This window comes from Shewanella xiamenensis (assembly GCF_014647135.1).
In the GTDB taxonomy this organism is placed as follows: Bacteria; Pseudomonadota; Gammaproteobacteria; order Enterobacterales; family Shewanellaceae; genus Shewanella; species Shewanella xiamenensis.
In genome coordinates this window covers 57672-115342 of the sequence record NZ_BMOP01000002.1, presented here as the reverse complement: position 1 = coordinate 115342, position 57671 = coordinate 57672, and the positions used below count along the sequence as shown (strand labels likewise).

Here is a 57671-nt window from a genome sequence, read left to right as displayed (position 1 = left end):
GCGCTCGACGGTGCAGGTCGATTTTGCCAGTGCTTATCAATCGGATTCTGTTCGACGGCAACCAGTTCAATCTGGGCTTTCGCTAACGTCGCTTTGGCGTTTTCAAACCAGGCTAAGGTGTGTAAACGGGCATCAAATCCGACACGTGAACCTGTGGGTAACGTGTCGCATAACCATTCGATTTGCGGAGTGTCTGTCAGGCTTTCATAGCTAAAGAGGTTTGCATCGACTTGTAAACGCACTTGTACCGTATAACGACCATCGGTAAAAATGGCGGCTTTGTCTTTTAGGACAATCGCCATGCCCGCCGAACCCGTAAAATCCGTCGCCCAGTAAAGACGCTCGTTGTGTTCTGGCACATATTCCCCTAAATATTCATCAGCGCGGGGGATGATAAAGGCATCTAGGTTGGCGTTTGCTAGCTCACTACGAATAGCGGCAAGACGGTTGGCAATCTTATTGTGTGACGACGATGGTAACGACATAGGGGCTCCAAATGATGGCATTGGCTACAGAGGTAGGCTGCCAAATTATCATGGGTAATGCTGGCAAAAAGGATGCAAATTGACGGCGATTATCGCAAGCTCAGCAACTAAGATGCAAGATATGGAATAAAGGATTTTGTATACAATTTTGTGTTTTAGCCGACATTTTGTGAGCAAAATGGCTGTGATCTTTCGCAAACAATTAAATTGAACTGTTAGCTTTATCACTTAAAAGTCGTTACTAATTCTTACAAATTAGCTACTTAAGTTTTATTCAATCGCTAATATTGACCCATTATGCTAACATTCGCCATCTCCGCTCGGGGTCAGAGGGGAGCACATGTATCAGTGGAGTTGGCGATGCAAACATTAACAATAGACGTGGGCGGTAGCAAAGCCCTGTTCGAACTTCAACTCAAGGGGCATACAGAACAATATAAAATCCCCACGGGTGAAGGCTTTAAAATAGAAGACTTAAATAATCAAATCGCGGCGTTGGAACGGGATTATGACTTACAGCATTACCATTTAGCGATCGCTGTACCAGGGCTTGTACAACAGAATCGTTTGGTATCTTGTAAATCCTTGCCCGGTTTAAATGGGTTGAGTTTTGATACCTTGAAAACCCAAGGTCAGCTTAAGTTTATCTGTAATGATATCGATGCGGGCATGCAGGCAACCTGTGATGAAAAATATGCCTGTGAGTTGTTAGTCATGTGTGGCACCGGTATCGGTATGTCGATTGCGTTTAACGGCAAAGCGTACACCGGTGCAACTGGCGTGGCTGGTGAGTTAGGGCATTGCCGGGTGATGACTGAGTCGGGTGAGTTTAGTTTAGAGCAACTCGCCAGTGGTGATTCTATCCGTAGTCGTAAGATTTCCACTGCCGATGATTTATACCGTTCTGGCACCTATCTCGGTATGGGATTGGCGTGGGCTGTAAATCTCTTTAATCCCAATCGGATCTGGTTAGCAGGCGGCATGATGAACAGTGCGCCCTACTATAAAGGGTGTCTGGATAGTTTAAGACGCATGGCCTTGAGTGCGCCATTAGCCGAAATGAAGATTAATCGCGTCGATGATATGGAAACCTTGGTTTGCCGTGGTTTATCAGTGATCTTGGCAAGGGATTTTTCGGATAAAGTTAGCGCGAGTGACTAACCGACAGCTTAAGCTCAAATCTTCGTGTTACTCATGCTTGATAGTGCAATTACCCTATAAACTTGGGGTGAATTGAGCTGATAAAATTGTTGTGAAACAATGCGGTCATCGGGCCCAAGTGATTGTTAACTTAATTATTTGTTAACTTAAACACTTTTATTCGATGATCGCATTTTTATTCTCTGCGTTTAGTCGCTTTGACATACATAGTATAGCGAACGGCCCAGTTGATCGTTTCGATATTGTGAACAAACACTCCGGCTGATAGAGCAAACCAAAGGTTGTCATGACAGCTAAATCTATCCTATTAATTTCTTTTAAATACAGATAATTATTTTTATTCCCCGTAGGTATTCTTGACGAAAAATCCTTTTTGGTAACGAGTTTTGCACTAAAAATGTTGTTATTTGGTTGCAATTGGGTTTGGTTGCAGCCTATGCTAGTTACCACAATGACAACGTTGTCATTGGTGTGAAAGGCAAACCAATCGAAAGGTTGGGACGCAAAGCCTCCGGTCTAAAGGTTTGTGAATACCTATGATAGCGGGGATACCGCAGGTTGTTTCTTCGTGTCGCTATATGCGCATGGTGTTAAGATTTTTTTCCTGTCTATGCTTTGTTTGCCTTATTGATGCATAACTTACTCAATAGGGAATTATCATGTTTAAAACTCAAATATCCACCGCAGCGATGTTGGTGGCTTCGGTGCTGGCATCGACAGCCAGTTTTCATACATTGGCTGCCGCGCCAGGCAAACCAACGATAGGATGGGGCGAAACGAAGTTCGCTATTATCGAAGTAAATCAATCCGCTTCTGCTTACAATCAATTGGTAAAGGTTAAAGATGCTGCCGATGTGTCCGTTAATTGGAACCTTTGGAGTGGCAATGTTGGTGATACCGCGCAAGTTTTGCTGAACGGCAACCCCGTATGGGAAGGGCCATCTGGCACTTCTGGAACCGCAACGTTTAAGGTGAATAAAGGTGGCCGTTATCAGATGCAAGTGCAACTATGTAACAGCGATGGTTGTACAAAGAGCGATGCTAAAGAAATTCTCGTAGCAGATACCGATGGTAGCCATTTACTACCACTGAATGCATCTCTAAAAGAGAACAATCGCCCCTATGCGAACAAATCAGGCAAAGTGGTCGGGGGTTATTTTGTTGAATGGGGTGTTTACGGGCGTAAATTCCCGGTGGATAAGGTGCCCGCGCAAAACTTAACTCATATTTTATATGGCTTTACGCCCATTTGTGGCGGCAACGGTATCAATGATAGTTTAAAAGAAATTGAGGGTAGCTTTGAGGCATTACAGCGTGCCTGTGCTGGCCGTGCTGATTTTAAAGTGGCGATTCACGATCCTTGGGCAGCGGTGCAAATGCCACAAGCTGGTGTGAGCGATTACTCCGATCCCTACAAAGGCAACTTCGGCCAATTGATGGCATTAAAGCAAGCCTATCCCGATTTGAAGATCCTCCCGTCCGTTGGTGGCTGGACGCTCTCTGATCCCTTCTACTTTTTAGGGGATAAAACCAAGCGCGATACCTTTGTAGCTTCGGTGAAAGAGTTTTTACAAACTTGGAAGTTCTTTGATGGTGTGGATATTGATTGGGAGTTCCCCGGCGGCAGCGGCGCAAATCCAAGCTTAGGTAACGCCAATGATGGTCAAACCTATGTCATTTTAATGCGCGAATTAAGGGCAATGCTCGATGAGTTGAGTGCTGAAACCGGACGCACCTATGAACTTACCTCTGCTATCAGTGCGGGCGATGACAAGATTGCGAAAGTTGATTATCAGGCTGCACAGCAGTATATGGATTATATCTTCCTGATGAGTTATGACTTTAACGGTGGCTGGACTAATACTGAACTCGGCCATCAAACCAATCTCTACGAGGCAAGCTGGGATCCAAATACTCGCTATACCACAGATAATGGTGTTAAAGCATTGCTCTCGCAAGGTGTCACGCCAGGTAAGATTGTGGTTGGTGCGGCCATGTATGGTAGAGGCTGGACTGGCGTGAGTGGCTATAGTGGTAACAATCCATTCACTGGCACGGCGACGGGTAAAGTCAAAGGCACTTGGGAAGCCGGAGTGGTTGATTATCGCCAAATTGCCAAGGATTACATGGGGGCTGGTTGGAGTTATGCCTATGACGAAACCGCAGAAGCGCCTTCTGTCTTTAATGCATCTACAGGTGACTTAATCACTTTCGACGATGCGCGTTCGGTGAAAGCCAAAGGTCAGTATGTGCTGGCAAATCAGTTAGGTGGGTTGTTTGCGTGGGAATTGGATGCCGATAATGGCGATATTCTCAATGCCATGCACGAAGGTTTAGGCCATGGCGAGGGAACCACTCCGCCAGCGAATAGATCACCTATCGCAAATGCGGGCGCAGATGTGGCTGTCACAGGCGCAGTGGATGTACAACTTAACGGCAGTGGTTCGCGTGACCCTGAAAACGCAGTTTTAGGTTATCAATGGACACAGGTTTCAGGCCCAAGTTTAGTGATTAGCAACGCAGATTTAGCGAATGCCTCGGTGCCGTTGTCAGCGACGCAGTCCGATGTCGTGTATGTGTTTAGCTTGCAAGTGACTGACCCTGAAGGTTTATCCTCAACGGATACTGTGACCATTACCCATAAGGCAGATACACCTAATCAAGCGCCTGTGGTAAATGTGCCTGCGAGCGTGACAGTTGAAGCAGGGCAATCGGTGAGTATCAATGCGACTGCGACCGACGCAGATGACGATAGCCTCACCTACGCATGGACAGTGCCAAGCAGCCTTGCGGCGAGCGGACAAAACAGTGCCACCCTTGTGATCACGGCGCCGAGTGTTTCTCAATCGACTCAGTATAGTGTGAGTGTATTAGTTTCTGATGGTGCGTTAGATACCAGTGCTACCTTGACCTTAACTGTAACGCCTAAGGTGACGGGGGAGCAATGTGATGCTACTGATCCCAACGCGGCAAATTATCCCGTTTGGAATGCGACCAGTATTTACAACACGGGCAATACCGTTAGTCATAATCAATTGGTGTGGAAGGCCAAATACTGGACTCAAGGCAATACGCCTTCAAGAACCGCCGATCAATGGCAATTGTTGAGTCAGGTTGAGTTAGGTTGGGATGCGGGCGTAGCCTACAACGGCGGCGCGACCACTAACTATAAAGGTCGCAAGTGGCAGGCAAAATGGTGGACTAAGGGAGATGTGCCCGGTGTCGCGTCCGTTTGGACTGATATAGGTGCAGCAGCGTGCCCGTAAAGGATATTAATAACGCTTAAATAAAACAAATCCCTGCAATACAGGGCTTTGTTTTTAATGCAGAAATTAATTTATCTTCAACAGTTCAACATCAAAAATCAGTACCGAACCACCGCCAATTTTGCCAGTGCTACGATTGCCGTAGGCAAGCTCACTTGGAATAAAGAAGCGATACTTATCGCCTTCGACCATCAGTTGCACGCCTTCGGTCCAACCTTTAATCACCCGATCCAACGGGAAGGCAATGGGCTCACCGCGCTCGACCGAGCTATCAAATACGGTACCGTCGATCAAAGTGCCATGGTAATGCACAGTCACTGTATCACTCGCCTTAGGATGAACAGTACCAGAGCCTTGCTGTAACACTTGATATTGCAAACCTGAAGCTGTGCTGAGTACACCTTCTTTGGTTTTATTTTGTGCTAAAAATTCATTACCTAAACGGATATTTTCTTTGGCCGCTTTTTGGTTATTCATTGAGGTAAAGAAGTAAAAAATCACCCCAGCAATCACAACAACGGCAAGTAACATTTTCATTTTAAGGAACACCTTAGTCAATTTTGGCTATGTTATCAGTTTTTTAGCGTGAGAGGCTAGCGATGTTCGTGCGCGTAGCCGTGGATGATTCGCGTTACATTTTCTCACGCTTTAAAAGCATCCGAAGGCTTTATCCAGCTTTAGATATCGCTTAACCTGTGGCATTAGACTCTATAAAAACTCAATAAAAACAGATAAGAAGAATAAACAAGGATAGTCCTATGTTAACTAAAGCCGCAAAACCGTTGGTCAAGCTTGTCGACCGTTATTTACCCGATCCCTATATTTTTGTCTTACTTCTCACGTTAGTCGTGATGATTTCGGCCGTGGTCGCCGAGCAAAAAACACCCATGGACGTTATCAGTTACTGGGGCGATGGCTTTTGGGCACTGCTGAGTTTTTCAATGCAGATGCTGTTAGTGCTGGTGGCGGGATTTATGCTCGCCAGCTCACCACCGATAAAAAAATTGCTCGATGCTATCGCCGGACTCGCTAAGTCTGCGCCGCAGGCGATTATCTTAGTGACGCTGGTTTCTCTGGCTGCCAGTTGGATTAACTGGGGCTTTGGTTTGGTAGTCGGCGCGTTATTTGCCAAGGCGTTGGCCCGTAAGGTACGAGTGGATTACCGTTTATTGGTTGCCAGTGCGTACTCGGGTTTTGTGGTTTGGCACGGCGGCTTGGCGGGGTCTATTCCGTTAACCATTGCCACTGTGGGGCATTTCTCAGAATCACAAATTGGCATTATCTCTACCAGTGAGACCATTTTTGCCAGTTTTAACTTGCTGTTAGTACTGATTTTGTTTGTGGTGATGCCACTGGTAAACCGTTTTATGTTGCCAGAAGAAAAAGACAGCATCTATATCGACCCTAAGGCGCTTGAAAATGTGAGTAGTGAAGAGAGCAACACAGTGCATGCGTCAAACGCTATTACTCGTCCCGCAGATACATTAGAAAATAGCCGTTTACTGGGCTGGAGTGTGGGCGGCGCAGGGCTGGTGTATTTAGGCTATTACTTTGCAGTGCAGGGCGGCAGCTTAAACCTTAATTTAGTTAACTTTTTATTTTTGTTCCTTGCCATAGCGCTGCATCAAACGCCACGCAGTTTATTGCTGAGTCTTAACGAAGCGATTAAAGGCGGTGCGGGCATTGTGATTCAGTTCCCCTTCTACGCAGGCATTATGGCGGTGATGATGCAATCGGGTTTAGCCCAAAGTATCTCCGAAGGATTTGTAGCCATTGCCAGCGCAGAAAGCCTGCCATTTTGGAGCTTTATCAGCGCAGGCATTGTGAACATTTTTGTGCCTTCGGGCGGCGGACAATGGGCGGTGCAGGCGCCGATTATGTTGCCAGCTGCCGAAGCCTTGGGCGCCGATGTGGCACGTGTTGCTATGGCCGTAGCTTGGGGTGATGCATGGACCAATCTCATTCAGCCTTTCTGGGCTCTACCTGTGCTAGCCATCGCCGGATTAAAGGCGCGGGATATTATGGGATTCTGTTTAATGCAGTTGATTATCACAGGGGTCATTATCAGTATTGCCCTAAGCTGGTTTTAAGTACTGATATAGCTCAAAATTTCCCCGTTAAAAGAAGTAACAGTTAACGGGGCTAATTTTTTCATTGCGACTTCCGTATTGTGTTAATTCCAAATGTGGCCGACATTTTGTTATGTATGAGCCTTGAATTGGCGTCCCTAAGGGCTCTACAACTTGTAGGCACTCTGACATTCGTATCTTCAGGTTGATTGGGGATTTCAGGTTGATTGGAGATGCGCGCTTTAAATCAATCTATCCATCACTCCGGTTTGGAGCCCATAACCCAGCAAGGCCAAGTTGGTTACTACCGTTAGCCAAAACAGTTTACGAAAGGCCGTTTTTACTGATTTATGGCGTAGAAGGTGCTGGGCAAACAGTGCACCGGGCCAGCCGCCCATCAGCGACATCAGGTGCAAAGTACTTTCTTTGGTGCGCCATTTACCTCTTTTAGCGGCTGATTTATCAACGGCGTAGGTGAAAAAAGTGCATAAACTCAGCGCCAGATATAAACCAGCAATCGCGACTGGCAGCATATGCCACCAAGCCGCGCCAATTAACATGGCGAGAAAGACCTGCGCTAATAACAATGGCATCGAACTCGCCTTGCTGTGAATCACTCTCGGCTTTGAGGTGCGGGGCGAGCGGGTGTGAGTCGTTTTTTTGTTGTTCATTTGTTCTGGTGCTAGGGACGAATGGATTTAAAGGCAAGGTGGCGCCAGAGTTTTTCGAGCGGCCCTTGCTTAAAGTAGCATAAATATACACTCGCAAGCAGCAATTGCAGTAGCGAATAACCCAAGGCTATTGCCATATAACCGCCTCTATTGAGGGTTAACAGTAACTCTGGGGCAAAGTGGCGAAAGATAAATACGCCAACGATAGATTGCAGAATATAAAGGCTAAAGGCGAGTTTGCCGACATTTTGCAGTGGCTTTAGCACGGTCGAGCGGTTTTGGCAGATATAAACCACTATATGGATATAAATCAGCGCCATCGGAATAGCACTCAGCATGACTAGAATGTCTGAAAACATCACCAGTATGGGGTTTTCGGTTAAGCCTAATAGGGTATCCATGGAGGATAACACTAAGGTGGCTAAAGCGAGTTTGAGTAAGGTGTTACGGTCAAAACCCTGTTCAAAGATGCCCTGTTGATAGAGTGCCATCCCCAGCAACATTAAGCCTGCCGTAAACCACATTAAGGTAAAAGGGATCACGAGCGCCATATAGCCAACTTGAATTAAATGCAGCAGCAGTTGGTTGGGGTAACTCGATGTCCAAGCGCTGTATTGCTCGGCAAAAAGCACTGATTCGCGGGTAAACAGTTCGTCACTGCCGCTAAGCGCTATTAAGCTGATCATCACTAAGGCAATGAAAATAAAAATATTGGCCTTACGTTTTAACTCGTCGATGCTGGCATCACGGTAACAAAGTGCTAAAAATCCACTGATCCCATAGGTCAGTAAAATATCACCGGGCCAGATAATAATGCCGTGGAGCAGGCCAAAGACAATTAACCATTTCAAGCGTGAGCTTAGCAGCGAATAAGCGGCCAAGCCCTTGTTGCTAAATCGCTGAAATTGAATATAAAGCCCAACACCAAAAAGGATAGAAAATAGGCTGATAAAGCGCCCTTCAATAAAGAAATTGCTAACGCTTTGGAGGATTTGGTCTGAAAGTAAGGGGATTTGATGGGGCGCATAGCCATAAAAACTTATCCCCATAAAATAGATATTCATAAAAAATATCCCCAAGACGGCTAAGCCCCGAATCGCATCGAGGTTGGCATTGCGAGTACTTGGGATCGAGTGATCGTGAGTGTGATTCGCCTTTGAGGGATTTGCCCAAGGATCTTTGGCAGCTTGAGTGATAGGTTTGATAGCAGGCATCCTTTTGCTATTGGGGAAAATTAACCGAGTCAGCCTCGGATTATTCGAGCTGATAATACAAGGCGTTAGCTTAACATTCGACCCTTCGAAAGAATACTTAGGGTGAGCGTGGTATAAGTGTTCTATCCAACTTATAGGGCGAACTTCACAAACTTATTCGTAGAACTTAATAATGAGTCCATATTTTTTTAGGAAAATTTCAACTAGCAAATTTAACTCTACGTTTCTGGGTTCAGGATTTGTTACCACAATACACTGCAACTTTTTTTCGTCCATATATTGCAATGTCAAAGAATATTCACCATTACACCAGACAGAGCTGTCAGACGTAAAATTGTAATAATCCCAAGAGCCGCCGATATCAGTAACTTCTAAAGTGCTCCAAATTAGTTTTTCTATTTGTTTGGTATGTTTAAAGTCTGACCATTGGTATTTAGGGTGCAAGGTAATTTTCAAATGTGATCCGTACTTATAATAAGCTTAAAAAATATTGGCTATTCACCAATATCTTCGTTCCATAGCTGTGGCTTGGCGGCGATAAAATCGCGCATTAATTGCTTGCACTCGTGATTGTCTACCACTGTCACGTCGACTCCGCGGGACTGTACATAGGCTTCCGGCCCTTGAAAAGTGACATTTTCACCGACCACTACCTTAGGGATGCCGTAGAGTAAAATAGCGCCACTGCACATATCGCAGGGGGAGAGGGTTGAATAGAGCGTGGCTTTTTGATAATCGGCGGCGGTCAATCTGCCAGCGTTTTCGAGGCAATCCATCTCAGCGTGTAATACGGCGCTGCCTTGCTGCACACGTTTATTATGCCCGCGGGCGACAATTTTACCGTCAATCACTAATACTGAGCCAATGGGGATACCGCCTTCGGCTAATCCTTGTTTGGCTTCATCAATGGCGGCCTGTAAAAATTCATCCATGTTGTCCCCCTGTTAGATTGTTTTGCTTAGCATAGCAGTCCGTAAGGTTTGGGCAAGACAACTTAACTTGTTATCTTGCTTGACGATTAACCTTGGCTCGGTGGCGTTAACTTATTTTTGCGGCTTTTCTGAAATCCATAATTTGATATGCCCCTTCACGACCACGACTCCTTGAGTGTCGTAGGCGGTTACGGGCACCAGCATATCGCCGGGGGCCCATTGCTCTGGCGTGACTTCAGCCACACACAAAATATCGCTGCCCGCTTTGGCGGTGTAATCCACACTCATGCCCTTAGGGATCCAGCGTAAATGGGCGGGTATCGAGGCTTCGGCCATCACGCCCATTGCCATTTCTAGGCCATTACAAATCGCAATCACGTGCACCGTTTTTATATGGTTATGAACAGCATGACGTTTTTTTATTAAACATGAACAGTAGTTAAGGCGTAATTCAGTGATCAGTGGTTTGATGGTGCCAAAATAAGGCGCCATACGTGACACCATCATTGAGAAGATTTTTTGGCCAAAGGGTAAACCTTGGGTCTTGTGGTAAAGCGCAAGCACCTTGTTAGGTTTGGTACGGGTTTCTTCGTGAGTACTCATGTTTATCCTTCATCGGAGTGCAAACTAAGGGGGATAATCTTTGGCCAATGATTATGTTAGGTCTTAGTGGCGCGGTTATCTTTTTCTGGTCGGATGAGTGTAACATTGAGGTAACAATAATTGCCAGTCGGCTGAATTAAGTAAACTTCATTTCGCTGTTTTTAGGCTAACACCGTATAATCACGACAAATTTGTCATCAATGACACCACATATTGATTTAGCAACAAGGACTTACATTGAAATATTTGCTGACCTATTTTAAGGGCATGGCCATGGGCGCCGCCGATGTGGTGCCAGGGGTTTCGGGCGGCACCATCGCCTTCATTACTGACATTCTTGATACCTTGCTTGAAAGCGTTAAGCGCATCAATCCATCCCTTTGGGGGGTGATTAAGTCGCAGGGGCTAAAAGGCGCTTTTATACACATCAATGGCGGATTTTTAGTGAGTTTATTGGCGGGGATCCTGACCAGTATTTTTAGCTTCGCTAAGCTGATTTCGTGGTTGCTGGTGGCGCATCCCATTCCGATTTGGTCATTCTTCTTTGGCTTAATCATTATTTCTGTGGTGCATATGCTCAAGCAGGTGAGTGGCTTTACGCTGGCGCGCTTAGGTTTATTTGTGCTCGGCGTGTTGGCTGCTTGGGCAATTACTGTGCTTAATCCTGTGTCGGTGGAAGCCAGTTACTTAAATATCTTCTTTGGCGGTGCGATTGCGATTTGTGCCATGGTGTTACCCGGGATTTCGGGCAGTTTTATCTTATTATTGCTTGGCTTATATCCCGTTGTATTAGCAGCAGCCAAAAATATTCAACTCGATATTTTGGCGTGTTTTGCTGTTGGGGCTGTGATGGGATTATTGACGTTCAGCCATTTATTGTCGGCGCTGCTACGTAAATACCATGATGCTACTATCGTGTTTTTAACCGGATTGATGCTTGGTACCTTAGGCAAAATTTGGCCTTGGAAACAAACCTTAACCTGGCAGACCAACTCCCATGGCGAGCAAGTGCCTTTGCTGGAACAAAATATTTCGCCACTTAATTTTGAGCAAGTGACTGGCCAGCCCTCACAACTCTTGTTTGCTATTGTGTGCATGTTAGCGGCGATTGCTTTAGTGTGGGGCTTAGAAAAGGTTGGTAAACGGGATTAGCTAATTCTGTGGATGATGTTGAATAAAAGCAGCGAATATCGCTGCTTTTCTGTTTTAAGGGCGATGGAATATCTCGACTTTAGGGCAATGTCATTTTGCTCGTACTTTAGTTACAATCGCCCAATTATAATGAGTGCTCAGCCATCGATGTTGTGCATCCGTTTAAACTCAGTGAGAGTTTGTCGTTACGATAAGGATATAGTTGTGGAAAAAAAACAGGTTCCCTGGGTTGGTGTGGCGCTAGCAATTTTTGCCTTAGGTCATGTAGTTAACTTGCTCATTGATAAACAAGATTCTGAGATATCACCTGAATTAAAGCAGCAAATTTCTGACACGATCTTAGCTCATCGGCCATCAACCGCCGTGAATAATGTTGTCACTTCCACCCCGAACAACCTTGAGTTGGTTGACGATTCGCCCAAAATCCCGATGCCCGCTCAGTTAGCCCAAGTGAGTCAAATCTACAGTAATCTCAGTGCATTTGCGGCGCTCAAGCAAGATGGCACTGTGGTGGCATGGGGCGAGCCTGACTGTGGCGGCGATATCAATAATGCCGCCGAGCCTCTGGTCAATGTAAAACACCTATATGCGGCAGAGGATAGTTGTGGTTTTGCGGCCTTAACCCATGACGGAAAGCTTATTCCTTGGGGAATGGCGATGAAGCAAGTGCTGACAGGTGTTCGTTCTTTTGTGTTGGGAGAGGTGCTGTATGCGGCCATCAAACAAGATGGCAGTGTAGTGAGTTGGTCTAACTTGGATTCAACGCCTGCCGAACTGATCTCGGGGCAATATGCCGCGCCTGCTATGACCAATATTGACACAGTGTTGATTAACAAAGGTGCCTTTGCTGCCTTAAAGCAAGATGGAACTGTAGTCACTTGGGGGGGCGCCGATTATGGCGGCGATAGTCGTCACGTAGCCTCTGAACTTACCCATGTCGATTTGCTCTATGCTAATGATAATGCCTTTACCGCGAGGACAGCGACAGGGAAATTAGTGTCTTGGGGCGGGCTCAGCGATGAGCAAAAAGGCCGTGAACAATTAGCCAAACTTAGCCAATTAGCGCCTGCTGTGAAAGTTGTTAACACCGATCATGGGTTCGCGGCACTGCTGGCTGATGGCAGCGTATATTCGTGGGGTGAGGGCGAATTGATTGAGTATCATGCCGCGTTTCCAGCGCGTTTATCTACCACAAGTCGCGCCAATAAAGTAATTGATATTTATGCAAATCGTGGTGCGTTTGCCGCTCTAACCATTAGTCGTCAACTGTACGTATGGGGCAGTAAATTCAATGGTGCCGATACGTCAGTCATACAGGAAAAGTTGCAAAACATTGATAAGGTTTATCCCTTTGATGAGGGATTTGTCGCGCTACGTCGGGATAATACGGCCGTTGCTTGGGAAGGTTGGGACTTGGGACAGCATCAACCACGTTATCAAGAAATCCCGCAGGTGGACAAGGTGGTGACCTATGAGCGGGAGTTTGCCTTTTTAAAACAGGATGGCACTGTGGTTGATGGTCACTCTGGACCTAAAACTCAAATCACTCAAGCATCGGATATTTTCCCGACAGGCTTTGGGTTTACGGTTAAACGCCAAGATGGTTCCATTGCTGTATGGATGGGTGAAGAGCCTGCGATGACGTTAGATAAGCAAGCCGTTGATTTGAGTCAAATGCGCGAGATTCGAAGCAATTTGTTTGATGCCATTGCGTTAATGGCCGATGGCACGGTACAGGCATGGAATATGATGGGCTTGAGCGGACAAGACACACAATAACGAGCGCAAAACACTAAAACGCAAGGGCTAAGGTTATTAGATCTTAGCCCTTTATTTTAGGCTGAGGCTTTGTCGTTTTCAGCTTGATTGGCTTTGATTTCACGCAAATAGCGGTAAATGGAATGCACTGAAATCCCCAATCGAGTCGCTGCTACTTGGGCGCTATCCTTGAGTTCAAAAATCCCTAATTCATGGAGTTGATTGACGATTTCGCGACTTTTTTGTGAAGGTGAAATCGCAGCGTTAGCACGAACTTCGTGATTCACACTGTCAATCGCACTATGTAGCGCCTCATCAATATTGCGTGCGAATACTTCGGGTGAATGGGTCTGCTCATTGCTAAACAGTTGTTCTGGCATCATAGTGCGCAGGACTGATTGCAATGGGGCATCCATATCCGTGTTGATACAGAGCAATCCAATCGGTTGATCTTTGCTATTGCGGATAATGGTGGTGGTTGATCGGAGTGTTTTACCGTTGGCACATTTTGTCAGGTAAGCGTTAGAAATATCTTGTCCCGATTTTAGTTTTTGTATCGCAAGATTGGTAATCGGCGCGCCAACTTCTCGCCCGGTTATATGACCATTGGCAATTTTGACCACCGAAGGATGCTTAGCATCTAAGCTGTGCAGCACCACTTCAGTGTGCTGGCCATACATGGTGGCAATCCCATCGACGATATTTTCGATCGACTTGAGTATATCCAGATCGCTTTGGGTTAAGTCATGTAATTTCATCATGTTAGCCTTTATTCAGAAGCCTATCAGGAATAACCGTCTTACTCTGACATGATGTTAATAATGGTGACATCCGTTGATGACATACCATTAAGGACCATTCTGCCAATGTTTTTGATGGTCTTCTCAACATCTTTGGCAATGATGCCTTGCCCAGAAACGTTTTGGCTGTTGAGCGCCATTAAGAAGGAGCGCACCGCCGCACTCGATGAGGTACTGACCTTCATAGCGCAGGAGGCTTTCGCACCATCACAGACCATACCCGAGCTGTCGCTGATAACGTTTTGAATCGCAAAGCAGGATTGCTCGAAACTGCCGCCTGCTAAATACACCATCGCCATAGAGGCGGCGGCGCTGGTGACCGTATTGCCACAAAATGCCGATAATGGCGGGTAGTGTGACTTAATATAAATCGCCCCTAAGTGGCTCATAATTAAGGCGCGCGCCAGTTTTTCTTCACTGACTTTATAACACTGAGCGGTGATCACTACCGGAATCGTGGCCGCAATCCCTTGGTTACCACTGCCTAAATTGCTCATGGCGGGCAGATTAGCGCCGCCCATACGCGCATCGGAAGCTGCCGCAGTTAGCATCACAATTTTATTGAGTAGGTCTTCGCCAATAATCCCCGCGGCAATACCGTTTTTCATGGTGCGGCCGACTTCTAATCCATAGGGTTTGGACATACCTTCATCGGATAATTTGCTATTTAACTCAGAGGCTTTAAGGATAAATTGGATTTCTTCGAAGGGGACTTCTTGGGCGAAGTGGTAAATCGATTCAATATTGATATCGACGCCGTCGCAGATTGAGCCTGTAGCCTTGGCTTGGGCGTTATCGGCGGTAAATACTAACTCACCATTTAGGCGCTTTTCGGCTATTAAAGTATGGCCGCCGCAGATTTTCACCATGGCCTCTTGTTCACCCGCGGTTAATGTCACACAGCAATAGATAAATTCATCGGTCGCGGTACGCTCAACCTTCACTTTACCCGCATCAATAAGGGTTTGTGCTTGCGCCACTTGCTCTGGGGTGACGCTGGCTAGTACTTCCAATCCTGCGTCGGCATTGCCCGCAAGTGCGCCAGTGGCGGCAGCGATCGCAAGACCAATTTTGCCTGTGCCTGGCACATAGACGCCCATTGAGTTTTTATACAGATTATCAGAGACCTGCACTGCAATTGCATCTGGATCACCAGTCAACAATGTGCGTGCAACCGCCGCCGCGTAAGCTGCGGCAATCGGCTCTGTGCAGCCTAAAGCAGGTTTAACAACTTGGTTGATGATGTGAATATACTGCTGCCATTGGGGTTTCATCGGGGTACAACCTTACAGATGCTTAATCGTTAACGTGGGCGATGGCTTCGATTTCCACTTTGACACCCAGTGGGAGATCCTTCACCGCAAAACAGCTGCGCGCTGGGCAGTCGGTTTTAAAATAGGTTTTATAAACGTCGTTAAAAGCGGCAAAATCACTGATTTCGCTTAAGTAACAAGTGGTTTTAAGTACGGTTTCAATGCTGCCGCCGCCAGCTTCGAGCACGTATTTTAGATTCTCAAGGCATTGCACCGATTGCTCGCTGATGCCGCCATCAACCACGCCACCTTTGTCTTTGCATACTGGCAGTTGTCCTGAGGTAAAAATAAGGTTGTTATAGCGAGTGCCGTGGGAATAAGGGCCAATGGCCAGAGGCGCGTGCTCTGCGTGAATAATGCTTTTCATGATTGAATCACCAAAGTCTAAATTTGCAACATTATTTGCATTTTTTGGCGATAGAGCAATCGTTATTGCAAATATTTTTGTATCCATAGAAAGTTTTTGTGTTTTTTATTTAGCTATATCAGATTGTTATGTTCTGTGGTGACTACTGTTGGAAACACTCAACTTGGCTTTGACTCAAATGAATTTGCATTAGATAGCGGTTTTATGACTCGGTAATACCCTTGTTAGCCTCAACTCTGGTTAATAGGATTAATAGTATTAAGAGGATTAAGCCCAAATGAATCCGAGCGAAGATTTTGGCTAGATTCTAAAGCTGTTGCCAAATTTAGTTGACCACTACAAGGTGAGTTTACGCGTCAATCGTGAGCTTATTGCAAGTCCATTGAACGTAGTTATCATTGCAATAAGCTGTTTGATATACATTTATTTATCCGAGCTTGGTGTCTTCTGGCAAACGCTTGCTCTTACTTTTTGCCATAAAAGTTGCTCGACATTGAAGTAGAATAACTAGGCGTTATTCCTTGTTTCACGATCTTGCCATAACGAACAACATTTAATCTCGAAACATCCCATACGCGCAAGAAATGAGCACACCCTCAAAGCTTGTTTGAAGGTGTGGGAATCAAGCTAAAGCTTAAACTGCGAAGTCGCATTCTTCAGTTCATCGGCAAAATCGACTAAGCCTTCTGACACATTTCGCACCTGTGACAAAATCTGTAAGGTTTCGTCAAAGGAAGCATTCATACTAACCACATTATTCACAACGAGAGAGGCGACAGAAGCTTGTTCTTCGGTTGCAGAAGCAATATTCGTGTTCATTCCATTAATACTGACGATTTGCTCTTGGATTGATTTTAAGGCGAGGCCAGTATTTTTCGCATTGGTTTCATTTTCTGAGGATTTGGTTAAGGCGGCATTCATGGTATTGACGGAAGAAACCGCGGCGGTTTTAAGATTTTGTAATACTTGACGGATTTCAGTGGTTGCATCGGCGGTTTTAGAGGCCAGGGCGCGCACCTCATCGGCGACGACCGCGAAACCTCGGCCTTGTTCACCCGCTCGTGCGGCCTCAATCGCGGCGTTTAGCGCTAACAGATTAGTTTGTTCTGCAATCGAGGTAATCACATTTAAAATTGAGGTGACATTTTCAGTATCTCTAGCTAACTCATTGATAGAATTTGAAGCAACTTGGATTCCTTTGTTGAGATCTTGGGAGATATCTATGGTTCGTTGCACCACATTCATGCCTTGCATGGCTTCTTTTTCAGCAACTTGGGCGGCACTGGCGGCTTGTCGAGCATTTTGCGATATTTCAATGACGGAATGACGCATATCCTCCATTGAAACTTGCACTGTACTCGCATCTTGGCTCTGTTGCTGAGTCGCTTTAGTCGCATCTTCCATCCGCTGTTTTAACGAATGTGAACTCTCTAACAGCGGGTCTGTTACGTTCACTACTTGGAGGATGGAATCGGCAAGTAATCTTAGAAATCGATTGAAGTTGCTGGAAACTTGGCCTAACTCATCAGTGCCAGAAACAGTGAGTTGATGATTTAAATCCCCTTTGCCATCAGCGAGTTCTTCAAGCGAGCGGGCAACGCTATGGGCGGCGGAGCTAATCGAGCGAGCAATTGCAATGGTTACAATAAACATCACGATAAGTAATGCAATACCAGAGGACACCGTTAGCCACAGGCTTTGCTCTGATCTGTCAGCGGCTTCTTTGATCGCTTGTTTAAACTCAATGATTTTACTCTGTTTGTAGGCTTGTACCTCATTGAGTACCGCTTCAAAGGCTTGGGACTTTTCTTGGCTGATTTGGCCAATATTTGCCATATCGATAGTCCCAGCCAGCATGCCTTTAGCTAGCTTTAGCGTCATGTCATTGTAGCGGGTGAGTTTATTAGATAAGCCGTTTAACTGATTTGCCTGCGAGGGATCAACGCTATCAAGCTGTTGTAGATTCTTACGAACTGACTCGTACATATTTTCCGCGTTGGTCAATAAATCTTCATCTGCAAAGGAAACCGATTGGGTATAAAGTTCATCGAGTCGTTGCACAAAAAATACGTTTTGATTGGCTAACTCTACTCTTTGATAAACTTGTTGCTCCATATAATTAAGCGTTGCGCGATTTTTATTAATTGAAATAACACTAATGCTTAAATTTAATGTGAATATAACGACAGCTAAAATAAAAATTGCGCCAACTTTTTTAAAAATAGAAACGTTGTTAAAAAAATTCATTATCAGCCCCCAAAAGGTGCCGGAGTATACTCCGGCACACCAACTTAAAATTCGGCAACCACTTTGACCGAATCATTGGCCTCACTACTATCAATATAGCCAATAATATTGGGGTTTGAAGAAACAAGTTTAATCATTTCTGCCCCACTAGTGACTTCTTTGGGCGGTGTTCCTTTACCGGTAAATACTTTTTGTGACCAATAGGATTTGAGTTGACTCGATGATTTACCTAAGACTTTTGAGTCAAAGGTTTCCCTTAATGGTACGGCACTGTCCAAATTCACTGGAACAGCGGAGGCACCGTTAGGAAAGGTTTTTGTTTTTCCTAGATAAATGTTTTCTATCGCTTTTTGATCAATAGTATCGCCATTGCTCGGATGAACAATTACCACCACGCCTGCCCAAATGGGCATTGATACTAAGCTAAGTAGGATTGAGCAAAGTAATTTTTTCATGTCTCTCTCCTAAAATACCAAGTCAACGCCGAGGCTGATGGATTGCGAGTCTCCCGCGACCTTCATGCCTGGGCCGCCTTCATCTTTTACATCATCGTATTGAATTTTAAAGGCTGCTGAGGGATGGAAATCCCAGCGAATTCCCGCAGATGTAGTGTGATGAACTTCCCCACCTTCACCATCATCAAAGTCAGAATATGAGACGAAAGGCATAACTGAATTAATGCGGTATCCCAATGTGACCAGATAAGTATCTAGATTACTACCATCGAGATCTAAGCGATTCAGCTCAGATAAAAATAAGAAATTGTTATAGTCAATATTTACAGATAGGCCGTAAAATTTGCCTGTTCTTTGTTTATTGCCGTTCCATTCTTGTTGTACGCCGCCAATATAACGTTCATTGGTATATTGCATATGGGTTAAACGAATATCTAACCAATCACGGTTAAATTGTACTACGATGCCGCCAATATCTTTCCAAACTTCACGGGTGTTCTCTAGGAAGAAGAAATCAGAAAGTAATTTATTGGGGTCACTATCTTCACTGCCGTAATAGACCTGTCCTGACATAGTCCATTCACCCATTAAATAGTTATATAATGCGCTGACACCCGTGTAGTTAAAGACTTGCCATGTGTAGTTATCTGCTGGTGGACGGATCCAAGGATAGGCATATCCCACGTCGAAAAAGTCACTGTAATAATAGAGTGGCAGTCTTTTTTTGCCGCCTTGTACCGTCCAGTGTTCATTTAATTCGTAGGATAAATAGGCCCACTCAAAATCGGCTGAAAAGTCATCGGCACCTCGGGAAACCACCTGAGCAGTGGCGGATAATCCTTCAAGTAAATCGGCTGAAAATTGAATACCAAAAAGTGTGTCGGGTTTAAAGCTGATATCTTCATCGTATGCGCCCACGAGTGGATAATCAGCTAGGAAGGTTGGACCAAGGTCAAACTCTGCAACGCCAGTGCCATCTATTACTCTACCCGCAACCACTGAGGCAAAACCTGAAATATTCACTTCGGCTTGGGCACTGGTGGCAAGTAAGAGAGAACAGAGACTGAATAACAGTTTATGTTTCATAGATAAACCTACTTTTGTAAGGTATGTGCATTTTTAAGCCTAGAATGAATGTGGTTTTTTACCATTATTTTTGGAACAATTTTGCAACAATCACGTCTAAGTTTCATTTTCCGGCAGAGCTTCAGGGCTTTTTTACTTTGATTTTGATTTATTTGGTGTTTAGTCATTTTGATCATGCATCAGTTAAGAGGCTGTCGAGCCAAACATGGATAAGTAATGTGTGACAACGTTTTTAAGAGTACTGAATTGACCGACCGCTAAACTCAATACCTTTGCGACAAAATGTCCCACTTATCTTAACTGTTCTTGCATTTATGTGCTCTTTAAGGGGTTTTGGGTACATCGATCCCATTCCCATCCACGACACTATTGAGGTGCAGATGGGACTTTCTATAATCGCTATCAAGTACTTTAGTGGTCTCTTTTTTTCTAATACTTATCCATATAAGGAATGTCTAATGCAAAGGCGTGATTTTTTGAAAGGTGCAGCAATTCTCTCGGCAGCGGGAACCGTGATGCCAGTGTTGGCGGCGTCGACCCAAGGTTCAATGGTCGATAAAGCCTGCGGCCGTCGCCGTTTTACCTTAACCAATACCTATCAATTAGTCGCGCCAGAAGGCTCATCCGGTGTGGTGAAGTTATGGGTGCCGCTACCCGAAAACACGGCCTTTCAACAGGTTGAAAAACTTAACTTTAGCGGCACTTATCAAGATGCTTATATCAGTGCTAATAACCATTATGGCGCCAAAACCCTGTTTGCGACTTGGCCCGATGCTAAAGGTAAAATGACCTTAACATTAGAATTAGTGATAGAAACCCAAGATTGGGAACCCCTTAAAAGCGGCGAGTTAAGCCACTATCGCGCGCCAGTAAAACCTGAGTATCCTGCTGAAGTCGCTATCTACCTTAAGCCAACCAAGCATATGCCAGTGGACGGTATCGTGAAGCAGACCGCCGATAAGATTGTGGGTAAAGAGACCGAACCACTCAAACAAGCACAACTCATTTATAACTGGGTGAGTGCCAATATGTACCGTGATAACAGTGTGATAGGTTGCGGTAATGGTGATGTGGCCGCGATTCTTGAAAGTGGCAAACTCGGTGGAAAATGCACTGATATCAACTCAGTGTTTGTGGCGCTGATGCGCGCAGTGGGTGTGCCCGCCCGTGAGATGTTTGGTATTCGTTTAGGCCAAGCGATCAAGATGGGGAAATACTCTAAAAAAGCCTTTGGCAGTGCTGATGAAAAAGGGGTTGCTGATGTCACTGGTGGCCAACATTGCCGTGCCATGTTTTATCTTGCTGGTTATGGCTGGTTACCCGCCGATCCTGCGGATGTGACTAAAATGCGCCTCACCGAGAATAAAGAACATAACGACCCTGCAGTGCAAGCGGTGAATGACTACCTATTTGGTAACTGGGAAATGAATTGGGTAGGCTTTAACTATGGCCGTGACTTTGACTTATTCCCCGCCGCAGAGCAGACTCCACTCAACAATTTTGGTTACCCTTACGCTGAAGTGGATGGCGACCCTGTCAATTACTATGAGCCAAAAGTATTTGCCTATGACTACCAGTCAAGCGAACAGCGTTAAACAGCTGTTAGCCACCATGACCGCCGCAGTGATTGCGGCGATCGCCTCCAGCCTTTGTTGTATTGCGCCCTTAATCTATTTAGTGTTTGGCGTCTCTGCCGCGGGGCTGTCGGGGTTATCGAGTTTAGGTTGGTTACAAGTGCCTATGTTGATCCTGTCAACCGGGCTTATCTTGTTTGGGTTTTGGCGTTTGTACTTTGCTAAAAAGCCGCTTTGTACCGGCAAGTTTAGCCGAGGACAAATGTTGCTCATTTACTGGCTTAGCGTGCCGATTGTGTTGGCCTTTCAGCTGTATCCCTTTGTTTTACCTTGGTTGCTTGAGGTGTTTGAATGAAGCCACTATCACGTATCACAGGATTTACCACACGATTAACCACACTATCGACCCTATTAGCCATCACATCATTAGGATTTACGCCCTCCACTTGGGCAGACAATCTGTTGGTCACACTCGATGTTAAAGGCATGACTTGCCCATTATGCGTTACCGTCGTCAATCAAGCCCTGCGCAAAACCGATGGCGTGATTAAGGCCAAAGCCAATTTGAAAACTGAGCAAGCGGTAGTGACAGTCGCTGAGGATTATAACCTCGATAATCTGCTAAAAGCTGTTGATGCCACCGGATATAAAGGCAGCATCAACAAGGTTGAAAAGCAGAGTTGAGAAGCTTTTAGCCGTTCGAGTGAATCGTTAGTACAGGCTAATCTTGGCTTTCAAGAACGGCTTTTAAGCGCGCAAAGGTTTTCATTGAGTCCGTGGCTAACATCGTTTGATACGCTGGATTTTGGGCATGTAACTCATATTGATTCGACGCTGTTTTTCTAACAACGCGGAGCAAATACTGGTTATCACCCGTATCTTGCTTTATCTGGTGGTGTTGTGGTCTTTTTAAAACGATTCAGATTGCCCTTGCTACAGTTAACATTAAGTCCATTTTGCATATTTCCTAATAAGTTAAGTCATTTAAGCGGCTTTATATTAAGGCGCACAGCTTGGGTTGACGAGTTTTATTAGGGATTGCAGATGTTAACTATCGTGCTAGCGGGGAATGGCAAGGGGTTAACAGTTGAGTGTTAACCCCTTTTTTTGAAGCGTTTTACTTCGGTTTTTTAAATCATTTTTTGAAGAAGGCTTCGTTGGTGCCGTATGGGCCTAAATCTAAGTCGCGTTTGCGGATGGCATCTACACGGTCAAAGGCTTCTTCGGCCACGCGTAGGTTTTTAACATCTTTACGCCAGTAGTATTTAAATCCATTAAAGTGGGCGTTGTTTGGATACCAGTAAAACACACCTAAACCTTCTTTATTGAGGATTGGGGTGTTGTGAATATGGGCACCAGGAATATAGAAGTACTGACCTTTTGCTAAGGTTTCAAATTTATTGTTTGCCAGTGTTTTACTGCTGCCGTTGACCACGTAGTAACACTCTGGTTGACCGTGGAAATGTGGCTCATGGTCTGATTTCAAACCATTGGTGATACCGATAACCATTGGGCTGTCTGAGAGTTCTTTCCAGATATAACCCACAGGTGAGTTTTTAGGATCACAGTTTTTGGCTTCGAGCACGTTACCGTGGTCATCCAAGGTTTTACAAAAACGTTGGTCTGCGGCAATGCTGTCATTGGGTTTGATGGTGTTAAAGTCGATTTTGCCTGCTTCCCAATCGGCAATGTAGGCCTCGATTTCTGGGTTACTGCACTGCTCTGGCATGGTGTTTTGCGGCACATAGGGTGTGCTGTCGTACGGCACTGGTGTCATTTGTTGATAGGGCAGTTGTGCATGGTTACATTGTGGGCCTTGAGCCATAACCGCTGTAGACGTTAGTGCGGCTAATCCAAAAAGCATTTTTAATTTCATCATTCCAATCCTATTTTTGCATCGCTTAGTGGCGATATTGTGTTGGTTATGTTGTTACGTGACTAACAATAAAGTGATTGGTTGATGGTAAAGGTGAATTGGATCACGGCATATTTTGAGTGGCAAACTTATTCGTGACTTTACTCGCGAATAATCTTACCGTCCGAGCCGCTTTACAGCTGCAATTGCATGCTGAGCTGGGCATAGTTGGCCATTCCCTGCTGCGCATTGGGATGAGCAGAGCTGTTGTGATCCTCAATTTGATAGCGGCCCACTTCAATACCTAGGGTGAGTGCTTGGGTTAAATTGGTAAACAGATTCACACCAACGTGGCTGCGATCCGTTTGTTCTCTCTCAGTGCTTGTGTGTCCAAAAAAGAGTGTCGAGCGGGTGTAGTCAGTCCAAAAGTGGCGGTAGGCAAACATGGCGGATGTCGAGGTTTCTAATTCTCCTTGGATGATATCGCGCGCAGCGTCGGTGCCGACATAACGACCTAGGTGGCCGTAATGCAATTGCAGGCGCAGATCATCTTGGCCAAAGGTAAGGAGTTTGGCGGCAAGGGAGAGCCCGCCAGCCCATTGCGATGTGCCCGCTGGATCTAAATAACGCACTAAGCCTGAGAGAGACACATTGCCCCACTCGCCGGTTTGGTTGTAGCGAGCAATCATATCTGGGATGTAGTCATGGCTGGTATCAATCCAGTTTGGTTTGGCTGCTGTAACGCTGGTTAGTCCATCCGTTTGGGCTTGGGTGCCGTAGGTGTAGGGATTTTCGAGGGCGAATTGCCATTGTTCGGTGCTATAGCGGATAAGTGCTTGTCTTACCATGGCTTGTCCAACTAATGGCCCACCTAAATCGGCTGTTTCGGCAAAGGTACTGGTATTGACTAAGGTTGACCAGGTTTGTCCAGCGGTGACGCCTTGATAACCGATATAGGCATGCCTAAGCCGTGGACTGTAGGAGTTGGAGATTATCGGATTCCCTTGGCTTGAGCCAACAAAATCGATTTCAGCAAAGGCTTTGGCTTCATCGGTGTTGAGCGACAGGTTAAAGCGGCTTTCTTGGGCGCCAAATTGGGTGCGTTTGCTGTGCTCGACAACCTTGCCTCCGCCTGTCCAACTGTCTTGAAAGGCCACGTTGCCTTCAACAAAGCGGGTGTTGGCCTTAATAAATCCGCCTAACTGCACATCGGCGGCATACAGGGAGGATGAACAGATAAAATAAACGGCAAGTGTAGGTAAAGATTGTTGTTTCATCGTTCACTCTATAAGAAAAAAACATAAAAAAGCCCTAACGAATAGGGCAAAAAAAGGTATAGCAGTCTAAAACGGCAGGGAGGAGGGACGTCCTAAACTGCGCAAATATTAGAAGTAGTAACCAAAGTTGATGTTGATACGTTTATCCCAATCGTTACCGACTTCTGGTAGGCCAACGTGGTCGTTATTGGCGGTCGAGAAGGTCATGTTTTTACCCATGACAAAGTCAATCATGGTGTAAGTTGGGCCAGCTGAAATCGCCATACCGGTGACGTTTTGCATGCTGTTGTCGTAGCTATCGTCATCAACATCAGGCGTCATTAAACCAAAGTCGTTATAAAACTTAATGCTGCCCCAATCCGTGTTAACGGTTTTGGCAATGTTGATGTTATAGGCTTGGCCTTTTGAGGCGATTTCATACTGCCAGCTCACTACCGATACGCCAATTTTGTTGTCGTCGATAGCATCTGCAGCGTTGTATTCATACTGCATGGCTTGCATTTGTAGGTTCCAGCCGTTGTAGCTGCTGTCTAAATGCAGTGCTACAGCATAGCGGTCGCCATTATTGCCAGTTTTGCTGTTGTAGATTTGGCCTACCTGTACTGAGCCACCAAAGGTGGTCGCGCCACCTTCGTATTCGGCGGTGTAGGTTTGGCGCACGTTAAGTTGGTTGGTTTCTTCGTTATTGTATTCCGTGCCGTTGATGGTGCCGGTATACAAGTCGGTCGAATAACGCTTGTTTTCGGTTGGGCCGTATTCGGCGTTTTTATAAAACGCTAAATCTGTGTGCCAGCCGTTTTTCTCATAGGTCGCTTTTAAGCCGATATCATGGTCATCTTCAAAGCCTAAATAGTAAGGCAGACCAAACCACCAACTGTTTGAGATGAACTCGCGGTTACCAAAGGGCACTTTGTTGATACCAAATTGCAGTTGCCAATCTGGGTCAATGTTGTAGTAGCCATAACCATACTTGATATAGTTAGTGCCTGAGGTAAAACGGTATTCCGCCGCTAAACCGAAATCGCCTTTTTTACCATCGAATTTAATCGCGGCCATATCGAAGTTAAAGTCACCGCCTTTATCTTTCGATTTTTCATCATAATCGCGATAGCCATAGTTGACGCGTACGGCACCGCCAACATTGATGCCATCTTCTTGCTCTGCGGCAAAGGCGCTAGTTTGAGATAGTGCGATAGCCGTTGCCACCATGGACAACATAAACCGAGTCGACTTTTTCATCATCATTACCTTTCTTAAGTTTTTGTATTATAAAAATTAAATTACATTTCTTTGAACCAAGTGCGGTGGCATTCAGCGCACACTGGCGCCTTTTTCTCATGCTCGCCGTGACAGGCTAAGCAGCTGGCGCCTTCGTTGTAGTGCAGTGATTTGTGTGGATGGGCTTCAGGGATGGCAAGTTTGGACTCATCCACCGCAATACTGGTGATTTCGCCATGACATTCAACGCAGGCCGCATCGGTGGCATTTTGTTTACCCGAACCTTGGTGACACCCTTTACAACCATCTTGGTAGATAAATTCGTGGTTGGTTCTGCCTTGGGTGCTGCCTTTCATCTTGACGAGGTCTCCGGCATTGGCTGCGCCAGTGAACAGAGTTGCAACAACGAGTGTGAGTAGTAATGTTTTCATCATGATTTAGGCCTGCATGTCAGATTTGATGGTTTCAGCAACGATAATTCCCATCGTTAAGCACTCTAGGCAAGCTGTTGAACTTAAACGGGTTCCACCGTGAGTTCCGCCTGTCGCTTCGCCGACGGCATAGAGCTTTTTGATGGAGGTCAGTGACTGGCTGTGTATGACTCGCGCACCTAAATCGGTTTTTAAGCCGCCCATGCAGTAGTGCACTTTTGGCCAAATACGCGACACAATAAACGGCGGTTTAAGCTCAACTGCCGTATCCATCATGCGGCCAAATAAAGGGTCGATGCGCTGGGGCACTTGCTTGTTGTACTCGGCAACGGTTTGTTTGAGCTGTGCAACTGGAATATTGAATTGCTTAGCTAATTGCTCAAGGCTATCGACTTTCCAAGCGATTTGGTCACGCACTGCGCGGGTCACTTCTTCTGCACCAACATGATCGTCATGGTTAAAAAACACCACGGGATAGGCGGGTGAGCCATCTGGATGACGGTTTTTCATAATGGCATCGGAGCAGGTTTTTCTATCGGCGCGTTCATTCATAAAACGCTTACCGTCTAACACATTGACTGAAATTCCTTTATGGAAACCAATCGAGAGCAGAGCATTTGACCAGCCAAAGCCGCCTTCATCGGGCGAGCCCCAGTGACCTGTTTGAATAAAGCTCATATGAACCGGAAAAGCACCGTGGGCCATAGCCGTTAGCGTGACTTCGCCAGTTGCGCCGAGTGCATTGGTACAATCTAAGGTTTTATCTAATGCAGGGTCGACCAGTTCACGTAGTACTAAGTTACGTGAGAAACCACCGTGGGCAAGGATAACGGCCTTGTTGGCTTTGATGTAGATCGTTTTACCGGTTTTGAGATCCGGAAAGCGATAATTTTGACGCACTTTCAAGCCAACAATCTCTTGGCCATCCATGATGAAGTCTTCAACATAGTGTTGTAGACGGTATTCAACGCCTTCTTTTTTACCTGCTTCGTACAGCTTTGTGGTGATATCGCCACCGACACCGTGCTGAGTGCGAATAGCACGTGCTTTATTGTGGCCACCCACTTGTTGGTTAAAGCCTTCGCGGAATTTGACGCCAGTGTCGATACACAATTGGTAGGCATCGAGGGCGCGATTGGCAATTTGTCGCAGCATGTCGGTATTTTGCATACCGCGGCCAGAAATGATTTGATCCTTCACTAGCTCTTCGGGTGAGTCATCATTGATCCCTTGAGCTAATTGAATTGGGTTTTTAGGGATAGCTAACCAGCCACCGTTGATCGCAGAGTTACCCCCGATCACCTGCATTTTTTCTAATACCAGTATCGAGCCTAGACCTTGACGCTTAGCATTTAGTGCGGATGACAGACCCGCAAAACCCGAACCCACCACAATCACATCACGAGTTTCATCCCATTTAATGTTTGAGGCGCATTCAGTGGCTGATGCTGCACTTGGTAGTGCCGCTGCGATACCGCCGACCGCTGCGCTTGCACCTAGCTTTAAAAAACTTCTTCTATCATGCATTTTTTGTTAACCCTCTATGTCAGTTACCAGCAAGATAGAGGTTATGAACCGCGCCTAAGGAGAAGTGAGTCACGACTTTTTTTCAGTGACAATTTTATTCGTGAGTTATCTCGTGAATATCTTTTCTTTGAAGTAGATTGCTTTAATAACGAACGAGATGAAGATAATTTAATCTATGAAAGTATGCTGTTGATAAAATGTAAGTTTGAGGTAACTCACAAAGGTTGGTATTTAAGAGGTTTGGATGTGACCTTTATCCCGATTAACTCTTTACTGTCTATAAATATTATTTGTTAGCAACACATAATGTACTTTTTACGTATGTTGGAATAAATGAATGAAATGTCCATCTGATTCACTCTCTATTTTACGTTGTAATCAAATATTGGATGCGGCTGAAAGGCTGATTGAATCACAAGGTATTGTATCATTTAAGTTTTCCCAGCTGGCACATGAGGTTGGATGTTCTACAGGTACTTTATATAAGTTTTTTGAACGTAAAGAAGATGTGTTGGTTTGTTTATTTTTAAGAAGTGCAACATCAAATCACTTACCGATATTTATCCATAAGAATCCAGAGTTAACTGCACAAGAGAAAGTGCTTTTACCGATATTATTTACCTTTGAAACCATTAAGCGCAGTAGTAGCTTTTTTACGCTGCGTTCGGTGTCGGTAAATACCATGGTGTGGAAATTGGCGAGTGATGAAAAAGTTGAACGTTTTAAAAAACGTATTAATGCTTTTTGGGGGTGGTTTACAGACTCATTACATTTAGCGGTTGAGAATGGTGAATTAGTCGCCACTCCATTACAAATAAAAGAATTAGTTCAAGGAATTACCTTTTATCTAACGGGTGCTCTGACACAATTTGAAAGTCAATTGATTGCGCCTGAGTTTTTATCTGATCGCCGTGAAACCTGTTATCGACATTTGGCAAACCTGATGGCGCGATACGATTGGAAAACGCCGTTAACCTTTGCGCTGTTTGATTCGTTAGAGGCCAGAACCATCAAGTTTTTTGACCAACATTATCGTGACCATATGACCTGCGCAGCCTGTAGCGCGCTATCAAATACCGACACCAAGGCATTATCTCCCTGTACTCGTCAGTGTGGTTAGGGCGTCCTGCAATTCGGGTTTTATTCCACGCGCAGTGAGCGAGCTTTGTCTCACTGCGACTAAGAATTAGGCTGATTAAATCATAAGCTTAATTTCAAAATTTATGATTGGCTAGCAACCAAGCAAGTTCGGCGGCGTTACTTACCTGCATTTTTTGCATGACTTTTTGCCTGTGCAACTCAATGGTTCGCTGCGCAATATCTAGCTCCGCCGCGATGACTTTATTCATTTTTCCCGCCAGAATACCCTCCATCACCTGCGTTTCACGCTGGCTGAGGGTGGCGAGTCGATTGGCAATGTCTGATTGCAAATTTTGTTGATGCCATTTTTGCTCAGTATGTTGTTGAGCTTGGGTTAAAAGCTGAAATAGCTTCTCACCATCAACCGGTTTTTCAAGAAAGTTGAGTGCGCCCTGTTGGATGCAGTCTACGGCCATGGCAATGGTGCCGTGACCGGTGAGCATGATGACGCTGATTACACTTTGCACTTGATTTAAATGGCTTAGCAGTGCCACGCCGTCCATACCTGGCATTTTGATGTCGAGCAAAAGTACGGCGGGTTGCTTGATATCAACGCTTTTTAAAAACGTATCCGCAGCGTTAAAGCCTTTGCAGTTAAGCCCCATCCCTTCAAGCATCCAGCTTAACGAATCCAGTACATCTTGATCATCATCTACAAGGTAAAGTGGTGTCATTTGAGCTCTCTTAAGCTGATGGCTGGTTGAGTGGCAGGGTGACTTTTACCGTTAACCCCGGCGCGGCGTGCTGTGCTTCAATTTTGCCTTTGTGTTCCTCAATAATGCGTTTGCAGATAACCATGCCTAGGCCAAGCCCTTGGGGTTTTGATGTTTCAAAGGGAAAGAATAAGCGTTCGAGGGCGTTATCACTCAGGCCGCAACCCGAGTCAGTGATATGAATATAGACGCTTTCGCTTGTGGTACCTGTGTCGATAATCAATGACTTATGGGGGCTGTTTTCCATGGCATCTAGGGCATTGCGTAATAAATTCACCAGCACTTGCTGGAGCAAACTGGCATCGGCAAATACGGGTAAGGTTTGTAAGTTGACTTTAGGGCTGAGTTTGAGCCGCTGAAATTCAGGTTGCATCAAGGTCAAGGTTTCTTCTATCACGGCGCGTAAATCACAGGGCTGGTAATCACTGGTTTGTTGGCAAAATGTGCGCAGACGATGGATAGTGGTTTGGGCTCTATCGACCTGGTTGATGACCTTATTGAGCGCGGTAGCAAGCTCGGCTTGGGTGTTATCTAGCCGATATAAACAGCCTTGGGTGAGATAGCGAATACCGGCCAGGGGTTGTTTTAGCTCGTGGGCAATGCCTGAGGCCATTTCGCCCGTCAGCAGTACCCGTTGGGCGCGGTAAAACTGTTGTTGTTGCTCGAGTAAGATTTTTTGGGTGTGCTGATGATGGGCTATTTCGGCAGATAAGGCTTGGGTGCGTTTGACCACTAAACGTTTAACCCTTAAGTGGTGAATATAGCCGAGTAACAAGACAAAGATGAGGCTTCCACCCCAAGGCAAGGCGCTATGCAGTAATCGCTGCCAGTTAGTGACAAATGGCCATTGCTCTAATTGTTTTAACAGCTCAAATACCGGACTATCGTCCACGGGGGCTGACCAATATTGATATCTTCCTTGCTCCGCCGCTTGGCTCTCTGGGGGAATTTGTAACAGGCTGGCGACCACTTGGGTGGCGAGTTTATGGTCGGTATGGCCTAATTTAGTTAGGGCGTAGCCGGGATACAACTGGGTGGATACTTCGCAGGCAAAATCAGGATGCGCTTGCTTAAGCACCACTTTTAATTTATTCGCCGGAATGAGTCCTCGCTCTAGTGCGTTTTCCAACACACAGCTAGGTAATACCGCAACATCAGCCTCACCCGATAACAGCATTTGCAATAGTTTTTGCTGTGGAAAACCAATAAAACGCAGCTGGGGAATATCGCGGTAGGCATTGATGCCTTTGGTTGCCATTGTCGCTGCAAAAATTTGAAATCCGCCAAAGGCTTGCGGGTCGCTTGATACTAACTTTTCATCTTTAAGTTGTGCCCATTGGCTCAGGTTGTTGTCAATTCGCGTGACGATGGCAGAGCCGATGCTCTGTTCGGGTGAATGCACGCGGTTATGGACTAGGGTGAGTAAGTGACTGGTGCCATAGTTTTTTTTAAATGCGACCGTGGTGAGGGCGTTGCCAATTAAAAAGTCGATACGTTGCTTAGCTAATGCTTCATCTAATTGAGTTGGCGTTAATGGCGTGAGTTGTACTGGACGATGCAGCTGCTGACTCAGCCAATCAGCGGTAGGCTGCCAATTGGCCATGACTTCATCGGGCTCATTAAATGCCATGATACCAATCCGCACCGGATCACTTGCAGGGGGAGCAGCGGCAATGGCTGGCAGATTGAAGCCAATAAAAAAGGCCAGGATAAACATTAATCGAGTGAAGAATTGATACATGGTTTAAACCTGACAGTGCGATTTCATTAAGTGACTTAGGCTCCAAGAAGCATGTGTTGCAAGCGGCCAAGTCATCACATCTGGTGTAATGGAGATAATATGGCCAACAATATTGGCCATATTATGCCTATTAGTGATTGCTGATATATTGAGCCGCTTCACACATTAGCCTAAGGGTTGAACTTAGCGCGATATTGTTCAAATTGTGGGGTGGCGATTTTGTTGCCTTGTTCATCCAGAAACCATACCGCTTCAATATCGCCAATACGCTTTATTAAAGCTTGCGCTTCTGGCATCGGTAATAAAAACAAACTGGTTGAAATCACATCAGCAAGAATGGGATTATTCTTCATAATAACCGATACTGAGATACCTTCTTTTTTCGGGTAAAGTGTCGTTGGATCAATAATGTGATGATATTCTTGACCATCTACAGTGTAATAGTTTAAATAATTACCACTGGATACAATGGTAATATCTTCACCTTGAATTATTTCATGGTAAATATCACCGCTATTAATCTCGATATTATCTTTATGTTCTAGTTGATATTTGCGGATTAATGGATTTTCAATTGCTGTAATAAATTGGCGGCCATCTGGGTGGGTGCCAAAATGGCGAATATTTCCACCGGCATTAATCATAAAGGCAGTAATATTATCGGCTTTTAATTGGTCGTACACTTTTTCAACCATCCAACCTTTAGCAATACCACCTAAATCCAGCTTCATTCCTGATTTCATTTGAATGGTATTATTGTTCACATCGAGTTTTATCTGTTTTATATCAATGTGTTTTGCCGCATTGGCTAACTCGATATCACTGGGTAGTTCGCATGTGCCGACCTGTTGGCAACGTTTTCGATAGCTTCGCCAAACTTCTAACACGGGGGCTAAAGCAACGTTAAATCGGCCTTGGGTAATGCCATGCCATTCAATACTGGTTGCTAATAATTCGGTGAGTTTTGCATCGATATGGTGTAATTGTTCAGGATTGTTATTGATAGTCTGGATATTGGTGTAGCCAGGGTAAGTGCTAAAGTTTGATGCTAAATAATGATATTCCTGCACCACATTAAGTGCATGGCATAATGCTGAGTAGGCTTTGTTTTTGTCTGCCTCATAAATATCAATGGTAATGGAAGTGCCAAAATATTTTAACGTATTCATACTGCCTTTTCCGTGCTCATAATTAAATGTTGCATTGGTATTGCAGTCGAATGGTGAAAAAGTCGCATTTGCCATTGTTGGCGTAAAAAAGAGATAAATTAATACAGTAAAAGATAATAAATATTTCATACAACCCCCATCTTGATGATGGGGAATTAGTAGCATGAATTGTCGTTGATGACAGTAATCAATCTGCAAAGTGTTAGCTAACTCAACTATTTTGAATTGAGGTTGGCATATTGCGGTTATCCGCAATTGTCGAATTCTTTCCGAGGTCTATGCTGGCGGCAAGTTCATTAGTTGAAGAGCGTTATATGATGAAAACTGAATTACATTTCAAAAAAAGTTTACTGGTTAGTGCGGTTGCATTCGCAACATTAGCCTTAGCAGGTTGTGCTAATACCGCACCGCAGGGGAAATATATTGATGGCGTCCATCATGTCAGTGGTAAGGGTAAAAAGAGCGACATCACCCTTGAAGTTAAGGTTGAGCAGGGGAATATCACTCAGGTAAAAACTCTGTCACATAAAGAAACCGAGTCACTGTACCTCAATGCTGAGCGTTTGCTACCCGAGATTGTGAGCCGTAATGGTCATGAGGGGATTGATGCCATCTCAGGCGCAACCTACTCATCCAATGGTATTTTAAAAGCAATCAATGATTTACCTCGTGTAGATGGCAGTAAGCCTGAATATCAAAGCGTGGGTGCACGCAGCCAAACAGGGGATGATGACTTTAAACTGAAATGGTCTATCCAACCGCGTTTAGGCTTAGTGAAAGGTGATTACTACTTTGAAGAAGCCCGTTTCCGTCAAGGGCATATGGGTAGCATGTTGGTGGTAGTGGATTCAAACAACCTTCAGGATGTGATCCTGGCCGAGTTTAATGAGAGTGGTCGTCCGAATTACTATACCCGCCTTTACCAAAATGTGCCTAAGCGTATGTCTGAATACAATTTTTCTATGGGCAAAAAGAAAGGTACCGCATGGGTACAATCCGCATTAACCATGGAAAAGTTAATGATGGAAAAAGACCAACTTACCTTTGAGTTAAATCCTCACTACGATCCTAAGTTAGGCAACCAGCTCAGCGAGCCTAACCGATTAAAATATCAAGGTATTGATATTGTTGCTGGCGCCTCAAACAGCATTCAGCAATCGATGATCCCCTTGACCGCTAAGATCCATAGTCGGATTCAAGCAGGAGCGAGTGATGCGCTTTTTTATCAGCAAGCCGAAAAATTGCTCGATGAAAAAGGTCGCTGGACAGGCGTTACCGCGATGTTGCGGTTAGTGGTTGATAAAAATAGCCACAAAATTACCCATGCCCATTACGATGAAATCTTTGCTGACGAGAAGAAAGATATCCAAGACGCCTCATTGAAAGCATTTTATCGCCAATCCAAATATGACTCGATTAATTATGTTGAACCCGCGCGTATCGGATTTAACGTGATGATTGATGCCTTATCTTCGCATCTGAAAGAGGGTGGTTCGCTGTTCAATATTAATGATTTACCTGCGGCAGGTGATACCGGTAGTTACGCTCAAACCGGCTTTACTAAGCGTTCAGATGCCTGGGACAACTATCTGCGACTCGCTGATGTGTTGTACAAGCAAATGCGTGCCGATGGCGTGATTAATGAACATGCCTTACCTGCTCAGTAATATTGGATACCTAACATGATGAATAAATCATTTGCTATTTCGATGCTTACCTTGGCGCTATGTGCTACACAGGCCGTGGCCGATGAACATAAGTTTTATGGTCGTATCGATTATTCGGTAACCAATTCCGATAGTGGCAGTGCGACGCATAAAAATAAAAGCGGCACCGTATTAGAAAATAACTTTACGCGCATCGGTATTAAAGGCGCTAGCCAATTAACCGACAGCACCTCACTGTTTTACCAAATTGAGGTTGGCGTAAATGGTGAGAGCCAAGATAGTGGCGATAAACCATTCTCAGCACGCCCAACATTTATTGGTGTGAAGCACAGCACTTATGGTGCCTTAGCGGTTGGACGGATTGATCCGGTATTTAAAATGGCTAAGGGGATGTCTGATGCAATGGACAATTACTCCTTAAAACATGACCGTTTATTTGCCGGTGATAAGCGTTGGGGGGACTCCTTTGAATACAAATCCGCCCATTGGAATAAGTTGCAATTAGGTGTGAGCTATTTATTGGAGGACAATCATTACACTAATAATGATAACCGCCGTGATAATGGCAATTACCAGTTAGCGGTTACCTATGGTGATAAGTTCTTTAAAACGGGTGATGTGTACGCTGCTGTTGCCTACAGTGATGGTGTGGAAGATATTGAAGCTTACCGTGGCGTTGTCCAATATAAGTGGGATAAATGGCAGTTTGCGACAATGCTGCAACATTCAAAATTGGTGAATACTGATAAAACCGATTGGCAACAGCGTGAAGGTGACGGTGTTATTGTTAGTGCCAAATATCAATTAGGCCAATTATCATTAAAGGCTCAATATGGATTTGATAACTCCGGTACCGGATTAATCGCGAATCGTGTTTATGCCAGTAAAAACACCCTAATTGATGAGGTGCCAGAAATCTCTCAGTGGGCGATTGGTGCTGAATATAAATTAAGTAAGTCAACACGGCTACACACCGAAATCGGTCAGTTTGATGTGAAGCAATATGATGATTTTGACGATACCATTGTTAGCCTTGGTATGCGTTACGACTTCTAAAATTTATCAATAGTTTGTCACCTTGCTAAGTTATGTACTGCATTTAGCAAGGTGATAATTGTTTAGCTTAGTTGTTATTTTTGCAACATGGTGTTTACTTTGTTGCGCTGGCAGTATTTTTTGCTTTAAACCACTATTTAGTGATATTTTGAGTTCGGTGTTTTTCTAATTATTTAATATTCCCTCCTTCTTCAGCCCTCGAAAGATATAGCATTAAGCGACACGCCAAATAGCCGTTAAGCCTGCATAGAAAAATACTATGCTAATGACTACTATATAAGTAAAAAATAACCTAATAATTTTCTTTATGTTGCATGAACGGGCATAATGCGGCGTTTAATTATTTAGTTACAAGGAATAACCATGAAGTATTTGGTTAGCGTAGTGAGCTGTTTTCTATTATCGGCCTGTTCCTTTGGGGATGCTGATGTGGAGTTTAATCCTAAAAAAGGTGAAGAGCGTGCATATCAAGTGTATAGCTCCACCAAGATTACAGTCGATACGGATAGTCGTACCGAAACAGTGAATACCACATCCCATCAATTATTGCGTTATAAGGTTCTCGATACGGGCACAAATAGTCGGTTTGAAGTGCATGTCGATTATATGAAAATGCGTGATGGTCAAGGGAGTGGCGTGAGCAGCGGTGAACGGGCTGATCGGAACCCTGAAATGCACGCTATTTTTTCACAGGGTTTTGAATTTACATTAAATTTAGACGATGGCAGCGTTACAGCATTTAGCGCACTCAACAAGCCTGTATGGCAAGCGCAGTTGGCTGAGCGGGGGCTTGAACTGGAGCAGGAGCTTAAAAAGCTATTTAGTTCATCGGTCTTTCTTAACAGCATACCCGCTAAAGAGGGCGCTATCGTTGCGCTTCCAGCCTATCAAGGCCATGCTAATGCCAAGCTTACCGTGTTAAAAGTCACAGAGACACATGTACTGGCTCAAGTGCAAAGTGACGGTGCCCAAGCCAACATTTACGGCCAACTGATGCTAGAGCGTGAGCGAGGTTGGCTAGTGCAGATGGCTTTAGTCGCTGAAGCGCCATTTGAGCGTTATGGCTTTAAAGGCGTGATGCGCAGCAATGTGATAATGGTGCCCAGTGAGCGAAAGCTGGGTGACCTGTCGCAACGAGTGGGTTTTGATTACGATTTCCCGCCAACAGAGTACCCAAAACAACCTGAATTAGTGCTAGAAGATGCGAATAAAACCTTAGCGGAAGAGGCGGTATTTGCGCTTGATGCAGGTTACTTTGACCTAAGTGATGACCAACTAAGCCTTGCCTATCAGCATGATGTTTCAGGTTTAAAAGCCTCTGGTGATTTTCACTTAACCGATATCACCGCCCACAGTGCCGATGGCAGCGTGCTGCCAATACAACTATTTAAGGTCGGTGGTTACAGTTACCCTGAAAAGGATGGTTTTTATCGTTCCCTTGAGCAACATTTGCTTATCGGCTGGAACGAGCCCTCGACACTGTTTGATCAGGTAGCTGAGTTTCGTGCTAAAGCCCATTATCAAGGGGCGAAACTGGTCAAACTGACCTTGACGCCAGATCCAAGCAAAACGGTGACCTTGCAGTATCAAGATTTACAACTAGAGCTGACCCCCGTTGCCGATAAACCCTTCACTTATCTGCTGACATCGCAGGATGCGACCAATAAATCTTGGTTGACTGGCCGATTTGACGGGGCTGAAGGCGCTATGCTGAAGTACCAAACCCCTACTACGACAGGGCCGGATTGGTTAACCCCTGCTGAGCTGAATATGTTGGCGTTAGTCTCATCGGAGCAATATCAATCCACCACCCTGTTTAGCTTTCCTGCTGAGCCGCCGACGCTCACCATTTATGTTAATACTGCCGCGGATAGTCGCGAATTGACTAAAAATGTTCGTTTTATTCCGATGAACGATTACATGCAAAATACCAACTATCCCCCAGTGTATGAGACAACGCTTTACCGTGACGATATGTATGCGCATTACGATGAGCAACCGCAACCCTCTATTCCCGATGATACCGCATTACTCGAACCACAAATGCTGGCCAAATACGGCGTTGGTTTACAGTTAACCTCCGAGCAAGCCGCGGTGTGTCGTTTGAGCGTGGTGGATGCGCCACAAGTCGATGGTCACACGTTGCAATGGACATCTATAAAATCTGAAAACAGCTTAGTGGAGCAGCTCGATAAGTCTGTACAGTATCAACTGACGAGTGCCGATGGCATCCGTCGCAACTTTTATGGTATCCGTGTGGCCAGCACTTTAGCCTGCACTGGTACTCCTCAATGGCAAGCGCTTGCCTATCAACCTAAACAAGGTTGGCTGATTGATATCACCCAACTGCCCAATTTAGATACGACTCAAACGTTGGCCGACTTTATGCGCCGTTATCGTTTTTTAAATGCGCAGAATGTAGCGTTAGCTCCAGCTATTCAAGGTGATGGCGGTGATTTTTATCAGCGCCCGTTGCTGCAAGTATTACGTGAGGAGCGCTGGTTTGTGCTGGCAGGGCGAGCTGCCGCGATAGAATATCTGACCATCAGCGGCGATCCAGTGAATAAGCAGTGGATTACCACCTTCCCAGCATTACCTTAAGGAGCCGAATATGAGAGTTTTATTACTATTATCAGTGCTCTTGATGTCATTTAATTCGTCTGCGGAGCGGATCTTACTCGACGAACAATGGCGCCTTAGCGATGTGCCGGGTGACGCCATCTATTATCAGCAGCAAGCGGCAACAGCGCAAAATGGCGAGTGGCCAGTGCAGCTATTTTATCTGGAGACGGATAAACCGGTTTTTAAGGGCCGCGTTAACAGTCCCAATTTAGCGGAGAGTTATATCGTTGGTGATTTCGAGTTCTTCTACCCCGACGGTCAACTGTCTCGCAAGGGCAGTAGCGATGCACAAGGGCGTTATCAGGGAACACATTTGCATTACTGGGAAGATGGAAAACTCTCGGGGGAGTACCACTACCTGAATGGCCAGTTACATGGAGAGCAGAAAAGTTACCATACCAATGGTCAATTACGCGACCATCAACATTATGTGAATGGTGTGGAATCTGGATTAGCGCAAAGTTATTTTGACAATGGCCAGCTGCAAACACGGGTAACCTATGGCGCTAACGGTATGGAAGGGCTTTATGAAAGCTTCCATAACAATGGACAGCCGGAGCAAACCGTGAATATGGTGGCGGGAAAAAGAGAAGGTGAGCGACTGTATTGGACAAAGGAAGGTTGGTTATTCACCAAAGAGTTTTATCTTAACGGCAAAATACATGGCGAAGTGTTGGTGTACCAAGCGGCAGATGTGTTACAGGAAATTAAACATTATCAGCATGATAAGCAAGTAGGGATACAGCAGCGTTTTGATCCACAAGGGCGGTTAGCAGCGCAACAATTGTATGATAAGGATGGCCGCGAAATTCAAAATATTAGCTATGATGATGAAGGTAAAGTAACAAGCCAAACTGACACCCAGTATCTTGCCAAAGGCCAGCTAACTACTGAAAAACGTTTCGATGCAACTGGAGCATTAACCTATCAATATCAGCGTGATACTGTAAAGGACTGGAGTCTGCGTCAGCGTTTTACTGCAACCGGTGAGTTGATTGAACGGGAAGAACAACTCAAGGGACTGTATGACGGTTTGTATATTGGGGATGGCTGGAATGGTTATGTCCGACGGATTAACTACAGCAAAGGTAAAATGCACGGCGCATATCGCGAAGATAATGCCTTAGACGGTGGATTTGTCACCGGGCAATATCATTTCGGTGTAAAGGTCGGTAAGTGGGTGACAAAAAACGCTGATATGACCCGTAATGAGCAGTTTAATCAACAAGGCCAGCTTAACGGTGAACAAACCGAAATCGCCGCCGATGGCACGCTAATGCTGCAAGCGTTTTATCAAAACGAAAAATTACATGGTGCGTATTTACAGCGTGGCTTTGATAAACAATTGCAGGCTCAAGGCCAGTATGTAAACGGTCAACGTGAAGGTAAATGGCTGGTTGATGACAGTAGCTATAACCAGGTTAAGCTCTGGCACGGGCAGTACCGTGCGGGCCACGAAGTTGATTGCTGGCAAGCGTTTTCGGCAAATGGCCATTTATTAGGGCTGATGCAATATGATGATAAAGGCCGCTTGCAAGGTAAAAGCTACAGCTTTAACGAAGATGGCAGCTTGGAGCGAAGCGAGGAGTACGTTGATAATCAATTACACGGTCAATTAGTGTATTACTTCAATGGTGAAGCCTCATCCGTGTATCACTATCAAAAAGGGGTTGATGTCGGTCAATAGCAGAACGGTAATCGCCCAAAACCCATCTTGGGCGATTTGAGGTGAACTGAACGTATTGGCTCAAGGATGAGCTAATGCACATCAGCGCTAACGGTGTGCTTTAAGCCAGCGTCCTGGTGGCATCCCAAATTCTCGTTCGAATGCGCGTGCAAAGGTTGCACTGCCACTGTATCCACCACTCAGTGCAACCTGAGCAATAGGTTCCCCAGCCAATAATTGTTGGCATGCCATCATCATTCGCCACTGAGTCAGATACTCAAGTGGCGATAATCCCGTCAACAGTTGAAAATGAGCCGCAAAACGTGAGCGAGACATGCCCGCTTCTTTCGCGAGTGTTGCTACTGTCCATTTTTCCTCATAACGCTTATGCATCACGCCAATCGCACGCGCTAGTCGTGGATCAGATAATCCAGCCAATATGCCTTGTTGAGTGTGGCCATTATCAACGATGTAACGCAACAATAAGATAAATACTGTCTCCAACAAGCGAGTGATAATGGGGGCTTGGCCATATTGATTCGCAAATGCCTCTGAAAAAAGTAGGGTGACTAGCGGTTTTAATTCTGGCTGTTCACTCAGCGGTAGCACTAATACATTGGGGAGTGCCATTTGTATTGGGGATTGTTTTCCTTGTCCAAATGAAACGCTCGCACAGACGAGATCACATCCTTTAGCATCAACGGGTTCCATGCTGTGTTTAAGCCCCCGAGGAAAAAGGATTAGGCAAGGTTCTGTTAACAATCGTGGTTCATCAAATTCTTGATAAAGCGTCATCGCACCCGCGTTAAGCAAGTGTAGATGGCCCCCTTCAGGATAATCTTGGCTAAGCGAGGTTTGGCATAAGTTACCAGCGAAAAACATCGAGGCACGTGGCGCTGTATGAGCCAATAGAATTGAGAGAGGATCCATTTTGAGACGATAGGCGTTTAATTAAGGACTATTTGCGATAAATCGTATCATTGTGGGCTGTAAGCTATCAACCGTAACTTACACAATTAAATTGGAGCACGACTATGAGCCGTATTAAACCTGTTTCTCAACCTTCTTCAACTGTTGCACCAAGCTTTGCCGCAATGCAGCGTAACCTTGGTATGGTACCTAACCTATATGCCACGTTAGCTCACTCGCCAGTGTTATTTAATGGATTTTTGGCTTTTGCTGACGCACTAGGTAAGGGGCGGTTAACGACGACTCAGCGTGAATTACTCGCGCTGGCAATTGGCCAAAGTAATGAGTGCCAATATTGCCTATCTGCACATACATTGTTAGCGAGTAAGGCCGGCCTATCAGTTGACGCGATAAAGTCTGCGCGCCAAGGAAATGCAGAGTCTCCTCTCGATAATGCTTTGTTGCAACTGGCGACCGCGTTAGTTCATCAACGTGGAGTGCTCACCGATGAACAACTTGCTAATGTTCGTCACGCTGGCGTTGATGATGAATTAATGCTCGAAGTACTCGGCCAAGTTGTAGTCAACACCCTGACCAACTATGGAAATCATTTGGCCGCAACAGAAATTGATTTCCCAATAGTTCCTTTGCGTCCTTAGCCAAGGATCATTTATGAAACAATATGATAAAGGTTTTTTGCTTGCTCTTGGCGGTGTGGTACTGACACTCCTCTGGATTGGCATATTTAAGTTTACGCCAACCGAAGCGGCAGCAATTCGTCCTCTCGTTGCAAGTCATCCTTTGATGAACTGGCTCTATAGCATTTTATCTGAACAGGGAGTATCTAACTTAATTGGTGTGGTTGAGATAGTCACAGCAATAGGGCTGGTGATAGGGATTTGGCGCCCACGTGTTGGTTACTGGGCGAGTTTGAGTGCACTCATCACTTTTGTCATGACGCTGAGCTTCCTGTTGACCTTACCCTCGGTATGGAAGTTGGTTGATGGTGTACCGGTTACCGAGTTCTTTATTCTCAAGGATTTGGTATTTCTGGGTGTGGTTTGGTCTTACCTTAATCAAAATAAGGCGCAACTCATTCGGGCATCTTGAGCTATTAGCATGACAACGTAAATATATGTGCAGTGCATATCGTCCATTTAAATAAAGTCATTGATATAAGCACAGCCAACTATTTTTATCGCAAATATAAAAAATGCCGAGTGATAATTCACTCGGCATTTTGATATTTTTGATAGGAAAAGTTTACTTAGTAAAAAACACGAGTGTCCAAGGTATTATGTATGCTTGGATCACTGTGAGTAAACCAATAAAAGTACAGAAAAATAGACTGTGCTTTAGAGTAAAGCGGAAAAGATCAGATTCTTTGCCCGCTAACCCTGTAGCAGCACAGGCAACCGCAATAGATTGTGGCGAAATCATTTTTCCTGTTACCCCACCAGTCGTATTTGCGGCGACTAATAACTCCGGTGTTACACCAATTTGGTTTGCAGTGTTGGCTTGCAGCGCACCAAAAAGAGCATTTGATGAGGTGTCTGAACCGGTTAAAAATACCCCTAGCCAACCTAAGAATGGTGAAAAGAACGGGAAAGCCACTCCAGTGCCTGCCAGTACTAACGCTAAGGTTGAAGATAGACCTGAGTAGTTTGCTACAAAAGCGAATGCTAATACTAAGCCTATGGATAATATAGGGAATTTTAATTCAATTAATGTTTCTTTAAATGATTTAAGTGCATTACTTACTGACATTTTAAGAATAAAAATTGAAATTATTGCGGCTAATAGAATGGCGGTTCCTACTGCGCTTAATATATTGAGTTTATATATTGCGGCATAGGGGGTTTCTTTAGTCACAATCGGGGCTGTTTTTATCACTAAATTATGCAAGTAAGGCACTTCGATACTGATAGTGGCAAAACTTAGTGCGAGTTGTACATCTTTTAAACTCCACAGGGTTACAATCGCGGTAAGAATAATAAATGGAGACCAAGCTTTAAATATCTGACTATTAGAAAACGTAGATTTTGGCGTAATAGCTCTTTGCTTCATTCCTGAAAAAGTGAAAATTTCTTTTGGTTGCCATACTTTTAAAAATAATGTCAAACAAACTAGGCTGACTAAAGCAGACGTAATATCGGGTAATTCAGGACCGATAAAGTTTGAGGTAAAAAATTGTGTAACTGCAAATGAAACGCCTGCCACTAATGTAGCGGGCCATGTTTGACGAATTCCCCTAATACCGTCCATCATCGCAATAAGCCAGAATGGCACTATTATCGATAATATTGGCAGTTGACGGCCAGCGAGTTGTCCAATATGGAATGGATCAAGTGATGAAACCTGACCTGCGACAATGATAGGAATTCCCATCGCGCCAAAGGCTACAGGCGCTGTATTCGCGATTAAGCAAAGTCCTGCTGCGTACAACGGATTGAATCCAAGCCCGACTAATAATGCCGCAGTAATAGCCACGGGAGCACCAAAACCCGCCGCTCCCTCAAGGAAGGCTCCAAATGAGAAACCAACCAATAGCATTTGTAAGCGTTGATCTTCTGTCACTGAAATGACAGAGGAACGTATAATCTCGAATTGGCCTGTTTTAACGGTGATTTTATATAAAAATACCGCGGTAATAATGATCCAAGCTATAGGCCAGAGACCATAACTAAAACCATATATCGCAGATGCAACTGCCATCGTGACAGGCATTTTATAAGTGATTATTGCAACCGCTAGGGCAATCAATAAAGTTAAAGCTCCGGCAATATAACCTTTGAGTTTTAACACCGTCAAAGCTAAAAAGAAAAATACAATAGGCAGTAAGGCGACTATTGCAGTTAGCCACAAGCTACCAAGTGGCGTATATGTTTGGGTCCAAGTCATAGGGAGGTAGGTCCATGTAGTTATAGTATGTTAATAAACGGTATTGCATACGCAACGTCACAGATACTAATGTTTGGTGATGTAGATGTAATGTTTCTTGTTGCGATAAGTGACGTTGGTCACGCTATATGTGGAGGCATAGGGTTTTAGTCAGATGGCTGACGAGTGAGTGCATAAATTTAGTGCGTTAATGCTATTTAGCTAAATTAGTTTTTATTTATTATATTGAAAGAGTTTTATCTTTATTAGAGTAACTGAATCTTAGCTGGTGATAACCTTATATTAATTAATTCACATATCTGGTTATTATTAATTTTAAATTAATTTATTTTGGTGATTAATTAATTTCAACTTCTTCTCTATATTAGAAATCTAGGATTGTTGAAATGTGATCAAAATATAATTAGTCTTAGTGAATGTTTGGATTTAATCAAAACAACTTTAATACAATAAATTAACCATTTCAGTTTCTTCTTCTGGTTTTATTTTTTTAATTTTATTACTTTCAATGTGTTGGATGATTTTTGAGAATGATTTTCTTTTGTTTTTTTTAGTGATTTAAGGCAGGTTTTTAGTGGTTTTTAGATGTGGGCTGGCTTATTGGATGTTTATTATTAACAATCGTTAACCTTGGTTTCTTTGTGGTTACTATAAAAGTGGATTTTCCACTGCTAAGTCATGTTAACCATAAGGCATTAAATATGAGATGGCGTAAAATTAAAACTCTGATAATGGGAGCGAGCCTGTTCCTTATATTATCTCCATCTGTTAAAGCTCAAGATATTCCATCAAGTCACAAACTGGGAGAGCAAATAGAAAAAATACTCACAGATAAGTTTGCTGAAGGTAAATATTCCGCTAAAGGCGCAGATACTTGTTTAATGTGCCATCGTAAAAATAACACCGTTATGGCTATTTTTGATGGGGTGCATGGCGATATCAATAATAGCAAATCCCCAATGGCAGGATTGCAATGCGAGGCATGCCATGGGCCACTCGGACAGCACAATCAAGGAGGCAAGGAGCCAATGATTAGCTTTGGTTCTGACAGTCCATTGTCAGCACCGAGCCAAAATACCGTTTGTTTAGGTTGCCATCAAAAAACTGAGCAAAGTGGCTGGCATAGCAGCTTACATAACATGGAAGAAATAGCCTGTGCGGATTGCCATAAAGTCCATGCAGCTAAAGATCCGGTACTGCAAAAGCAACAGGTGAGCCAAGTGTGCACTTCTTGTCATACTCGGCAGAAATCCGATATGAATAAGCGTTCATCTCATCCATTAAAGTGGAATGACATGACCTGCATCGATTGTCATAACCCCCACGGTTCATTTAATGAGAGTGCCTTAAAAAAGACCTCAGTTAATGACACTTGCTATAGCTGCCATGCGGAAAAACGCGGTCCTTTCCTGTGGGAACATGCTCCTGTGACCGAAAACTGCTCCACTTGCCACAATCCCCACGGCAGTGTGAATGACGCGCTCGTCAAGCAACGCGTCCCTCAACTATGCCAACAATGTCATGCCGATGATGGACATGCTAGTCGGGTGGTCACTCAGCCAGGTACTGACGCGTTTGGTGCTGGTATGGGATGCCTCAATTGTCATAGCCAAATCCATGGCTCCAACCACCCTAGCGGCAGCAATTTTGCCCGTTGATTAAGGAGTCTGCCATGTCTTTTAAACTTAATATCATTACCTTGGGATTGCTTGCTGCTACCAGTGGTGTGAGTGCTGCAGACTTTTCTGTGCACAAAGCTAATCTGCAAGGGCTAAAGTTGGATGCTTATCAGTGTAAAAGCTGCATAGGAGAGAAGCGTTATCAAGCTGAGCTGCAGTTAAGTGCAGGCTGGGCCAAGAATGATGATATTCGTGCGGGGAATGCCTTTGGCGATGCCAGCGATGGATTGCGCGCGGCTATGGATGCGGACGTAGGTTATCGCAATGCGGGTTATGAAGCTAATGTTCAAGCATATCAATTGGGACTAGAGAACAGCTATGCCCACCTTGATGCGGGTCGGTCTGGACAGTATGCCCTGAACCTTGATTATCAATTATTAACTCGATACGACAGCCGAGCGCAAACGCAGTTGTGGCACAACAATGGCCTACTTTTGCCAGACACTGCGACTCGATATGTCGATTTACAGCTGGAACGCGAAAAGGTGGGCTTGGGATTAGCCGCGCAATATGGCGTCATGCAGGCGTTTATTAACTACGACCACGAACAAAAAACGGGTAATCGTCGCAGTAGTTTAGTAACTCCTCGCCCTGTTAACTTTGCACTGCCTGTTGATGCTAACACTGATAACCTCAATGCTGGCCTGAATATTTCGGGTGAAAATTGGTTAAGCGAGCTGGCTTACCATGGCAGTTTTTACCGAAATAATATTGATAACTTAAGCTTACCTTATTCGCCCGATGTGTATGCTGCTACGCCTGATAATGATGCCCATCAAGTCTCGTTATCTGGGCAATACATGCTTGGACGTGGCAACGTCAATGGCCGTCTCGCCGCTGGACGTATGCTTCAAGATGGCGATTTAATCCAAGTCAGTGGTAATCCATTACAAAGCTGGGATGGTCAGGTTGATACCTTAGATGCGCGGATTGGCTTCAGCAATATGTTAAGCCCGCGATGGCGTGTTAACGGTCAGATTGACTATAGCGAACGCGATAATAAAAGCTCTGTATGGGAGTTTGCGCAATTAGAGTTTGATAATGTCAGTGGTGCGTTTAAGCAAAATGTCCCCATGGACATCGAAAGGCTGACATACAAACTCCACAGCAGTTACCGTTTTAACAGTGAGTATCGCCTCATGGGAGGCTACGACCGTAAAGAGGTAGAACGCAGTTTCCTTGAGCGAGAACAAACCCATGATGACGCATTTTGGGCCAAGCTGAATATCAGATCCTTGGCAAACACTGTGATTGATTTTGGTGGGCGCTATGAGAACCGCAGCGGCTCGGTCTACAACGCTGTCGAAAATACCTCGATTGAAGAAAATCCACTATTGCGTAAGTTTTATCTCGCAGACCGTGAGCGTCAGGCGGTTGATCTGAAGGTGAATTATGTACCACTTTCGTGGTTGACTATTGATTTAAATGGATATTATGCCAAGGATGATTACGCTAAAACCATTATAGGCCTAACTGAATCGACCGATTATGGTTATGACCTGCAATTGGGGATGCAACTCTCTGAGCAATTGCACCTCTATGCCTCAGCAAGCCAACAATGGATAGACTCCGCCATCGCGGGTAGCCAATCGTTTTCCTCACCAGACTGGTATAACGATGTTGCTGATGAATTTATCAATTTAGGTGCAGGGTTTACCTATAGTGGTTTATTCGATGACAGGCTGACACTTGGTGGGAATTATCAATTCTCCAACTCCGCAAGCGATATCTTAGTCACCTATAACGAGGTCCAGCCATACGGCGATTACTACTCCTATAACCACAGTGTCGAGCTCTATGGTCGCTACGCTCTGAGTGAGCGTATGGGGCTCAAGCTAAGTTATCAGTACGAGCGTTATTACGACACCGACTATAGCCAATCCGCAGTCAATAGCATTCCTGGGTTAATCACCCTAGGCGACTTAAACCATAACTACAACGCGCACTTGCTGATGTTTACCTTCAGCTACCTGCTGCCTTGATTGATAAGAGGTAAAGACAATGGAACGCAGAAGTTTTCTAAAAATGAGTGCAGCCATGGGCTGTGCAGCAACGGTCACTGGCTGTAATTCAGGTTCTAGTGATGTGAATGTGGTGCCACCTAAGCCGCCAGTAGGTGATGAAGTACAAACTTGGTCATCTTGTTTGGTTAACTGTGGTTCAAATTGCCCCATCAAAGTATTTAGTCGTGATGGCATCATTACCCGTATTGAAGCTGATCATGAAACTAGCGATGAATACGGCAACCACCAGATCCGCGCCTGTGCCCGTGGACGTTCACTTCGCAGCCGAACTTACGCACCAGATCGCTTACGTACACCTATGAAGCGTGTTGGTAAGCGTGGAGAAGCTAAGTTTGTGCCAATATCATGGGATGAGGCTGCTTCAACGATTGCGAGTGAAATTCAGCGTATTGCCAGTAGTTACGGTAATAAGTCGATTTTGAAACACTACGGAACAGGGGCTTATTATGGATTTGCTAGCTCAGCGTGTTTTGATCGTGTGCTCAATCTGAATGGGGGATTCCTGAAGATTTATGGTAACTATTCTTGGGCACAACAAAATGAAGCGGCCGCAGCAACTGGGTTTGGTAGCACATCAGGTTCTTCTTTAACGGCGTTATACGATAGTGACCTGTTCCTCGGTATTGGCTACAACCCAAGTGAAATGCGTCAAAGTGGGTCGGGTGAAGGATATGATTTCTTAAAAGCGCTTGAGGCGAATGCGAACCTTGAAGTGATTATGGTGGACCCACGTTATACGGACTCAATGGCGGGTAAAGAAAGCCAATGGTTACCGATTAGACCAGGAACCGATGCGGCATTTGCAGAAGCGATTGCCTATGAAATGATTAGCTCTGGATGGGTTGATACGCATTCCAAGGCATTTTTAGATAAGTATTGCGTTGGATTTGACAAGGCCTCTCTTGAAAAACTTGTCGCTGAATTTACCGCAAGTGGCGATCCTAAAAAGACTCAATATTTGCCTTATATCGACGTTGAAGACAACTATCGCAACTACATTCTTGGTGAAGGTAAGTTTGTCGATAATGGCCCAAGAACCCCCGCTTGGGCAGCTAAAATTTGCGGAATATCAGAAGCAAATATTAAATCTGTCGCTAGCAAGATTATGAATGCTAAAGCACCGTTTATTGTGACTGGTGCAGGCGTAAACCGTCATGCTAATGGTGAACAAGCCATGCGTGCTTGCTATATGCTTTCGTTCCTAACCGGCAAAGTAGGGCAGCCAGGTGTTAGTAATGGTGCATTGCCTTATCAAGGCAGTTTAAACCGTGCAGGTATGAGCGGTGGTAATAATCCGGTTAAAGAATCCATTTCTTTCTTTACTTGGGCAGAAGCGATAGAGCGTGGCCATGAAATGACGGCGCGTAAAGATGGGATCCGTGGTACAGCTGATTTAGATACTCCACTTGGCGCAGATATCAAAGCGGTATTTGCGATTAACAGTAACGCATTAATTAACCAACATTCAGACTGTAACGGTACCGCTAAAATCCTCGAAGATGACACCAAATGTGAACTTATAGTCGTGTGTGATTGCTGGATGACACCGAGCGCACGTTATGCGGACATCTTACTACCAGATACCACTTGGTTAGAGTCGAATGACTTAGTCAATGATAGCTATGCATCCGGGATCATGGGTTATCTCGTTGCCATGAAGGCTGCCGTTAAGCCGATGTGGGAAAGTATTTCGATGTTTGAAATGGGACGCTTAATTGCTGCCAAAATGGGTAAAGAAGCGGAGTACACAGAAGGTAAAGATGAAGCCGCTTGGTTAGAGGAACTATACCAAAAGACTCGCACAAATAGCGCGAATACGGATGCACAACCTGCATTCCCTAACAGTTACGCTGAAGCGCAAAAGATTGGTGTGTTCCGTGCGTTTAGCAAGACGCCAGTACTTGCACTCGATAGCTATATCAATGGTGGTAAAGCGGTGAGCACACCATCCGGTAAGGTAGAGATCTACTCATTGTCGATGGCGCAAAAGGGTAAAGACTGGATCTTTAATCCTAATGTTAAAGGCGATTACATCACTGCAATCCCCATGTATCAACCCACATGGGAAGGCTACGACGATGAAGATACTAAGGATGATTATCCTCTGCAATTAATGGGTTATCACACCAAGGGGCGTACACACTCAAGTTATCATAACGTGCCATGGCTGCGCGAAGCCGCAGAAGATGCAGTATGGATGAACCCAACTGATGCCTTAGGTCGTGGTTTAAGAAGTGGCGATAAAGTACAGATGTGGAACGATCGTGGCACAGTTGAATTACCTGTACGGATTACCCCAAGGGTTGCCCCAGGTGTTGTGGCTTTAGGTCAGGGTGCTTGGTATCAACCTGATATCGCTCGGATTGGAAGGAGCGGGCACCCAATTGATGTTGGTGGCTGTATTAATACGTTAACTCGTTACCAACCAAGCCCTTTCGCAAAGGGAAACCCACAACACACCAATCGCGTGCAGATCGTCAAGGCATAAGGGGTAGATGAAAATGACTCAACAAACACAATATGGTTTCTATTTCGATAGCAGCAAATGTACTGGCTGTAAAACCTGTCATATTGCCTGTAAGGATCGCATGACTGGCTTGGTTCGCGCAAAAGATGATGTGATGAATAATGGTGTCGCTAATTTGCCCGGTATTATTTGGCGCCGTGTTTATGAATATGGTGGTGGTAATTGGTCGCAAAACGTCGATGGTAGTTTTGAACAAAATGTCTTTGCCTACTACATGTCTATTGGTTGTAACCATTGCAGCGAGCCTGTGTGTGTTAAAGCCTGTCCAACAGGTGCAATGCATAAGCGCCGTGAAGATGGATTAGTCCAAGTTGCCACTGAACTTTGTATTGGTTGTGAAAGCTGCGCGAGAGCCTGCCCATATGATGCACCACAGCTGGATATCGAGCGAAAGGTGATGACCAAATGTGATGGTTGCAGCGATAGACTCGCGGAAGGTAAAAAGCCTATTTGCGTTGATTCTTGTCCTTTACGGGCACTCGACTTTGACACTATGGATAATTTACGAGCGAAATATGGAGAGGGTGATGGTCATATTGCTCCCTTACCATCGCCCTCAATTACTTCACCAAACTTGATTATTAAGGCCAATCGAAATGGTCAACCAGTTGGTGGTAGTGGGCAATTATTAAACCCCGCAGAAGTGTAATAGTGAAAATGGGGGGCTTAGTCCCCTCGTTTTTCTTCGTTTGTAAAAGGAACACTATGTCAACAATCAACACGAATGATTACCAAACCTGGGGTGCAATGGCAAAAGTGCTACATAACATTTTGTACTCGTACCCTAATATGCCGTTACTGACACAATTTAAGCGAGATGAGTTAGCAACACAGTGGCCAGAGCTTGAACTCTCGACAGGTGAGCAGTCAGGAAAAGCTTTGCTAAGTAGCTATTTGACTCAATGGCAAGATGATGAATCGCAATTAATCGAGCTTCAATTAGACTATGGGCAGCTATTTTTTGGCCCTGGCGATCCTAAAGCTGCCCCCTGGGGATCGGTATACACCAGTGAGGGGCAGTTACTGAATGAGGCTTCGACTCAAAATCTGGCTAGCTTTTATAACACCCATGGTATCGAGTTATCCCTGACGCGAAATGAACCCGTAGACCATTTAGGCTTGATTTTATTAGTGTTGCAATACTTGTTTGATGAATTAGCGTTAAACCCCAATGACACACAAAAGGTGAGAGTCTGCACGCTATTGTTGCAACAACATACTTTACCTTGGGCGGGGCGCTGTTTGGCATTAGCAGAGCTTCATGCAAAGACGGATTTTTATCGTGGCATATCTATGCTTGCTCAAGTGTTTTTTGCACATTTAGGTACGAAGTTTAACGTGATACCTCAAACCGTAAAACTCTATCGCTAAAGGTTAGTTCATGACGTTTGTGACAGCAGTGAGTCATCAATGGTTAAAAGCCCAGCTTGCCTATCGACTTCAATTGAGTTTGGCTGCTTGTGAAAATATTCACGACTTATGTTGTGGCGGTACGTCATTAGCGTCAGTCACTAATATTATGTCTGCGATTATTTTTATTGAAGGTCAGCCACAATGGTTAGTTCTCGATAAAACAATGAATGAGCAGAAACTACCGGATAATATTGTGCTACATTGCTTTTTTGAATGCTGTAGAGTTTTATTTATCAGAGAGTTATCACATCAATCTCTAAGTCAAGCGGAACAACTTATTTTCACTTTAGCTGAGGTTTGGCGGAGAAAATATATCAAGACACAAGAGGTTGATAGTGTTTCTGAATCCATTTGTTCAATGATTGAGCGTTTATCTAAACAGCTTATGATGCATCGTCTACAATTGCGCACAAATACCCGAAACATGGGGGGATTGTAATAGTTCAAAATCCATTGTTTGGATAATTCTTAAGCGGAGTCCGTCACCGTCAAATAGGTTATATTCTTTATCCCTTGGTTTTGCCGTTTTGATTTCTTTATCTGTTAGGTGAGTAGTGACAATGGTCATGATGGGTACACTGTAGTTTCGAAGTCAAGGCCGTGTGCCCTCAGGTGTACCCAAAAATCAAAGCTGTAGTTGGAGGTAATTAGACGTTAATGTGCCGTAAGTTATTGATTTTGCGTTGTTCAAGGCAAGAAAAAAGACGTCCTGAGACGTCTTCGTTCTTATATTTGGGCGGCGTCATCTGAATTTGTTTTGTAATTTATTAATTTAAATAGTGAATTTTTATTTTTGATTAATTCGATGCACCTATTAATGTACCTAAAAAACTTTTTGCATAAAAATTACCCTAAATTTGGGCGAACATTGTATTGAAGTTTTTAGGATGTTGGTGAAACCGAATATGCCCTTTACGATTCAGTTTTACACGTCCTTGGAAAGGTGGGGTAATGTAGCCCCAGTTCCCTACGCGAGAAAAGTACAGCACATAGTCAATCTTATCCTTCGGCCATTGGGCATCCACTTCAGTATTTTCATCATTGGTTTGCAGTGACTTTACTTGGATACGATAAAACTGTTTGCCATCTGAGATAAGCAAATCCGTTTTACTGCCATGATCGGTAAGGGGCATAAAGACTTCCCAGCCATCAGCCTGTAACCAAGATGCGGCTAGAGTTTCATAGGATACACTTTTAAAAAATTGAGCGGTTTTTGGGGCGGTTTCGATCTGTTTGATTGGCATAGTTATGATCCTGAGTTAATGCCCCCGTTGGCTCATGGCTGCTCAAACGGTGGCGAAAGCCCCCTTATGGGAGTCTTTCAATCAGGATTCACAACTACTCCTAATGGATGTAGTCCATGGCAAAGCGGCCAAGCTTGGATTTCGGGCTCAACCCATACTCTCCATAAATGCCAATTCAGTATCACACTGGTGAATCGCGTGCTAATTTACGGCCTTAACATAAACTTCAATATTGAGACTGTCAATATGGTGGTTGTTCGGAGGAAGCCGTGCTGAGTCTGCATCTTCTGTTGCTTTCTGATGGTTGTACAGAATGTATTTTTCCGTGCCAATCTGCGTGTGTTTGATTGATTTTAAATATCTATCCCATTGTCTTAAATCAAATAACTCAGGTTCACGTCTACCTGAATCAGTTTCTTTGTGCGAGAATCAAAACATATTCCAACCCATGGATGTAGCGGAAGCCTACTAATGCAAAAAGCCTTGTTAACCGAAGCCGATATCATTTCCAAGTTCATTTTACCAGCCATCAAGCAAGCAGGATGGAACGATATGACGCAAATCCGTCAAGAGGTAAAACTTCGAGATGGTAAAGTGATTGTTCGTGGTCAGGTGGCTGCAAGGCGCAAAGTAAAATCAGCCGACATAGTGCTTTATCACAAGCCATCCATGCCACTGGCTGTCATAGAGGCCAAGGCCAACAAGCACGAAATTGGCAAGGGAATGCAACAAGGGCTGGATTATGCAGCCTTACTGGAAGTGCCTTTCATATTTGCGTCAAACGGAGATGGTTTTGTTTTTCACGATAAAACCAATCCTGTAGCACTCGAAACCACTATTACCCTCGAAGATTTTCCCACACCAGCGCAGCTCTGGGACAAGTACTGCACTTGGAAGGGATACAAGACAGAGCATTTGCCGGTTATCACACAGGATTATTATCCTGACAGCAACGGTAAGGCGCCGCGCTATTATCAGCTTCAAGCCATCAATAAAACTGTGGAGGCTGTTGCAGCAGGGCAGGACAGAGTGCTTTTGGTGATGGCAACTGGCACGGGGAAAACTTACACCGCCTTTCAAATCATCTGGCGCTTGTGGAAGTCCCGCGCTAAAAAACGCATCCTGTTTCTTGCCGACCGCAACATCCTAGTCGATCAAACTAAAACTAATGATTTTCAGCCCTTCGGTCCGGCCATGACCAAGGTTACCGGCAGAACTGTAGACCCAGCCTACGAAATACATCTCGCTCTTTATCAGGCGCTAACAGGCCCAGAAGAAAGCCAAAAAGCGTATAAACAAGTTGCCCCAGATTTTTTTGACCTCATCGTAGTGGACGAGTGTCACCGTGGCAGCGCTGCCGAAGACAGCGCCTGGCGTGAAATACTCGAATATTTCTCCGCTGCGACTCAAATTGGCCTTACCGCTACCCCAAAAGAAACCGATGAAGTCTCCAACACCGAATACTTTGGTGATCCTGTGTACACCTATTCACTCAAGCAAGGCATTGAAGACGGATTCCTAGCGCCATACAAGGTGATCCGCGTTGATATTAATGTGGACGTTCAGGGATGGCGCCCAAGCAAAGGCCAGCTGGATAAAGCCGGGCATGAAATTGAAGATCGCATCTACAACCAAAAAGACATGGATCGTACCTTGGTCATTGATGAGCGTACTGAACTGGTGGCCAAAACGATTACTCAGTATTTGCAGCGCACCGATCCCATGGCCAAAACCATAGTGTTCTGTAATGACATCGATCATGCGGAACGCATGCGCCGAGCGCTGGTGAACCTCAATCCTGAGCAAGTGGCCAAAAACGATAAATACATCATGAAGATCACCGGAGATGATGAAATAGGCAAAGGCCAACTGGATAACTTCATCAACCCGAAAAAAGCCTATCCGGTCATTACCACCACCTCAGAGCTGATGACTACCGGCGTAGATGCCAAAACTTGTAAACTGGTGGTGCTCGACCAATCCATTCAGTCGATGACCAAGTTCAAGCAGATCATCGGCCGTGGAACCCGCATTGACGACAGATACAACAAACTGTGGTTTACCATTCTCGATTTCAAAAAGGCTACTGAACTCTTTGCCGACGAGCGCTTCGACGGCACCCCCGAGCGGGTTAAGCAAGTTAAGCCAGAGGACTTCGATACCGAAGAAGGTTTAAACAGCATCTCGGGAGATGATGTTGATGCAACCAGCGACGATCCCGCCTCAATCTTTGATGGTGAGGATATCGATCCCGGCTCGATTCAGGAGCCGCCATCCAGCTATCAGGTGGTGGGGACAGGCAATAACAAGCAGGGCAACGATAGTGATTGGGAAAGTGAAGATAAAGTCCGCAAATTCCATGTTAACGGCGTGGACGTAAAAGCGCTGGCGGAGCGGGTACAGTATTACGACACTGATGGCAAACTGGTTACCGAGTCATTTAAAGATTACACCCGTAAAACCCTGTCTAAACAGTTTGCCTCTATGGACGAGTTTATCAAGCGCTGGCATGGCGCCGAGCGTAAGCAGGCCGTCATAGAGGAACTGGCAACTCTGGGGATCGTCTGGGAGCTCTTGGAGCAAGAGGTCGGCAAAGAAATGGACCCCTTCGACCTTATATGCCATGTGGTGTACGATCAGCCGCCACTCACCCGCCGCGAGCGTGCCGAGCAGGTGAAAAAGCGCAACTATTTCACCAAATACTCAGATACCGCCCAGCAAGTGCTCCAAAGCCTGCTTGATAAGTATGCCGACGCCGGAGTGCAGGAGATTGAAAACCGTCAGGTATTGAAGGTGGCACCCTTTACTGAGTTGGGACGCCCTATGGAAATTGTGAAAAAGAGCTTTGGGGATGTCGCTGATTACGAGCAGGCTATCAGCGAGCTTGAGGCCGCTATCTACCAATCAGCGGGCTGATTAGCTCTTCAGGCAGTGTTCAAGCTTGCTCTGTCTGAGAATCCAGCTCGGCAGAAAGCAGGATCATGGCCTCGGTCATTTCATCACTTAAACAGGTGTGAGGTACATAGCGGCTTTTAATGTACCCAAGTTGCAATACCTCAAAGCCTGGCTGCTCGGCCAGTATCTCAAGGTATTGATCCAGAGTTGCTTCAGGTGTCGTCTTGCGGCTCAGCTGCTTTTTTATTGTTTCAGCTAGCTTAATCTCTGCCTCTTCATCAAAATCATCGTACAGCGCTTCATATACCAGGCCCGCGAATTTTCGAATACTCAGCTGTAGCTTGCTCAGTATTTCTTTAATTTGCTTTTGTTTTTGTACTGTCCCCATTTGTCCCTAGTCCTTATGTAATTCTATTCCTGTCTTAGCGAAGACACCCATTTAACTCATTAAAGGAATTGATTATGTCCAACAATAAAACCCCAATGACGCCCGCAGCCGCTGCTCGTATTCAGTCTGGTACCGCCAAGCAGAATGGTGGCCAAGTTCCCAAAGGTTCTTTCGCTGCCCGCGCCCAAAGCGGAGCAGCAAAAAACCAAAATGCTGGCAAATAAGGAGACAGTGATGACTAAATCGCCTGCTTATGCGCCAGCAAAGCCTCAGCCAAACCCCAATTACCCAAGCAAGACGGGTAATCCATCCGGCCTTGGGCGTGGTAACACGCCCAAAAAATAATCTGAACTGATAAGATAAAGGCCTGCACATGATGTAGGCCTTTTTACTTTTCAGATTAACTGCAGTTGCGGGCATTTAGCCGAAATGTAGTCTTAAAATTGTCGATATTTTTTTGTGCCTCGCGATAGCTCAATTGCTTTTGAGTTTCTTTCATCGCGCATAAACACACCTTGCGTTTATCCTGATACCAGCTGGCGGGAAGCAGGTTATTACTGCCATTAACGCAGCTGTCCAGCAGTGCATATTCGTCCTTGATCGGGTAGCGTTCGGCATTGTCGTGCAATAGGTGGTCTTTGCCCGTATGAACACCAAAAGCTACGCCAACAACAAGGGTCCCGGTGGCAATCCATTTGCGCTTTGAAAATTTATAGCCTTTATAGTCCTTCTCACACTTTTTACAGCGGATATGTTCTGCATACTCTATTTCGTTATCGTGTCGGCAGTGGGGGCATTCAATGATCATCGTATCTCACGTTCGTCCATGTTAATGAGTTGTTGTGACGCGCATTTAAGCACAAAGACTTATTCCTTAACAGTCCTTGTTATCTAGAGACATTGATTTTGTGATATATGTTATTAACTATTTGCTACAAAGCGATTTTTTATTCACGCTATCCAATTATTTTGCTCGTAAATATCCCCTCAATTCGTGTACTGACGCCACTAATTTGCTACTATCCCAAGCATTTTCCGGTATTCAGGTATTTCTCTCATGTCCATCAGTTCCGTTATTAAATCCATCCAAGACATCATGCGTAAAGACGCAGGCGTAGATGGCGATGCCCAGCGCCTAGGCCAGCTTTCATGGCTGCTGTTTCTTAAAATATTTGATGCGCAGGAACAAGAACTGGAATTTGAGCAGGATGATTATCGTTCACCTATACAAAGTGAATACCTGTGGCGCAACTGGGCCGAAGACAAAGAAGGCATCACTGGCGATGAGCTTTTAGAGTTCGTCAACAACGAGCTGTTTGTTGACCTCAAAAACTTAACCGCCCCCAAAGACACCAACCCCCGTGGTTATGTGGTGAAAGAGGCCTTTAGCGATGCCTTTAACTACATGAAGAACGGCACCTTACTGCGCCAAGTGATCAACAAACTCAACGAGGTTGATTTTACTGACTCCAGTGAGCGCCACCTGTTTGGCGATATCTACGAGCAAATCCTGCGTGATCTGCAAAGCGCCGGTAATGCCGGTGAGTTTTATACCCCCCGCGCCGTGACCAAATTTATGGTTAATCGCATCAATCCCCAGTTGGGTGAAAAGGTGCTAGACCCTGCCTGCGGTACCGGCGGCTTCTTGGCCTGCGCAGTCGAGCACTTAAAGGCACAGGTCAGCACCGCCGCCCAGCATCAACAGCTGCAGCAGCAAATCCACGGGGTTGAGAAGAAACAGCTGCCGCATCTATTGTGTACCACCAATATGCTGCTGCACGGCATCGAAGTGCCGGTGCAAATCAAACATGGCAATACACTAAGCCAGCCACTGTCAAACTGGGATAACGATGTTGATGTTATCATCACCAACCCGCCTTTTGGCGGCACCGAAGAAGACGGTATTGAAAAAAACTTCCCAGCCGATATGCAAACCCGCGAGACCGCCGATCTGTTCCTGCAACTCATCATCGAAGTGCTCAAAGATGGCAGCGCCAGCAATGGCAAGGGCGGTCGTGCCGCCGTGGTGCTGCCTGACGGCACCCTGTTTGGCGAAGGGGTCAAAACCAAGATCAAGCAACTGCTCACTGCTGAGTGCAACCTGCACACCATAGTGCGGCTGCCCAACGGCGTGTTTGCCCCCTATACCGGCATCAAGACCAATATCCTGTTCTTCACCAAGGGAGCGCCCACCAAGGAGGTCTGGTTCTACGAGCACCCCTATCCGGCTGGGGTGAAGAACTACAGCAAAACCAAGCCGATGAAGTTCGAGGAGTTTGAAGCCGAGATTGCCTGGTGGGGCGATGAGGCGGACGGCTTTGCTGCCCGGGTTGAGAACGAACAAGCCTGGAAGGTCAGTATCGACACCATTATTGAGCGCAACTTTAACCTCGATATCAAAAACCCCCATGTCGGCGAGCAGATAAGCCATGACCCCGACGAGCTGCTGGCGCGCT

The 57671-nt window shown here is 45.1% G+C and carries 50 protein-coding genes and 1 riboswitch (2 of these 51 cut by a window edge); of the genes, 24 read left to right on the top strand and 26 right to left on the bottom strand.

What is annotated here, in order from left to right; genetic code table 11:
• Nucleotides 1-485: the start of an aminopeptidase P family protein gene (locus tag IEY09_RS02120; protein WP_188869666.1), read on the bottom strand. 1321 nt of this gene lie to the left of the window's left edge; only the first 485 of its 1806 coding nucleotides appear in the window; its start codon is at nucleotides 483-485; its stop codon lies beyond the left edge, outside the window.
• A 360-nt stretch (nucleotides 486-845) separates the two neighbouring features.
• On the opposite strand from IEY09_RS02120, the gene IEY09_RS02115 reads away from it, so the two are divergent.
• Both IEY09_RS02115 and IEY09_RS02110 read left to right on the top strand, forming a co-directional pair.
• Complete coding sequence (locus tag IEY09_RS02115; protein ID WP_188869664.1) at nucleotides 846-1646, top strand: ROK family protein; 801 nt, start codon at nucleotides 846-848, stop codon at nucleotides 1644-1646.
• A gap of 467 nt (nucleotides 1647-2113) precedes the next feature.
• Nucleotides 2114-2202, top strand: a riboswitch (cyclic di-GMP riboswitch).
• 103 nt (nucleotides 2203-2305) lie between these two features.
• Nucleotides 2306-4912, top strand: a complete 2607-nt coding sequence (locus IEY09_RS02110) for a glycosyl hydrolase family 18 protein (protein ID WP_188869662.1) — start codon at nucleotides 2306-2308, stop codon at nucleotides 4910-4912.
• Nucleotides 4913-4978: 66 nt separating this feature from the next.
• Here IEY09_RS02110 and bamJ read toward each other — a convergent pair whose 3' ends face one another.
• Nucleotides 4979-5449 (bottom strand): BamJ family beta-barrel-assembly machinery protein, encoded by a 471-nt coding sequence (gene bamJ / locus IEY09_RS02105; protein WP_188869660.1) that lies wholly within the window; start codon nucleotides 5447-5449, stop codon nucleotides 4979-4981.
• A gap of 221 nt (nucleotides 5450-5670) precedes the next feature.
• Here bamJ and IEY09_RS02100 point away from each other — a divergent pair, with 221 nt between their 5' ends.
• Nucleotides 5671-7002 carry a short-chain fatty acid transporter gene (locus IEY09_RS02100; protein WP_188869658.1) on the top strand — a complete coding sequence of 444 codons (1332 nt, stop codon included), beginning with the start codon at nucleotides 5671-5673 and terminating at the stop codon, nucleotides 7000-7002.
• Nucleotides 7003-7223: 221 nt separating this feature from the next.
• On the opposite strand, the gene IEY09_RS02095 is transcribed toward IEY09_RS02100, so the two are convergent.
• The 5 genes from IEY09_RS02095 to IEY09_RS02075 all read right to left on the bottom strand — a co-directional run bounded on the left by IEY09_RS02095 (nucleotide 7224) and on the right by IEY09_RS02075 (nucleotide 10401).
• Nucleotides 7224-7652: a DUF1294 domain-containing protein gene (locus IEY09_RS02095; RefSeq protein ID WP_188869656.1), complete on the bottom strand. Its 429-nt coding sequence runs from the start codon at nucleotides 7650-7652 to the stop codon at nucleotides 7224-7226.
• Between the two features lie 11 nt (nucleotides 7653-7663).
• Nucleotides 7664-8866, bottom strand: a complete 1203-nt coding sequence (locus IEY09_RS02090) for a DUF418 domain-containing protein (protein WP_188869654.1) — start codon at nucleotides 8864-8866, stop codon at nucleotides 7664-7666.
• Nucleotides 8867-9019: 153 nt separating this feature from the next.
• Entirely contained in the window at nucleotides 9020-9322 is a 303-nt protein-coding gene (locus IEY09_RS02085) for a hypothetical protein (RefSeq protein WP_188869652.1), read from the bottom strand.
• Between the two features lie 38 nt (nucleotides 9323-9360).
• Nucleotides 9361-9798 carry a nucleoside deaminase gene (locus IEY09_RS02080; RefSeq protein ID WP_088585881.1) on the bottom strand — a complete coding sequence of 146 codons (438 nt, stop codon included), beginning with the start codon at nucleotides 9796-9798 and terminating at the stop codon, nucleotides 9361-9363.
• Nucleotides 9799-9909: 111 nt separating this feature from the next.
• The gene (locus IEY09_RS02075; RefSeq protein ID WP_037415749.1) at nucleotides 9910-10401 is read right to left on the bottom strand and encodes a hotdog fold domain-containing protein; all 492 of its coding nucleotides are present in this window, start codon (nucleotides 10399-10401) and stop codon (nucleotides 9910-9912) included.
• Between the two features lie 237 nt (nucleotides 10402-10638).
• On the opposite strand from IEY09_RS02075, the gene IEY09_RS02070 reads away from it, so the two are divergent.
• Both IEY09_RS02070 and IEY09_RS02065 read left to right on the top strand, forming a co-directional pair.
• Entirely contained in the window at nucleotides 10639-11553 is a 915-nt protein-coding gene (locus IEY09_RS02070; RefSeq protein WP_188869651.1) for a polyprenyl-phosphate transporter, read from the top strand.
• Between the two features lie 204 nt (nucleotides 11554-11757).
• Nucleotides 11758-13332 carry an RCC1 domain-containing protein gene (locus IEY09_RS02065; protein WP_188869649.1) on the top strand — a complete coding sequence of 525 codons (1575 nt, stop codon included), beginning with the start codon at nucleotides 11758-11760 and terminating at the stop codon, nucleotides 13330-13332.
• A 56-nt stretch (nucleotides 13333-13388) separates the two neighbouring features.
• Here the strand turns inward: IEY09_RS02065 and IEY09_RS02060 are convergent, their stop codons facing one another.
• From IEY09_RS02060 to IEY09_RS02035, 6 genes are all read right to left on the bottom strand, one after another.
• Nucleotides 13389-14069, bottom strand: a complete 681-nt coding sequence (locus IEY09_RS02060; protein WP_144345658.1) for a helix-turn-helix transcriptional regulator — start codon at nucleotides 14067-14069, stop codon at nucleotides 13389-13391.
• A gap of 41 nt (nucleotides 14070-14110) precedes the next feature.
• Nucleotides 14111-15385, bottom strand: a complete 1275-nt coding sequence (locus IEY09_RS02055; RefSeq protein ID WP_037415760.1) for an L-cysteine desulfidase family protein — start codon at nucleotides 15383-15385, stop codon at nucleotides 14111-14113.
• Between the two features lie 22 nt (nucleotides 15386-15407).
• The gene (locus IEY09_RS02050; protein ID WP_037416092.1) at nucleotides 15408-15791 is read right to left on the bottom strand and encodes a RidA family protein; all 384 of its coding nucleotides are present in this window, start codon (nucleotides 15789-15791) and stop codon (nucleotides 15408-15410) included.
• Between the two features lie 627 nt (nucleotides 15792-16418).
• Nucleotides 16419-18038: a methyl-accepting chemotaxis protein gene (locus IEY09_RS02045; RefSeq protein WP_037415762.1), complete on the bottom strand. Its 1620-nt coding sequence runs from the start codon at nucleotides 18036-18038 to the stop codon at nucleotides 16419-16421.
• Between the two features lie 44 nt (nucleotides 18039-18082).
• A complete protein-coding gene (locus IEY09_RS02040; RefSeq protein WP_037425478.1) occupies nucleotides 18083-18493 on the bottom strand; it encodes a type 2 periplasmic-binding domain-containing protein in 411 nt (136 codons plus the stop codon).
• Nucleotides 18494-18502: 9 nt separating this feature from the next.
• Nucleotides 18503-19579, bottom strand: coding sequence for a hypothetical protein (locus tag IEY09_RS02035; protein ID WP_037415766.1), 1077 nt, complete (start codon nucleotides 19577-19579; stop codon nucleotides 18503-18505).
• Nucleotides 19580-20037: 458 nt separating this feature from the next.
• Here IEY09_RS02035 and IEY09_RS02030 point away from each other — a divergent pair, with 458 nt between their 5' ends.
• Genes IEY09_RS02030 through IEY09_RS02020 form a run of 3 tightly spaced genes read left to right on the top strand, consistent with a single transcriptional unit; the run spans nucleotide 20038 to nucleotide 21837 of the window.
• Nucleotides 20038-21174 carry a transglutaminase domain-containing protein gene (locus tag IEY09_RS02030; protein ID WP_169546981.1) on the top strand — a complete coding sequence of 379 codons (1137 nt, stop codon included), beginning with the start codon at nucleotides 20038-20040 and terminating at the stop codon, nucleotides 21172-21174.
• A gap of 16 nt (nucleotides 21175-21190) precedes the next feature.
• Entirely contained in the window at nucleotides 21191-21508 is a 318-nt protein-coding gene (locus tag IEY09_RS02025) for a mercuric transporter MerT family protein (RefSeq protein ID WP_047540796.1), read from the top strand.
• Nucleotides 21505-21837: a heavy-metal-associated domain-containing protein gene (locus IEY09_RS02020; RefSeq protein WP_055647329.1), complete on the top strand. Its 333-nt coding sequence runs from the start codon at nucleotides 21505-21507 to the stop codon at nucleotides 21835-21837. The genes IEY09_RS02025 and IEY09_RS02020 overlap by 4 nt, the downstream gene beginning before the upstream one ends.
• A 451-nt stretch (nucleotides 21838-22288) precedes the next feature.
• Here IEY09_RS02020 and IEY09_RS02015 read toward each other — a convergent pair whose 3' ends face one another.
• The 5 genes from IEY09_RS02015 to IEY09_RS01995 form a co-directional block, all read right to left on the bottom strand.
• On the bottom strand, nucleotides 22289-23032 hold the full coding sequence (locus IEY09_RS02015) for a cupin domain-containing protein (protein WP_188869647.1): 744 nt from the start codon (nucleotides 23030-23032) through the stop codon (nucleotides 22289-22291).
• Nucleotides 23033-23202: 170 nt separating this feature from the next.
• Complete coding sequence (locus tag IEY09_RS02010; protein ID WP_188869645.1) at nucleotides 23203-24285, bottom strand: hypothetical protein; 1083 nt, start codon at nucleotides 24283-24285, stop codon at nucleotides 23203-23205.
• Between the two features lie 108 nt (nucleotides 24286-24393).
• Nucleotides 24394-25527: a porin family protein gene (locus tag IEY09_RS02005; protein ID WP_188869809.1), complete on the bottom strand. Its 1134-nt coding sequence runs from the start codon at nucleotides 25525-25527 to the stop codon at nucleotides 24394-24396.
• 38 nt (nucleotides 25528-25565) lie between these two features.
• Entirely contained in the window at nucleotides 25566-25937 is a 372-nt protein-coding gene (locus IEY09_RS02000; protein WP_099457720.1) for a cytochrome c3 family protein, read from the bottom strand.
• A 3-nt stretch (nucleotides 25938-25940) separates the two neighbouring features.
• Complete coding sequence (locus IEY09_RS01995) at nucleotides 25941-27461, bottom strand: flavocytochrome c (RefSeq protein WP_188869643.1); 1521 nt, start codon at nucleotides 27459-27461, stop codon at nucleotides 25941-25943.
• 337 nt (nucleotides 27462-27798) lie between these two features.
• Between IEY09_RS01995 and IEY09_RS01990 the strand changes: the two genes are divergently transcribed.
• Entirely contained in the window at nucleotides 27799-28581 is a 783-nt protein-coding gene (locus tag IEY09_RS01990) for a TetR/AcrR family transcriptional regulator (protein ID WP_047539632.1), read from the top strand.
• Between the two features lie 94 nt (nucleotides 28582-28675).
• Here the strand turns inward: IEY09_RS01990 and IEY09_RS01985 are convergent, their stop codons facing one another.
• From IEY09_RS01985 to IEY09_RS01975, 3 genes are all read right to left on the bottom strand, one after another.
• Nucleotides 28676-29275, bottom strand: a complete 600-nt coding sequence (locus IEY09_RS01985) for a response regulator transcription factor (protein ID WP_037425499.1) — start codon at nucleotides 29273-29275, stop codon at nucleotides 28676-28678.
• Between the two features lie 10 nt (nucleotides 29276-29285).
• Entirely contained in the window at nucleotides 29286-31055 is a 1770-nt protein-coding gene (locus tag IEY09_RS01980) for a sensor histidine kinase (RefSeq protein ID WP_188869641.1), read from the bottom strand.
• A 170-nt stretch (nucleotides 31056-31225) separates the two neighbouring features.
• A complete protein-coding gene (locus IEY09_RS01975; RefSeq protein ID WP_188869639.1) occupies nucleotides 31226-32353 on the bottom strand; it encodes an FAD:protein FMN transferase in 1128 nt (375 codons plus the stop codon).
• A gap of 185 nt (nucleotides 32354-32538) precedes the next feature.
• Between IEY09_RS01975 and IEY09_RS01970 the strand changes: the two genes are divergently transcribed.
• From IEY09_RS01970 to IEY09_RS01955, 4 genes are all read left to right on the top strand, one after another.
• Nucleotides 32539-33891 (top strand): FMN-binding protein, encoded by a 1353-nt coding sequence (locus IEY09_RS01970; protein ID WP_188869807.1) that lies wholly within the window; start codon nucleotides 32539-32541, stop codon nucleotides 33889-33891.
• Nucleotides 33892-33906: 15 nt separating this feature from the next.
• On the top strand, nucleotides 33907-34947 hold the full coding sequence (locus IEY09_RS01965) for a porin (protein WP_308423846.1): 1041 nt from the start codon (nucleotides 33907-33909) through the stop codon (nucleotides 34945-34947).
• A 363-nt stretch (nucleotides 34948-35310) separates the two neighbouring features.
• Nucleotides 35311-37548, top strand: coding sequence for a hypothetical protein (locus tag IEY09_RS01960; RefSeq protein WP_188869637.1), 2238 nt, complete (start codon nucleotides 35311-35313; stop codon nucleotides 37546-37548).
• A 10-nt stretch (nucleotides 37549-37558) separates the two neighbouring features.
• Nucleotides 37559-39256, top strand: a complete 1698-nt coding sequence (locus IEY09_RS01955; protein ID WP_188869635.1) for a toxin-antitoxin system YwqK family antitoxin — start codon at nucleotides 37559-37561, stop codon at nucleotides 39254-39256.
• Nucleotides 39257-39343: 87 nt separating this feature from the next.
• On the opposite strand, the gene IEY09_RS01950 is transcribed toward IEY09_RS01955, so the two are convergent.
• On the bottom strand, nucleotides 39344-40165 hold the full coding sequence (locus IEY09_RS01950; protein ID WP_047538072.1) for an AraC family transcriptional regulator: 822 nt from the start codon (nucleotides 40163-40165) through the stop codon (nucleotides 39344-39346).
• Between the two features lie 104 nt (nucleotides 40166-40269).
• Between IEY09_RS01950 and IEY09_RS01945 the strand changes: the two genes are divergently transcribed.
• Both IEY09_RS01945 and IEY09_RS01940 read left to right on the top strand, forming a co-directional pair.
• Entirely contained in the window at nucleotides 40270-40803 is a 534-nt protein-coding gene (locus tag IEY09_RS01945; RefSeq protein ID WP_037415794.1) for a carboxymuconolactone decarboxylase family protein, read from the top strand.
• A gap of 13 nt (nucleotides 40804-40816) precedes the next feature.
• Nucleotides 40817-41254 carry a DUF417 family protein gene (locus tag IEY09_RS01940; RefSeq protein ID WP_037425515.1) on the top strand — a complete coding sequence of 146 codons (438 nt, stop codon included), beginning with the start codon at nucleotides 40817-40819 and terminating at the stop codon, nucleotides 41252-41254.
• 153 nt (nucleotides 41255-41407) lie between these two features.
• Here IEY09_RS01940 and IEY09_RS01935 read toward each other — a convergent pair whose 3' ends face one another.
• Nucleotides 41408-43045 carry a lactate permease LctP family transporter gene (locus IEY09_RS01935; protein WP_037415799.1) on the bottom strand — a complete coding sequence of 546 codons (1638 nt, stop codon included), beginning with the start codon at nucleotides 43043-43045 and terminating at the stop codon, nucleotides 41408-41410.
• A gap of 701 nt (nucleotides 43046-43746) precedes the next feature.
• Here IEY09_RS01935 and IEY09_RS01930 point away from each other — a divergent pair.
• From IEY09_RS01930 to IEY09_RS01905, 6 genes are read left to right on the top strand one after another with little or no spacing between them, the layout of a single operon-like run.
• Nucleotides 43747-44703, top strand: a complete 957-nt coding sequence (locus IEY09_RS01930; protein ID WP_037415802.1) for a DmsE family decaheme c-type cytochrome — start codon at nucleotides 43747-43749, stop codon at nucleotides 44701-44703.
• A 14-nt stretch (nucleotides 44704-44717) separates the two neighbouring features.
• Nucleotides 44718-46706: an MtrB/PioB family decaheme-associated outer membrane protein gene (locus IEY09_RS01925; RefSeq protein WP_144345635.1), complete on the top strand. Its 1989-nt coding sequence runs from the start codon at nucleotides 44718-44720 to the stop codon at nucleotides 46704-46706.
• A gap of 19 nt (nucleotides 46707-46725) precedes the next feature.
• Entirely contained in the window at nucleotides 46726-49236 is a 2511-nt protein-coding gene (locus tag IEY09_RS01920; RefSeq protein ID WP_069454515.1) for a DMSO/selenate family reductase complex A subunit, read from the top strand.
• 13 nt (nucleotides 49237-49249) lie between these two features.
• Nucleotides 49250-49924: a DMSO/selenate family reductase complex B subunit gene (locus tag IEY09_RS01915; protein WP_037425569.1), complete on the top strand. Its 675-nt coding sequence runs from the start codon at nucleotides 49250-49252 to the stop codon at nucleotides 49922-49924.
• Between the two features lie 56 nt (nucleotides 49925-49980).
• A complete protein-coding gene (locus tag IEY09_RS01910) occupies nucleotides 49981-50646 on the top strand; it encodes a TorD/DmsD family molecular chaperone (RefSeq protein ID WP_169546990.1) in 666 nt (221 codons plus the stop codon).
• A 10-nt stretch (nucleotides 50647-50656) separates the two neighbouring features.
• Complete coding sequence (locus IEY09_RS01905) at nucleotides 50657-51127, top strand: hypothetical protein (protein WP_037415812.1); 471 nt, start codon at nucleotides 50657-50659, stop codon at nucleotides 51125-51127.
• Nucleotides 51128-51539: 412 nt separating this feature from the next.
• Here IEY09_RS01905 and IEY09_RS01900 read toward each other — a convergent pair whose 3' ends face one another.
• Complete coding sequence (locus IEY09_RS01900; RefSeq protein WP_037415815.1) at nucleotides 51540-51932, bottom strand: group I intron-associated PD-(D/E)XK endonuclease; 393 nt, start codon at nucleotides 51930-51932, stop codon at nucleotides 51540-51542.
• A 471-nt stretch (nucleotides 51933-52403) separates the two neighbouring features.
• Between IEY09_RS01900 and hsdR the strand changes: the two genes are divergently transcribed.
• Complete coding sequence (gene hsdR / locus IEY09_RS01895) at nucleotides 52404-54848, top strand: EcoAI/FtnUII family type I restriction enzme subunit R (RefSeq protein WP_188869633.1); 2445 nt, start codon at nucleotides 52404-52406, stop codon at nucleotides 54846-54848.
• A gap of 19 nt (nucleotides 54849-54867) precedes the next feature.
• On the opposite strand, the gene IEY09_RS01890 is transcribed toward hsdR, so the two are convergent.
• Nucleotides 54868-55215, bottom strand: a complete 348-nt coding sequence (locus tag IEY09_RS01890) for an elongation factor Ts (RefSeq protein WP_188869631.1) — start codon at nucleotides 55213-55215, stop codon at nucleotides 54868-54870.
• Between the two features lie 74 nt (nucleotides 55216-55289).
• Between IEY09_RS01890 and IEY09_RS01885 the strand changes: the two genes are divergently transcribed.
• On the top strand, nucleotides 55290-55439 hold the full coding sequence (locus IEY09_RS01885; protein WP_011626831.1) for a hypothetical protein: 150 nt from the start codon (nucleotides 55290-55292) through the stop codon (nucleotides 55437-55439).
• A gap of 176 nt (nucleotides 55440-55615) precedes the next feature.
• Here IEY09_RS01885 and IEY09_RS01880 read toward each other — a convergent pair whose 3' ends face one another.
• The gene (locus IEY09_RS01880; RefSeq protein ID WP_188869629.1) at nucleotides 55616-56023 is read right to left on the bottom strand and encodes a hypothetical protein; all 408 of its coding nucleotides are present in this window, start codon (nucleotides 56021-56023) and stop codon (nucleotides 55616-55618) included.
• A 249-nt stretch (nucleotides 56024-56272) separates the two neighbouring features.
• On the opposite strand from IEY09_RS01880, the gene IEY09_RS01875 reads away from it, so the two are divergent.
• Nucleotides 56273-57671 carry the 5' portion of an N-6 DNA methylase gene (locus tag IEY09_RS01875; protein ID WP_188869627.1) on the top strand. The gene runs 104 nt beyond the window's last position, so 1399 of the gene's 1503 nt are visible here — the first part of the coding sequence; the start codon lies at nucleotides 56273-56275; its stop codon lies beyond the right edge, outside the window.

Excerpts from the sequence above, each read along its gene's own strand:
- IEY09_RS01905 (WP_037415812.1), top strand. The coding sequence starts at position 50,657 with ATGACGTTTGTGACAGCAGTGAGTCATCAATGGTTAAAAGCCCAGCTT.
- IEY09_RS01930 (WP_037415802.1), top strand. The coding sequence starts at position 43,747 with ATGAGATGGCGTAAAATTAAAACTCTGATAATGGGAGCGAGCCTGTTC.
- IEY09_RS02110 (WP_188869662.1), top strand. The coding sequence starts at position 2,306 with ATGTTTAAAACTCAAATATCCACCGCAGCGATGTTGGTGGCTTCGGTG.
- IEY09_RS01885 (WP_011626831.1), top strand. The coding sequence starts at position 55,290 with ATGTCCAACAATAAAACCCCAATGACGCCCGCAGCCGCTGCTCGTATT.
- IEY09_RS01910 (WP_169546990.1), top strand. The coding sequence starts at position 49,981 with ATGTCAACAATCAACACGAATGATTACCAAACCTGGGGTGCAATGGCA.
- IEY09_RS01945 (WP_037415794.1), top strand. The coding sequence starts at position 40,270 with ATGAGCCGTATTAAACCTGTTTCTCAACCTTCTTCAACTGTTGCACCA.
- IEY09_RS02115 (WP_188869664.1), top strand. The coding sequence starts at position 846 with ATGCAAACATTAACAATAGACGTGGGCGGTAGCAAAGCCCTGTTCGAA.
- IEY09_RS02010 (WP_188869645.1), bottom strand. The coding sequence starts at position 24,285 with ATGAAACAACAATCTTTACCTACACTTGCCGTTTATTTTATCTGTTCA.
- IEY09_RS01985 (WP_037425499.1), bottom strand. The coding sequence starts at position 29,275 with ATGACACCACTTTACCTTGTAGATGATGATCAAGATGTACTGGATTCG.
- IEY09_RS01970 (WP_188869807.1), top strand. The coding sequence starts at position 32,539 with ATGATGAAAACTGAATTACATTTCAAAAAAAGTTTACTGGTTAGTGCG.
- IEY09_RS01920 (WP_069454515.1), top strand. The coding sequence starts at position 46,726 with ATGGAACGCAGAAGTTTTCTAAAAATGAGTGCAGCCATGGGCTGTGCA.
- IEY09_RS02075 (WP_037415749.1), bottom strand. The coding sequence starts at position 10,401 with ATGAGTACTCACGAAGAAACCCGTACCAAACCTAACAAGGTGCTTGCG.
- IEY09_RS01900 (WP_037415815.1), bottom strand. The coding sequence starts at position 51,932 with ATGCCAATCAAACAGATCGAAACCGCCCCAAAAACCGCTCAATTTTTT.
- IEY09_RS01980 (WP_188869641.1), bottom strand. The coding sequence starts at position 31,055 with ATGTATCAATTCTTCACTCGATTAATGTTTATCCTGGCCTTTTTTATT.
- IEY09_RS02030 (WP_169546981.1), top strand. The coding sequence starts at position 20,038 with ATGCAAAGGCGTGATTTTTTGAAAGGTGCAGCAATTCTCTCGGCAGCG.
- IEY09_RS01995 (WP_188869643.1), bottom strand. The coding sequence starts at position 27,461 with ATGCATGATAGAAGAAGTTTTTTAAAGCTAGGTGCAAGCGCAGCGGTC.
- IEY09_RS02045 (WP_037415762.1), bottom strand. The coding sequence starts at position 18,038 with ATGAATTTTTTTAACAACGTTTCTATTTTTAAAAAAGTTGGCGCAATT.
- IEY09_RS02035 (WP_037415766.1), bottom strand. The coding sequence starts at position 19,579 with ATGAAACATAAACTGTTATTCAGTCTCTGTTCTCTCTTACTTGCCACC.
- IEY09_RS02060 (WP_144345658.1), bottom strand. The coding sequence starts at position 14,069 with ATGAAATTACATGACTTAACCCAAAGCGATCTGGATATACTCAAGTCG.
- IEY09_RS01925 (WP_144345635.1), top strand. The coding sequence starts at position 44,718 with ATGTCTTTTAAACTTAATATCATTACCTTGGGATTGCTTGCTGCTACC.
- IEY09_RS02100 (WP_188869658.1), top strand. The coding sequence starts at position 5,671 with ATGTTAACTAAAGCCGCAAAACCGTTGGTCAAGCTTGTCGACCGTTAT.
- IEY09_RS02055 (WP_037415760.1), bottom strand. The coding sequence starts at position 15,385 with ATGAAACCCCAATGGCAGCAGTATATTCACATCATCAACCAAGTTGTT.
- IEY09_RS01975 (WP_188869639.1), bottom strand. The coding sequence starts at position 32,353 with ATGAAATATTTATTATCTTTTACTGTATTAATTTATCTCTTTTTTACG.
- IEY09_RS01965 (WP_308423846.1), top strand. The coding sequence starts at position 33,907 with ATGATGAATAAATCATTTGCTATTTCGATGCTTACCTTGGCGCTATGT.
- IEY09_RS02050 (WP_037416092.1), bottom strand. The coding sequence starts at position 15,791 with ATGAAAAGCATTATTCACGCAGAGCACGCGCCTCTGGCCATTGGCCCT.
- IEY09_RS02015 (WP_188869647.1), bottom strand. The coding sequence starts at position 23,032 with ATGATGAAATTAAAAATGCTTTTTGGATTAGCCGCACTAACGTCTACA.
- hsdR (WP_188869633.1), top strand. The coding sequence starts at position 52,404 with ATGCAAAAAGCCTTGTTAACCGAAGCCGATATCATTTCCAAGTTCATT.
- IEY09_RS01890 (WP_188869631.1), bottom strand. The coding sequence starts at position 55,215 with ATGGGGACAGTACAAAAACAAAAGCAAATTAAAGAAATACTGAGCAAG.
- IEY09_RS01940 (WP_037425515.1), top strand. The coding sequence starts at position 40,817 with ATGAAACAATATGATAAAGGTTTTTTGCTTGCTCTTGGCGGTGTGGTA.
- IEY09_RS02025 (WP_047540796.1), top strand. The coding sequence starts at position 21,191 with ATGACCGCCGCAGTGATTGCGGCGATCGCCTCCAGCCTTTGTTGTATT.
- IEY09_RS01915 (WP_037425569.1), top strand. The coding sequence starts at position 49,250 with ATGACTCAACAAACACAATATGGTTTCTATTTCGATAGCAGCAAATGT.
- IEY09_RS01950 (WP_047538072.1), bottom strand. The coding sequence starts at position 40,165 with ATGGATCCTCTCTCAATTCTATTGGCTCATACAGCGCCACGTGCCTCG.
- IEY09_RS01880 (WP_188869629.1), bottom strand. The coding sequence starts at position 56,023 with ATGATCATTGAATGCCCCCACTGCCGACACGATAACGAAATAGAGTAT.
- IEY09_RS02095 (WP_188869656.1), bottom strand. The coding sequence starts at position 7,652 with ATGAACAACAAAAAAACGACTCACACCCGCTCGCCCCGCACCTCAAAG.
- IEY09_RS02090 (WP_188869654.1), bottom strand. The coding sequence starts at position 8,866 with ATGCCTGCTATCAAACCTATCACTCAAGCTGCCAAAGATCCTTGGGCA.
- IEY09_RS02080 (WP_088585881.1), bottom strand. The coding sequence starts at position 9,798 with ATGGATGAATTTTTACAGGCCGCCATTGATGAAGCCAAACAAGGATTA.
- IEY09_RS02000 (WP_099457720.1), bottom strand. The coding sequence starts at position 25,937 with ATGATGAAAACATTACTACTCACACTCGTTGTTGCAACTCTGTTCACT.
- IEY09_RS01990 (WP_047539632.1), top strand. The coding sequence starts at position 27,799 with ATGAAATGTCCATCTGATTCACTCTCTATTTTACGTTGTAATCAAATA.
- IEY09_RS02005 (WP_188869809.1), bottom strand. The coding sequence starts at position 25,527 with ATGATGAAAAAGTCGACTCGGTTTATGTTGTCCATGGTGGCAACGGCT.
- IEY09_RS02040 (WP_037425478.1), bottom strand. The coding sequence starts at position 18,493 with ATGAAAAAATTACTTTGCTCAATCCTACTTAGCTTAGTATCAATGCCC.
- IEY09_RS01960 (WP_188869637.1), top strand. The coding sequence starts at position 35,311 with ATGAAGTATTTGGTTAGCGTAGTGAGCTGTTTTCTATTATCGGCCTGT.
- IEY09_RS01935 (WP_037415799.1), bottom strand. The coding sequence starts at position 43,045 with ATGACTTGGACCCAAACATATACGCCACTTGGTAGCTTGTGGCTAACT.
- IEY09_RS02020 (WP_055647329.1), top strand. The coding sequence starts at position 21,505 with ATGAAGCCACTATCACGTATCACAGGATTTACCACACGATTAACCACA.
- bamJ (WP_188869660.1), bottom strand. The coding sequence starts at position 5,449 with ATGAAAATGTTACTTGCCGTTGTTGTGATTGCTGGGGTGATTTTTTAC.
- IEY09_RS01955 (WP_188869635.1), top strand. The coding sequence starts at position 37,559 with ATGAGAGTTTTATTACTATTATCAGTGCTCTTGATGTCATTTAATTCG.